The organism is Serpentinimonas sp. SSL01 (assembly GCF_056323735.1).
In genome coordinates this window covers 451,754-507,106 of record NZ_CM150487.1, presented here as the reverse complement: position 1 = coordinate 507,106, position 55,353 = coordinate 451,754, and the positions used below count along the sequence as shown (strand labels likewise).

Below are 55,353 nucleotides of genomic sequence, written 5' to 3'. Positions count from 1 at the left end.
TGACCAGCGGCGAATTTGCCATGCTCAAAGCCTTGGTGCGGCATCCGCGCCAGCCGCTGTCACGCGACAAGCTGGCGCAACTGGCACGTGGGCGCGAGTTCGAGCCCTTTGACCGCAGCCTCGATGTGCAGGTCTCGCGCCTGCGCAAACTCATCGAAACCGACCCCGGCGCACCGCGCTACCTGCAAACCGTCTGGGGGGTGGGCTACGTATTCGTCCCCGATGGCCAAAGCTGATCCGCTGCCCCCCGCGCCCAAGGCGGGCCGCAAACCCAGTGGCGTGGGCCTGAGCCTGTTTGGCCGCACTTTTTTGTTGCTCGGCGTTTTGTTGCTGGGTTCGGTGCTGGCCTGGTTTCAAACCCTGCGCACCCTCGAAGAAGAACCGCGTGCGGTGCAAAGCGCGCAGCAGCTGGCCTCGCTCGTCAACTTGACGCGCGCCGCGCTCGCGCACGCCGACCCAATTGCTCGCATTTCGCTCGTCACCACCTTGCTGCAGCAGGAAAACCTGCGCATTGCGGTGCGCGAAAGCGCCGACACCCACTTGCCCTACGACCAAGACCGCTTGAGCCGGCGCATCAGCGCCGAATTGGCCCACATGCTGGGGCCGCAAACGCTGGTGGCGCGCCAGGTGAATGGTTTTGATGGTCTGTGGATCGGCTTTGAAATCGGGGGCGACAACTTTTGGCTGCTGGCCGATCCGGCGCGGGTGGGGCAAGTCGGCGGCGCCACGTGGCTGGTCTGGCTCGGCATTGCGGCGGCCTTGTCCTTGCTCGGAGCGGCGGTGTTTGCCCGCCTGATCAACCGACCGCTGCTGCAGCTCAGCGCCGCCACGGCACGCGTGCGCGCGGGCGACTTCACGGGGCCGCGGCTCGATGAAACCGAGGCCACGCACGAGATCCGCGCCGTCAACATCGGCTTCAACCGCATGGCCGAGCAACTGGCCAAGGCCGAGGCCGACCGCACGCTGATGCTGGCGGGCATTTCGCACGATCTGCGCACCCCGCTGGCGCGGCTGCGGCTGGAAATCGAGCTGAGCGTGCCCGACGAGGCCACCCGGCAGCTGATGGCGGCCGACATCGAGCAAGCCAATGCCATCATCGACAAGTTCCTCGACTACGCCCGCGTCGAGCACACACCGCAGCTGCAGCCGGTGGCCTTGGCCGAGCTCATCGCCGCCGCCTTGCTGCCCTATCAAGGTGCGCCAGACTGCGCGGTGGCGCTCGATTTGCCCCCCGGCTTGCGGGTGCTCGCCGAGCCGGTGGAGCTGCGCCGCGTGTTCGACAACCTGCTGCAAAACGCCTCGCGCTACGGCCGCAGCCCCGACGGCCTGCTGCGGCTGAAGATCAGCGCGTCCGCCGGGCCAGACCAGACGGTGACGCTGCAACTGGCCGACCAGGGCCCGGGCGTGCCGCCGCAGCTGCTGGGGCGCCTGACCGAGCCCTTTTTTCGCGCCGACAGCGCCCGCACCGCCGCCAACGGCAGCGGCCTGGGGCTGGCGATCGCCGACAAAACGCTGCAAATCATGGGCGGTGCGCTGGAGTTACGCAACGGCGTCGCCGGTGGCCTGCTGGCGCGGCTGCGTTTGCCAGCGGCTGATTAGGCGGCACGGGTTTGAAGGGGGCGCAGGCGCACCCAGCGCCTCAGCCCACGCGCTGCAACAGGGCCACGGCCCGGCATTCGATCGCCAAGCCCTGCCCGACCGGCCCCATTTTTTCGGCGGTCTTGGCTTTGACATTGACTTGGCTGGGTTGCAGCCCCAGCACGGCCGCAATGCGCGCCTGCATGGCCGCCTTGTAGGGGGCCAGCTTGGGGGCTTGGGCGATCACGGTGGTGTCGAGGTTGAGCACCAGATAGCCCTGAGCGGCCACGCGCTGCATGGCGTGCGCCAGCAACTGAGCCGAATCGGCACCGGCAAAGCGCGCGTCGGTGTCGGGGAACAGGGTGCCGATGTCGCCCAGCGCCGCCGCACCCAGCAGCGCGTCGGTGATGGCGTGCAGCAGCGCGTCGGCGTCGGAATGGCCGAGCAGGCCGCTGGGGTGCGGAATGTGGATGCCGCCCAAAATCAGCGGCCGCCCCGGCACCAGCGCGTGGATGTCCCAGCCTTCGCCGATGCGCAGGCCTAGGCCTAATGATTGGCTGGGAGCAGAGGGGGCTGGCGCAGGGTTGACTGGGTTCATGGCGGCAGGGGCCTCGGGTGTGGATGGAGCGGCTGGGACAAGCGGATTGGCTGGTGCACAGGGGGCGGGAGCTGCCTGCCGCTGCGCCAGCAGCGCCTCGGCCAAGGCGAAATCAGCCGGGTAGGTGATTTTGAAGTTGCTCGCGCTGCCCGGCACCAGCAGCGGCTGGGCGCCGCTGCGCTCGATGGCGCTGGCCTCGTCGGTGATGCCGGCAAAGCCGCTGCCTTGGTGCGCCTCCAGCGCCGCGCGCAAAGCGCCGAGCCTGAACATCTGCGGCGTTTGCGCCAGCCACTTGTCGGCGCGCTCAAGCGTGGCCGCCACCCGGGGCATGGGCGCGGGCTCGGCAGCTTGGGCTTGGGCTTGGGCTTGGACTGGGGTCGAGGCTGGGGCTTCGGGGGCTCCGAGCGCCGCTGCTTGGGCTGGGGTTGGAACCGCCGCCTTGAGCGTATCGGGCAGCGGCAGCGCCAGCAGGCCGCCCACCGGGTCGAGCCAACAGGCCGCGATCAGGCGCTCGATCTGCGCCGGCTCGATCAGACAGCGCGCAGCGTCATGCACCAGCACCCAGTCGGCGTCGCGCGCCCCAGCGGCTGCCAGTTGCTGCAAGCCGTTGAGCACCGTCTGGGCGCGCACCGCGCCGCCCACAGGCCACACGCGCACCCGCGCATCCGGCGCCTGGTAGGCGGCGTCACCGGGCGCCACCACCACCGCCACCCCGGCCCAGTGCGGCAGCGCCAAAAAAGCCGCCAGCGTGTGGTCGATCACGCGCTGGCCGGCGAGCAGCTGGTATTGCTTGGGGGTGGGTTGATCCGATCGCACCGCCCGACTGCCGTTGCCGGCGCTGGTGATCAGGGCGTAGCAGCGCGGCGGGGCATCGGTGCTGGCGACCTGCCAAGCGGTTGCCCCCTCCCACACGGCCCCGTCCTCAGAGGCAGCCCCCCTCGCCGGCCCAGGGGCGCTTGGGGGCATGGGCGGCGGGCCGTCAGATGCCCCGGTTTCGGGGGGTGGCGGGAAAGCGGGTATGGCGGGCGCGGTAGGATCTGTCACGGTGCGTGATTTTAGAATCAGCTGCTGCGCTGTTGCGCCCTAGGCACCCTTTATCGCCCCCTATTTCGCCCTCGCCCTCGCCCTCGCCCTCGCCCTCGCTCGCAACCGCAACCCGCAACCCGCAACCTCACCCCCGCGCCTCTGCCTTAGCCACTGCACCCCGCCAGACCCCCCGATGAATCTGCCCCCACTCAGCCCCGGCAAGCGCCTGCACGTGCCCCGCCCCCCCAGCAGCGCCGACGCCTTGTGGCTGGCGCAACTGGCCGAACGCGAACGCGGCACCGGCCGGCTCACCGCCGTGGTCTGCGCCGACGCCGCCGACGCCCAGCGCCTGCTGGAAGAAATCCCGTTTTTTGCGCCCACGCTGCGCTGCGCTCTGTTCCCGGATTGGGAAACCCTGCCCTACGACAGCTTTTCGCCGCACCAAGACCTGATCTCGGAGCGCTTGGCCACGCTCTGGCGCATCGTGCAGCGCGACCGCGCCCAAGGTGCCGATCTGGTGCTGGTGCCCGCCACCACCGCGCTCTACCGGCTGGCGCCGCCGGCCTTTCTGGCCGCCTACAGCTTCGAGTTCAAGCAACAGCAACGGCTCGATGCGTCCCGCCTCAAGGCCCAGCTCACGCTCGCCGGCTACCAGCACGTGAGCCAGGTGGTGGGCCCGGGCGAATACGCGGTGCGCGGCAGCCTGATCGACCTCTACCCCATGGGCTCTGCGGTGCCCTACCGCATCGACCTGTTCGACGACGAGATCGACTCGATCCGCACCTTCGACCCCGACACCCAGCGCAGCCTGTACCCGGTGCCCGAGGTGCGGCTGCTGCCCGGGCGCGAGTTTCCGCTCGACGAAACCGGCCGCGCCAAGTTCCGCGCCCGCTGGCGCGAACTGCTCGAAGGCGACCCGAGCCGCAGCCGCCTGTACAAAGACATGGGCGCGGGCGTGGCCAGCGCCGGCATCGAGTACTACCTGCCGCTGTTCTTTGACCAGACCGCGACCGTGTTCGACTACCTCGGCAGCGCCACCACGCTGGTGCTGCACGGCGAGCTCGAACCGGCCTTCCAGCGCTTTGCGCTGGACACCGCCGAGCGCCACCGCCTGGCCCAAGGCGACCCCGAGCGCCCGCCGCTGCCGCCCGAGACCCTGTTTCTGGATGCCGAAGGCTTCTACCTCGCCGCCAAAGCGCTGCCCCAAGTGGCGCTGCGCCCGCCCAAGGAGCCGTCTAGCCCGCCCGGCACCAGCCCGGCGCCCGCCCCCGCCAGCCACGCCGCCGCCACCAGCCCCACCAACCCCACCGGCTCGAGCGCCTTCGAGCCGCTGCCCGACCTGGCCGCCCAGCGCGCCGCCGACGACCCGCTCGAGCGCCTCAAAGCGCACCTGGCGCGCAGCCCCCGGCGCGCGCTGCTGCTGGCCGAGAGCGAGGGCCGCCGCGCCACCTTGCTCGATTTTTTGCGCGCCAGCGGCCTCAACCCGCCGCTGTTCGAGTCCTTGGCCGACTTCCAAGCCAGCCCGGCCCCCATTGGCCTAGCCACGGCGGCCTTGGCCAGCGGCTTTGCGTGGGTGCAGCAAGGCAGCGCCCCCAGCGGCATCGACTTCGTCACCGAAACCGAGCTCTTTGCCAGCCAGCCCGGCACCCGGCGGCGCAAAAAGCAAGAGCAGGTCAGCGACGTCGAAGCGCTGATCAAAGACCTGAGCGAGCTGCAACTGGGCGACCCGGTGGTACACAGCCAGCACGGCATCGGCCGCTACCGGGGCTTGCTCAACCTCGATCTGGGCGAAAAAAACCCCGACGGCAGCCCCGTGCTGCAAGAGTTTTTGCACCTCGAGTACGCCCAAGCCGCCGTGCTCTACGTGCCGGTGAGCCAACTGCACCAGATCAGCCGCTACACCGGCGTGAGCGCCGACGAAGCGCCGCTGCACCGGCTGGGCTCGGGCCAGTGGGATAAAGCGCGGCGCAAAGCCGCCGAACAGGTGCGCGACGCCGCCGCCGAACTGCTCAACCTCTACGCCCGCCGCGCCGCTCGCGAGGGCCACGCCTTTCGCTTCCCGGCCAAAGACTACGAAGCCTTCGCCAACGACTTCGGCTTCGAAGAAACGCCCGACCAAAAAGCCGCCATCCACGCCGTGATCCAAGACCTGATCAGCCCACGCCCGATGGACCGGCTGGTCTGCGGCGACGTCGGCTTTGGCAAGACCGAAGTGGCGCTGCGCGCCGCCTTCGTGGCGGTGAGCGGCGGCAAGCAAGTGGCCTTTCTGGCCCCCACCACCTTGCTGGCCGAGCAGCACTACCAGACCCTGCAAGACCGCTTTGCCAACTGGCCGGTGAAGATCGCCGAACTGAGCCGCTTTCGCAGTGCGCGCGAAATCACCGCCGCCCTGCAAGGCACCGCCGCCGGCACCGTGGATATCGTCGTCGGCACCCACAAGCTGCTGAGCGAAAAAACGAAATTCAAAAACCTCGGGCTGCTCATCATCGACGAAGAGCACCGCTTCGGCGTGCGCCACAAAGAGGCCATGAAGGCGCTGCGCGCCGAAGTCGATGTGCTCACCCTCACCGCCACCCCGATCCCGCGCACCCTCGGGCTGGCGCTCGAAGGGCTGCGCGACCTGAGCGTGATCGCCACCGCGCCGCAGCGCCGCTTGTCCATCAAAACCTTCGTGCGCAACGAAGGCAATGGCGTGATCCGCGAGGCCGTGCTGCGCGAGCTCAAGCGCGGCGGGCAGGTGTATTTTCTGCACAACGAAGTCGAAACGATCGAAAACCGCAAGCAAAAGCTGGAACAGCTGCTGCCCGAGGCGCGCATCGCCGTCGCCCACGGCCAGTTGCCCGAGCGCGAGCTCGAGCGCGTGATGCGCGACTTCTTGGCCCAGCGCCACAACCTGCTGCTTTGCTCGACCATCATCGAAACCGGCATCGACGTGCCCAGCGCCAACACCATCCTCATCAGCCGCGCCGACAAGTTTGGGCTGGCGCAGCTGCACCAGTTGCGCGGCCGCGTCGGGCGCAGCCACCACCAAGCCTACGCCTACCTGATGGTGCCCGAGATCGACAGCCTGAGCAAAACGGCGCAGCAGCGGCTCGAAGCCATCGGCCAGATGGAGGCCTTGGGCAGCGGTTTTTACCTCGCTATGCACGACCTCGAAATCCGGGGCGCGGGCGAGGTGCTGGGCGAAAACCAGAGCGGCAACATGCTCGAAGTCGGTTTTCAGCTCTACCACGAGATGCTGGCCGAAGCAGTCGATGCCCTCAAGGCCGGGCGCGAACCCGATCTGCTCAGCCCCTTGGGCGTGACCACCGACATCAACCTGCACGCCCCGGCCCTGCTGCCCAGCGACTACTGCGGCGACGTGCACCTGCGCCTGAGCCTGTACAAAAAGCTCGCCAGCGCCAAGACCAGCGCGCAGATCGACGCCTTGCTCGAAGAAATCGTGGACCGCTTTGGCAAGCTGCCGCCGCAGGCGCAAACGCTGATCGACGTGCACCGCCTGCGCGTGCTCGCCGCCCCCTACGGCGTGCAAAAGGTCGATGCCACGCCGGGCCTGATCCTGATCGGCTTCAAGCCCAACCCGCCGCTAGATCCGCAGCGCATCATCGACCTGGTGCAAAAAAACCGCCACATCAAACTCGCCGGCAACGACAAACTGCGCATCGAGCGCGCCCTACCCGAAGCCAAAGACCGCGCGCTACTGGTGCGCGATGTGCTGCGCGCCCTCGGGCCCCCGCTGAAGGTGCCCGACGCCGTGATCAGCTAGCGTTGCTCAACCCGGCTCAGGCGCAACCAACTGCACCGTCGGAAAGTACGCCGCATAGCGCCGCACATCCCGCGTCAGCACCGGCAACCCCACCACGGCGGCGTGCGCGCCGATGAAGAAATCGGCCAGCACGTTGGTCTTGGTACCGCCTTGGCGGCGGTACTTCACAAAGGCTTTGCCAGCCAGAAAGAGCGCCGGTTTGGGGATCTCGATGACCGGGATCTGCAATGCCGCCAGCGCCTCGTCCAGCGCCTCCACGGTGCCAAAGGCCAGCGACACCTCGGCGTAAATGACGGGGTTGATGACCAGACGGTGGATTTGTGCCTGGGCACGCAGTCGGGCAACCGACCAGTCGGCCCAGTCGGGGTCGTTTTCCAGCACGTCTATCAGGACGTTCGTGTCCACCAGCATGGCGGAGCTGGCGCCGTATCAGCCGCGCAACAGGGCCATGAGGTCCTGCGTGCGCCACTTCACGTCGGCCTTGCCGCGCGCGGCTTCAAAGCGGTCGGGCTGGGGCTTGGCACCCCCTTTCCCCGGTGGGCAGTTGGCTTTGTGTAGCTCCACCTTGCCGTCGCGGTTGACGGCAAAATCCACGGCGCTGCCGGGAGTCAGGCCCAAGGCATCGCGTATCTGCTTGGGAATGGTGACTTGCCCTTTGACGGTGAGGGTGGTGGTCATGGCGGCTGCCTCGCTGGGATGTGTTACCTGATTGTATTGGGTAATACCACCATTTCACACCACTCCCCACTTCGGGCACGAAGGCCACGATATAAGGCCACGATATAAGTGGCGCGCACCTATAATTGCCTGCATCCCTGATCGATTGTGGAGCGTGCCATGGCGCAAGTGACCATTTACGTCGAAGACGAGGCCCTGCAAGCGGCGCGCGCAGCGGCGGCGCGCCAGCAGCTCTCGCTCAGCCAATGGTTTGCCCAGTTTGCGGCCGCCGAAAAGCGCCGCCACCAGAGCGACTGGGCCACCTTTTACGCCGAACTCGACGCCTTGGGCCACCCCGGTGACGACGACTTCCCCACCCTCGAGGCCCTGCGCGCGGGCCAGGTGCCCGACCTACCGCGCGAAAGCTGGTGAGCCCATGCCCTACCTGCTCGACACCAATATCCTGATTTACTTCTTCAAAAACCAAGGGGCCGTGCGCCAGCATATGGCGCAGCAGCGCGACACCGACATCCGCCTGTGCACCCCGGTGCTATGGGAACTGCTCAGCGGCGCCTACAAATCGGCCCAGCCGCAGACCCAACTGCTCAAGCTGGCGGCGCTGCAAGGGCGCTTGCGGATCCACGATTTCGACCCACCCGCCGCCGAAAAAGCCGCCCGCATCCGCGCCCAGCTCGAGGCCCAAGGCAGCCCCATCGACACCCTCATCGCCGGCATCGCGCTGGCCCATGGCCTGTGCCTGGTGACGCGCAACACGCGCGAATTCGGGCGCGTGCCGGGCTTGCAACTCGTCAACTGGTTCGACGACGGCGCCGCCTCCCAACCGGGCTAAGCCCACCCCACCCAACCGCCCTATGGGCCATCCACGCTCTCGCCATGCCCGCCGCCCAGTCTGCCCCTCTCCTCAACGCCCCCAGCCCGGCGGCGCACAAGCTCGAACTGCTGCGCGCGCTCTTTCCCCAAGCCATCGAGACCGCGCCCGACGGCAGCGTGCGCGTCAACGCCGCCGCCATCCAGCAGGCGCTGGACCCGGCCAACCCAGACGGCATACGGGTCGAAGAAGACGGCTACGAGCTGCGCTGGGTGGGCAAGCGCGAGGCCTACCACAGCGCCTTTGTGCCACCGAGAAAAATCCTGCAACCCTGCCCCGCCGACAGCGTGGACTGGGAGCACACCGGCAACCTGCTCCTCAAAGGCGACAACCTCGACGCGTTGCGCCTGCTGCGCCACAGCTACTTTGGCAAAGTCAAGCTGATCTACATCGACCCGCCCTACAACACCCAGAGCGACGCCTTCATCTACCGCGACGACTTCACGGCCCGGCAAAGCGAACTGCTGCGCGCCTTGGGCTACAGCGCAGACCACATCGATTACATCAAAAACATCTACGGCGCGCGCACCCACAGCGGCTGGCTGAGCTTCATGTACCCGCGCCTGCTGCTGGCGCGCGATCTGCTGCGCGACGACGGCGTGATCTTCATCTCGATCGACGACAACGAGCAGGCGCAGTTGAAGCTGTTGTGTGATGAGGTGTTTGGGCAGGAGAATTTTGTCAGCACCGTCACTTGGCAGCGCTCAAAGAAAGGCGACTCCAAACTGATTGCGGTCGTCCACGAATACCTGCTGTGTTACGTCAAAGACAAAAGTGCCGCCTTGAGCAACGGCGACTGGCGACGCTCCAAGAACGGGGCAGACGCTGTGCTCGCGCACTACCAGGCACTGCGGCTAGCAATGGACAACAACCATGAGGCCATTCGTTCTGCGATGCTGGCTTGGTACCGAACCTTGCCTATCAAAGACCCGCGCAAAGCCCACAAACACTACAACTGGTCGGACGACCGAGGTCTGTACTTTGCAGACAACTTTGCAGGCCCCGACGATGGCCGCGCTTCTCGTCCGCGTCACGACATCATGCACCCGGTCACCGGAAAGCCCTGCAAAAAACCCTCCACGGGTTGGCGCTGGGATCTGGAAAAAACCAACTGGGCGCTATCTGAAAATCCGCCACGCATCCACTTTGGTGAAGACGAAAGCACCATTCCAAATCGCAAAAGCTACCTGCACGAGATCGATAGCGAGCCCTTTTTTTCGGTCTTTTATCGCGATGGTCGTGCCGCCACGCTTGAGGTAGAGGCTTTAGTGGGCAAAGGCGTATTCCCTTTTCCCAAAAACTCGGACGTAATCGCAGAACTGGCCCAACTCACCACCTATGGCGATGACGTAGTTCTCGACTTCTTCGCCGGCTCCGGCACCACCGCCGAAGCCGTGCTGCGCCTCAACGCCGAAGACGGCGGCCAGCGCAAGTTCATCCTGGTGCAAATCCCCCAGCCCATCGACGCCAAAAAGCAAAAAGAAGCGCACCACTTCGTCAGCCAAACCCTAGGCAAGCCCGAAGCCACCATCTTCGAGATCACGGCCGAGCGCATTCGCCGCGCGGGCGCGCAGCTCAAGGCGCTGCACCCGGCGCTGGACGTGGGCTTTCGCGTGTTCGAACTGGCCGACGACCCGCACGCGCTCATCCTGCAAAAGCCGCTGGCCCAGGCCACGCAGGCCGATATCGCGCAACTGCAAGCCCTCATCGCCACGCCGCAGCCCGAGCACCTGCCGCGCGTCCTCTACAACCTGCTGCTGGCCGAAGGGCTGGCGCTGAGCACGCGCACCGAGCCGCTGCTGCCCCAGGCGCACCCGCAAGCGCTGTACCAAGCCGCCGACGTGTTGTTCATCCTGAGCGCGGTGGACACCGAAGCGCTGCGCACTCTGCTGAGCGCACAGCAAGCGGCGGGCACCCCGATCCAGCATCTAAGCGTCTATGCGCCTTGGGTGCACGACGACAACTTCCTGCTGGGCACCAAGACGCTGCTGGAGTCGCTGGGCTGGTCGGAAGACAAGCTGCGGCTGCGGGGCTGAAACCCCATGAGCGCCCAATTCCAGTACACCCGCTTGGCCTACCAGGCCCAAGCCGTGCAGAGCGTGGTCGAGGTGTTTGATCAGGTGCGTTTTGTCGCCCCCGCCGACGTGCACGCCAACCCCACCTACGTCCCGCACGAGGCGCAGGCGCACTTGCGCGCCAACATCGCGCGCATCCGCCAGAGCAACCAAGTCACGGCGGGCGCGGTAGCCGTGGCCGCCAGCCCCACGCCCGCGCTGTCGCTGGATGTGCTGATGGAAACCGGCACCGGCAAGACCTTCACCATGATCGAGACCATGCACCGCCTGCACCAGCGCCACAGGCTGTCCAAGTTCATCGTGCTGGTGCCCAGCAACGCCATACGCCAAGGCATGCTCAAGAGCCTGCAAACCACGGCGGCTTTTTTTGCCCGCGAGTACAACAACCAAAAAATCAGCGTCGTCAACTACTCGGACAAATCGGTCAAAGGCTTTATTTACGCCGCCAACCGCAGCCTGACGGTGATGGTGGCCACCTACCAGTCGTTCGCGGGCGACAGCAAGCTCATCAACCAGCGCGGCGTCGAGGCCAATCTGTTTGGCCGGGCGCGCAGCTACATGGAGGCGCTGGCCGCCATCCGCCCGGTGCTGATCATCGACGAACCGCACCGCTTTGAGGGCAAGGTGGTCAAGGAGTATTTGCCCCGCTTCAACCCCATCTTGACCCTGCGCTTTGGTGCCACCTTCAAGCGCGACGAGTTTTGCAACCTGATCTACTCCCTCGACAGCCTAGAGGCCTTTCGCCAGCGGCTGGTCAAGGGCATCACGGTGGACACGGTGGGCACGCTGGCCGACGCCGGGCAAACCTTGACGCTGCTCAACGTGAGCGGCAGCGCCAAAGAGCGCACAGCGCACGTGAGCTACCAGACGCCAGCGGGCACCAGCGCCACCATTACCCTGCAAGCCAAAGACAACTTGGGCGCCAAAACCGAGCTGCCGCACCTCGACGGGCACGTGGTGGAAACCGTGACCCTCAAAGAACTGCTGTTCACCAACGGTTTTGCGCTGCCACTGGGCGAACCCACCGGCTTTGGTATGTTGGCCGACCATGTGCAGTCGCTGTTGATACAGCGCAGCATCGCCAACCATTTTGAACGCGAACAGGCGCTGTACCAGCGCGGCATCAAGGCCATCAGCCTGTTTTTCATCGACGCGGTGGCCAAGTACCTGCCTGCCACTGGCAGCGGGCAGCGCCCGGCCGTGTTGCGCGACACCTTCGAGCGGCTCTACCGGCTGGAGCTGGCCCAGGTGTTGGCCAAGCCGGATTTAGACCCCGGCTACCGCGCCTATCTGCAGCGCTCGGCCCATGATGTGAGCCGGGTGCACAAGGGTTACTTTGCCCGTTCGCACAGCGAGAAGGGCGAGGAAGAGGCCATCAAGCTGATTTTGCAGGACAAAGAAAAGCTGCTGTCATTCGACACCGATTTGCGCTTCATCTTCTCGATGTGGGCGCTGCAAGAGGGCTGGGACAACCCAAACGTGTTCACGCTGTGCAAACTGGCACCGAGCCACTCCAAGATCAGCAAGCTGCAGCAGATCGGGCGCGGCCTGCGTTTGGCCGTCAACCAGCAGCTGGAGCGGGTGCAAGCCGATGACGCGGTCTTTGACGCCATCAACGACTTGGTGGTGGTGGTACCGGCCAGCGAGGGCGATTTTGTGCGCGCCATTCAGGCCGAGATTTCCGAGCACAGCCTCAAGCGCGTGTCGCAACATCTGTCCCATGAGGTGCTGCGGCTCAACGGCGTGATCGCTGGTGACAACGCATTCATGACGGTCTATTTACTGGACGCATTGGCCGCGCAGGGCTTTGCAACGGTGGACAGGGCCAGCGGCACCGCCACCTTGGCGCTAGACAAAGCCCCGTACCAAGCGCGCCGCGACGCACTGGAAAAGACCCTGCTGCATCAGGTGCCCGGGATGACGGCTGCGCAGGCAAAGAACTTGATCGGCTACCTAGACGCCTATTACGAGGGCACGGGACAGGTCAAGACCAAACAGCGCAAACAGACGACGACCCTGAGCATCCGCGCCGAGCAGTATGCGCACTTCCGGCACCTGTGGGAAAACCTCAACCGCCACGCGGTGTTGCGTTATGAAGTCGATACCCCCAAGCTGATCGACAAGGTGCTCGAAAGCATCGGCCGCAATTTTGATGTACGCCCACTGTCCCTCAACGTGACGCGCACCACCGATGTCGAAACCCTACACCAGGCGCGCAGCACGCAGGGCAGCTACACCATCGAGGCCCATTCGGTGTATTCCATGGCGCAGTTCGTGCGCGAGTTGGCCCACCTCACACGGCTGTCGCTGCACACGGTGAGCGCCATTTTGCAGCGCATGCCGCCGGACAAATTTGCGCAGATCCGCCACAACGAAAACCGCGCCTTGACCAGCCTGCGCGACCTGATCCAGCGCTGCATCCACGAGCTGGTGGTGAACCGGGTGTGCTACGACATCCGCGAAATCCGCATTGAGACGGCGCTGACCGACAAAAACGGCGCCTTGCTCAAGACCATTCCGGCGGCACTGTGTGGCGCCGAAACGCACGGCATCGCCAACCCCGCCGTGCGCCAACGCTCACTGTATGAGCAAGCGCTGATGCCCGTAGACAGCCAGATTGAGCGCCAAACAGTGGACGATTCGAACCTGCAAGGCATCACGGTATTTGCCAAGCTGCCCAAAATCAACATCCCAACGCCGCTGGGCAACTACAACCCTGACTTTGGCTACGTAATTGCCCACCAAGGCCAAGCCCAGGCTTTGTACTTGGTGGTTGAGACCAAGGGCTACGACAACCAGCAAGACATCCCCGAGCGCGAGCGCTGGAAAATGGACAGCGCCGTGCACTTTTTCAAGGCCCTGAAAGGCCAAGGCATCGACGTGCATTACAAAACCAAAATCAACCAAGAATCGCTGGCCCAGTTGCTGCAGCAAATCGATCCCGCTTTGACCTTGGCCGCGCCATGAACTCCCCCACCGAACACGCCACCGCATACGCCCCCGGCCTGACCGTGCAGGGCTTCAACCCACCGCTGCGCCTGCGCGACTTTGGGCTCATCGCCTTCGACATGGACTCGACGCTGATCAACATCGAGTGCGTGGACGAGATCGCCGACGCCGTAGGCCGCAAGGCCGAGGTGGCAGCCATCACCGAGGCCGCCATGCGCGGCGAGATCACCGACTTCAAAGACAGCCTGCGCCGGCGCGTGGCGCTGCTCGAGGGCGTGACCGTGGCCGATATGGAGCGCGTCTATGCCGAGCGGCTGCGCCTCAACCCCGGCGCCGCCGAGCTCGTGGCCGCCTGCCGCGCTGCCGGGCTCAAAACGCTGCTGGTCTCGGGCGGCTTCACTTTTTTTGCCGAGCGCGTGCGCGCCGAGCTGGGCATCGACTTCGTGCGCGCCAACGTGCTCGAACTGCGCAGCGGCCCCAATTGCGGCGCCCTCACCGGCCGCTTGCTGCCCCAGTGCTGGGGCGACATCTGCGACGGCGCCGAAAAGCGCCGCACCCTGCTCGAGGTCGCCAGCTTGCTGGGCCTGGAGCCGGCGCAGTGCATCGCCGTGGGCGACGGCGCCAACGACCTGCCCATGATGGCCGCCGCCGGGCTATCGGTGGCTTTTCAGGCCAAGCCGGTGGTGCGCGCGCAGGCGCACGTGGCGATCAACCAAGGCGGGCTCGAGCGCCTGCTCGAAGTCGTACGGCCTTAAACCCCACCCCCCGGCACGCTGGGCAGCCCGGCCAGCGCCATGGCGAGCTCTTGCTCGTCGTAGGCTTCGTCCCTGAGCTCGCCGGCAAAGTACTTCTGGTACGAGGCCATGTCGAAGTGGCCGTGGCCGCACAGGCCAAACAAAATCGTCTCGCTGCGGCCCTCGCGCTTGCAGCGCAGCGCCTCTTCGATCGCGCCCTTGACGGCGTGGTTGGCCTCGGGCGCGGGCACGATGCCTTCGGCACGCGCAAACGCCACCCCGGCGGCAAAGCACTCGCCTTGGGTGTAGGCCACGGCTTCGAGCAAACCCAGCTCTTTGCAGTGGCTCACCAGCGGCGCCATGCCGTGGTAGCGCAAGCCCCCGGCATGAAAACCGGGCGGCGTGAAGGTGCTGCCCAAGGTGTGCATCTTGGTCAGGGGCGTCAGGTGCCCGGTGTCGCCAAAGTCGTAGGCGTAGCGGCCGCGCGTGAGCGACGGGCAAGCCGCCGGCTCCACCGCCACGATGCGCGCCTTGCGGCCGCCGCGCAGCGCGTCGCCCATGAACGGAAAAGCGAGGCCAGCAAAGTTCGAGCCGCCCCCGGTGCAGCCCACCACCACGTCGGGCCAGGCGTCGGCCATCTGCAATTGCTGCATCGCTTCCAGCCCGATCACGGTCTGGTGCAACAGCACGTGGTTGAGCACCGAGCCGAGTGCGTACTTGGTGTCCTCGCGCTGCACCGCCAGCTCCACGGCTTCAGAGATCGCAATCCCGAGGCTACCCGGGTGCTCGGGGCGCTGCGCCAACACGCTGCGGCCATAGGCGGTCTCGGTGGAGGGCGAGGCCACGCAGCGCGCGCCGTAGGTTTCCATGACGGCGCGGCGGTAGGGTTTTTGGTCGTAGCTCACGCGCACCTGGAACACCAGCACTTCGAGGTCGAAGAGCGAGCCGGCAAAGGCGAGCGAGGTGCCCCACTGGCCGGCCCCGGTCTCGGTGGTCAGGCGCTTGACGCCGGCTTGCTGGTTGTAAAAAGCCTGCGGGATGGCGGTGTTGGGCTTGTGGCTGCCGGCTGGGCTCACGCCCTCGTATTTGTAAAAAATCTTGGCCGGGGTGCCCAGCAGCTTTTCCAGCCGGTGCGCGCGGTACAGCGGCGCCGGGCGCCAGAGGCGGTAGATTTCGCGCACCGGCTCGGGGATTTCGATCTCGCGCTCGGTGCTCACCTCTTGTTTGATCAGCTCGAGCGGAAACAGCGGCAGCAAATCGTCGGGGCCTATGGGCTGCAAGGTGCCCGGATGCAGCACCGGCGGCGCGGGCTGCGGCAAATCGGCGGCGATGTTGTACCAGCTGCGCGGCAGCTGGCTTTCGTCGAGCAGGTACTTGGTGGTTTGGGTCAAGATGCGATCTCCTTGGTGGCAATGGCAGTAGGGGCGAGCGCGCAGACACCAGTGGGCACAGCTCTGCTGCTGCACAGCGCCAATGTAGCACGCCGTTGGAGCCTACTGGCCAGCACGCCAGCACACCGGGGCCAGAGCGGCGACAATCGGGCACACATGAATACCCCCGCCACCCCACCCTCGCGCTGGCAACGCTGGCGCTCGCGTCTGCTCACCGTGGCGCTGGTGCTGGCGGTGTTTTTGGGCGTGCAAGCCTGGCAGACGCGCGCGGTGCCGGCCGTGCTCGACCTCAACCAGCCGGTGCAGTGGCTGGGCCGCGATGGCAGCAGCCACAGCGGCAGCTTGGCGCAGGCCTTGGCCGCTGCCCGCCTAGTGCACCCCGACGCCGGCACGCGGCCGGTGGCGCTCTACCTCTGGGCCGAGTGGTGCCCCATCTGCCGCGGCATGGAGGGCAGCGTGACGCGGCTGGGGCAGGACTGGCCGCTGCTCACGGTGGCCATGCAATCGGGCCCGGCGGCGCAGGTGCTGCGCTATCAGCAGCAGCGCGGGCTGCCGTGGTTGAGCGTGATCGACGCGCGCGGCACGCTGGCGCAGGCGCTGGGCTACCGCTCGGTGCCGGCCTTTGCGGTGATCGACACCGATGGCCGCTTGCGCTTTGCCACCGTGGGCTTCACCACCGGGGCCGGGATGCGGCTGCGGCTGTGGCTGGCGCACTGGTTCTAGGGGCGCCGCGGCCTCTCAGCCTACTTTCTCCCAGCCTCCCAGCCTCTCAGTTATCCATTCCGCGAACGCGGCACCCGCGACGCATGAAACCGGTGTGTAATTGAGGGGCGGCGTCCGGCACAGAGGTCGGTTCGTACTTGGTGCTTCGAGCTCGTTTCTCAGTTGGACCCGCGGCCTCACGAGCACCCCGCACTGTCGCCTGGGGACCAGCGCCCCTGAGCACGCACTTCAGACTTCGATGACGTGGGCCGCACGCTGATGTCGCCGCGACTTGGAGGCGATCATGGACGTAATCTACCGCCGTTGCGCGGGACTGGACGTGCACAAGCAGACCGTGGTGGCTTGTGCACGCGTGGCGGGCCAAGGCCCGCTGTTGCAAGAGGTGCGCACCTTTGCCACCACCACCTCGGGGTTGCTGGAGTTGGTGGACTGGCTGGAGTCCTTGCACATCGAGCACGTGGGCATGGAGGCCACGGGGGTGTACTGGAAGCCCGTCTGGCACATCTTGGAGGGGCACTTTGAGCTGGTGCTGGCCAACGCGGCGCACGTCAAGAACGTGCCTGGGCGCAAGACCGACGTCAACGACGCGGTGTGGCTGGCTGACCTGCTGGCGCATGGTTTGATTCGCGCCAGCTTCGTGCCGCCCACCCCAGTGCAGGAGTTGCGCACCCTCACGCGCACGCGCAAGCAGTTCGTGCGCGAGCGCGCTGCGCATGTGCAGCGCATTGAGAACGTGCTCGAAGACGCCAACCTCAAGATCACCAGCGTCATCAGCGACATCTTGGGCCATGGGGGACGTGCGGTGTTGCGGGCCATCATCGCCGGTCACAGCAGCCCCGACTTCTTGGCCGCGCAGATCACCACCCGTGTCAAGGCCAGTCAAGCTGAGTTGCGCGAAGCGCTGCGCGGGCGCATCAGCCCACACCACCGCTTCATGCTCAAGCTGCATTTGGGTCACATCGAGGCCTTGGATCAGGCCATCGCCGAGATCGAACAGGAGGTGAGCCAAGGGCTCGAGCCGTTTCGGCAAGCTGCCCGCTTGCTGAGCACCATACCCGGCGTGAGCGAGGTCAGCGCCAATGTGCTGATTGCCGAAATCGGCATCGACATGTCGCGCTTTGCTTCGCCGGCGCATTTGCTGTCTTGGGCTTGTCTGTGCCCGCGCAGTGACGAGAGCGCCGGCAAGCGGCGCAGCACCCGATTGCGACGAGGCGGCGTCTGGCTCAAGAGCACACTGGTGCAGTCGGCTTGGTCCGCGGTCAGGGTCAATGGCGGCTACTTGCAAGCGCAGTTCCATCGCATCCGCGCCCGCCGGGGCGTCAAGAAAGCGATCATCGCCGTGGCCGCCTCCATGCTCACGGCCGTTTGGCACATGCTGCGCGATGGCACCGAGTGGCACGATCTGGGCGCGGCGCACTTTGACCAAGCCAACACCCAGAAAGTAGCCAACCGCCTGCTCAAACGGCTGCAGAGCATAGGCTACAACGTGCAGATAACGCCGGCTTGAATGAGTCGTGGAGTCTGGTTTCACTTCAGCCCGCTTTGAGCGCCCGCGCCAGCCGCGCCACCCCTTCGCGGATGCGCTCTGCATCGACGGTGGCAAAGCTCAGGCGCAGCGTGGCCAAGTCGGGGTCGCAGGCATAAAAGGGCCGCCCCGGCACGAAGGCCACGCCTTGCTGCACGGCGCGCTGCGCCAGCGCTTGGCCGTCGGCGCAGGCCCCGCCGGCACCCGTCAGGCGCGCCCAGATGAACAAACCGCCCTGTGGCGGCACAAAGTCGATCGCCGCCCCGAGCTCGCTGCGCAGCGCGGCACCCAAGGCTTGGGCGCGTTCGGCATAGACCACGCGCACCCGCGCCAGCGCAGCCGCCAAGCGGCCGCCTTGCAGGTACTGCGCCGCCGTGGCTTGGGCAAAGGTGCTGGTGTGGGCGTCGCTGAACTGCTTGCACATCACCGCCTTGGCCAGCAGCTCGGGCGGCGCCACCAGCCAGCCGATGCGCAGCCCGGGGCTGAGCACCTTGCTCAGCGAACCGCAGTGCAGCAGCCAGTCGCGGCTGCCCGGGACTTCGGCGCTCAGGGCCAGCAGGCTTGGCGGCGGCGCGGCGCCAAAATACAGGTCGCCGTAGGGGTCGTCCTCGACGATCGGGGTTTGGGTGCGCAGCGCCAGTTCGAGCACGCGCCGGCGCCGCTCCAGGCTCAAAAGCGCGCCGCTGGGGTTGCCAAAGCTGGGCACCAGATAGACGAACTTGGGCCGGTGCTCGGCGATCAGCGCCTCGAGCCGCTGCACATCGACGCCGTCGGCGTCGATCGGGGCCGTGATCAACTGCGCGCCGTAGAGGCGAAAGCACTGGATCGTGGCCAAAAAGGTCGGCCCCTCGACGATCACCTTGTCGCCGGGCGAGATCAGCGTCTTGCCGATCAGATCCAGCGCCTGCTGGCTGCCGGTGGTGACGATGAGCTGCTCGGGCGCCAGCCCCTGCACCCCCTTGCCGGCCATGAGCGCCGCCAGCTGCTCGCGCAGCGGCTGGTAGCCTTCGGTGGCGCCGTACTGCAAGGCGGCGGCTGGGTCGGTGCTCAGGGCGCGCTCGCTGGCGGCGCGAATGCCCTCGACGTCAAACAGCGCCGCGTCGGGGAAGCCGCCCGCCAAGCTGATGATGCCGGGCTGGCCCAGCAGCTTGAACAGCTCGCGGATGGCCGATGTCTCGACTTGCGATAGGCGATCGGCAAAACGGATCGCATTGGGTGTCGCATTGGGTGTCGCATTGGGTGTCGCATGGGGTGCGCTCATGGGTGAAAATCCTCGCCATGGAACCAGTACACATCGAGCCGTTCTTTGCCGCCTTGGCGGCGGCCAACCCCGAGCCCGAAACCGAGCTGGAGTATAAGAGCGACTTTGAGCTGCTGTGCGCGGTGCTGCTCAGCGCCCAAGCCACCGACGTGAGCGTGAACCGCGCCACCCGCACCCTGTTTGCCGCCGCCTCCACACCGGCGCAGATGCTGGCCCTCGGGCTCCAGGGGGTGCAGGCGCACATCCAGTCCATCGGGCTGTACCGCAGCAAGGCGCGCCATTTGCTGCAAACCTGCCAGCTGCTGCTCGAGCGCCACGGCGGCCAGGTGCCACGCAGCCGCGCCGCGCTCGAGGCCCTGCCCGGCGTCGGGCGCAAGACCGCCAATGTGGTGCTCAACGTGGCTTTTGGCGAGCCCACGCTGGCGGTGGACACGCACGTGTTTAGGCTCGCCAACCGCAGCGGCTTGGCGCCGGGGCGCACGCCCCTCGAGGTGGAGCGGGGCTTGCTAGCGCGCATCCCGCCGGCGTATTTGCGCCACGCCCACAACTGGCTGATCCTGCACGGTCGCTACGTCTGCCGCGCGCGGGCGCCGCTGTGCGGCCAGTGCCACGTGGCAGCCTGGTGCGACACGGCACCACATAACGCGGCGGCCTCAGCCCCGCCACGCCCATGAGCCACCCGCCCGGCCCGCGCCACGCCCTGCCTTGGTTGGAGCCGGGGCAGGCTTTTCCGCCGGTCGAGCAAGCTTGGGCAGAAGGCGACCCGATTCCGGGTCTGCTGGCCGCCGGTGGCGCGCTCGACTGCGCCACCTTGGCGCGCGCCTATGCCAGCGGCATCTTTCCTTGGTTCAGCGGCGAGCAGCCCATCCTGTGGTGGAGCCCCGACCCGCGCATGGCGCTGCGCCCAGCCGACTTTAGGCTCCACCCCTCGTTGCGCAAAGAAATCCGGAGCGGCTTGCGCACGGGCGAGCTCGAAATCCGCATCGACAGCGCCTTCGAGCACGTGCTGCGCGCCTGCGCCCACAGCCCGCGCCACGGCCAGCGCGGCACCTGGATCGTGCCGCCGATGATCGACGCCTATCTGGCCTGGCACCAGGCCGGCAGCGTGCACAGCGTCGAGACCTGGTACCAAGGCGAACTCGTCGGCGGCCTGTACTGCGTCAACTTGGGGCGCATGGTGTTTGGCGAATCGATGTACAGCCGCCGCCCCAACGCCTCCAAAATCGCGCTGGCGGCGCTGGTGGCGTGCGCCCGCGCCTGGCAGGTGCCGTTGATCGACTGCCAGCAAGACACCGCGCACCTGGCCTCACTCGGTGCCCGCACCCTGTCGCGCAGCGAATTTTTGCGCAGCGCCCAACAGGCCATGGCTGCGCCCAGCCCGCTTTGGCGCTTCGAAACCGTACACTGGCAAACCCTGTTGGCTCCCAACCCCAGCACCCAACCCCCACCGCCGTGACGCACCCGCAGGAACTCCCGCTGCAAGCCGTGCAGTTTTACGCCACCGCCGCCTACCCGTGCAGCTACTTGAACGAGCGCACGGCGCGCTCCCTCGTGGCCTCGCCCAGTCACCTGATCCGGGGCGACACCTACGCGCAACTGGTGGCCCAAGGGTTTAGGCGCAGCGGACTCTACACCTACCGGCCGCACTGCGACGGCTGCCAAGCCTGCGTGCCGCTGCGCGTGGACGCGCAAGCCTTTGCGCCCAGCCGCAGCCAGCGCCGCGCTTGGAAGCGCCACGCCCACCTGCAAGCGCGCGTGCTCACGCTGGGCCTGCGGCCGGCGCACTACGATCTGTACTTGCGCTACCAACGCCAGCGCCACCCCGGTGGCGGCATGGACCACGACGACCTCGAACAGTACCGCCAGTTTCTGTTGCAAAGCCGCGCCGACACGCGGCTGGTCGAGTTCAACGAGCCGGCGCCCGATGGCGGCGCCGAGGCCTTGCGCATGGTCTCGATCCTCGATGTGCTCGAAGACGGCCTGTCCGCCGTGTACACCTTCTACGACCCCGCCGACCCCAGCGCCGCCTACGGCAGCTACAGCGTGCTGTGGCAACTCGAACAGGTGCGTCAGCTGGGGCTGCGTTACCTCTATCTGGGCTACTGGATCGAGGCCAGCCCCAAGATGAGCTATAAAAGCCGCTTTCAGCCGCACCAGTTGCTGCTCGGTGGGCGCTGGCAAACGCCGCCTGCCAGTTAGCTTGCGCTGGCGGTGTACCAGCCTGGTGCGTGGCTTGGGTGTACCGGCGCATGCACACCACCCATCGCGCGCCACCGCGTGCACACCGACACAAGCGCGCCATACCTAGCGTGGAATGGCTAGCGTGGAATGGCGTGGAATGGCTTTTCACCAAGTAAAATGCGCTGCCATGCTTTCTGCCAAGGGCTACGCACCATGAACCGCATTCCGCACAGCGCCCCCCTGCCCATCTCGCCGCCCAAGCCCAGCGTGCAGGTGATCGAACGCATCATGCAGCTGCTCGAGGTGCTGGCCGCGCACGAAGAGCCGGTGCCACTCAAGCTGATCAGCGAGCGCGCCGGCTTGCACCCTTCCACGGCGCACCGCATCCTCAACGACCTGGCTTTGGGGCGCTTGGTCGAGCGGCCCGAACCCGGGGCCTACCGGCTGGGCATGCGCCTGCTCGAGCTCGGCAACTTGGTCAAGGGCCGCCTGAGCGTGCGCGACGCGGCGCTGCTGCCCATGCGCGAGCTGCACAAACAAATCCAGCAACCGGTCAACCTGAGCGTGCGCCAAGGCGACGAAATCATTTACGTGGAACGCGCCTACAGCGAGCGCTCGGGCATGCAGGTGGTGCGCGCCATCGGGGGCCGGGCGCCGCTGCACCTGACTTCGGTCGGCAAGCTGTTCTTGGCCGCCGACGATCCGCAGCGCCTGCGCGCCTACGCCAGCCGCACCGGCCTGATGGGCCAAACGCGCAACAGCATCACCCAGCTGCCCTTGCTGGAGCGCGAACTGGCGCTGTGCCGCCGCCACGGCGTGGCGCGCGACAACGAGGAGCTGGAGCTGGGGGTGCGTTGCATGGCCGCCGGCATATACGACGACCAAGGCCGGCTGGTGGCGGGCTTGTCGATCTCGGCCCCGGCCGATCGGCTCGAAGAAAGCTGGCTGCCCAAGCTGCGCGCCACTGCGGGGCAGATCAGCGCCGCGCTGGGCTGGCAAGCCGAACCGAACCTGCCCTGATGCGCATGCTTGGTGCCATGGCCTGATTGGGTGCCCCACTGCAGGGCAGACCCCCGATCAAGCGTGCCGCGTCTGGCGTTTAGCTCGGTTGCCGCAGCCCCGAGCGCTCGCGCTCACTGGCCGACACCGCATCGGCCGGCCGCGGGCCGCTCGAAAACAGGCTTCGCAACACCCAGCGGCGCAGCCGCTCGGCGTCGGTGGCACGCGCTTGGCTGCCGCTGGCACCCAGCAGCACCAAGATGAGCGAACGCCCCGACACATCGGCTTGCATCACCAGCGTGCGCCCAGCCTCGCGGATGAAGCCGGTTTTTTGCAGGTTGATTTCCCAGTCGCCGTTGCGCACCAGCACGTTGCTGTTGCGGTAGGTGATCGTGCGCGGCCCAAGCGCCAACTGGTACTGCGGTGAGACCGACAGCTCGCGCACCAAGGGGCGGTGCGAGCTGGCCGCCGTGAGCATGGCCAAGTCGCGGGCACTGGAGCGGTTGGCGCCCGACAAACCGGTGGGGTCGGCAAAGTGGGTGTCGTGCATGCCCAACTCGGCCGCCTTGCGGTTCATTTGGCGCACGAACTGCTGCACCCCGCCGGGGAAATAGCGCGCCAGCGCGTGGGTGGCGCGGTTTTCGCTCGACATCAGCGCCAGATGCAGGGCTTGGCCGCGCGTGAGCTGCGCCCCCACTGGCAGGCGCGAACCGCTGCCACGCAGCCGATCGACGTCGGCCTGGGTGATGGTCAGGACTTCGTTCAAATCCTGCTGGGCATCGACCACGACGATCGCGGTCATGAGCTTGGTGATGGAGGCGATCGGCAACACCACGGTGTCGTTTTTGCCGAGCAAAATTTCGCCCGTGTTGGCATCCACCAGCAGCGCCACGCCTGAATCGAGCTCGAGCGGGTCGTCGGCCACACGCAAGCCCAAGCGCTCGGCCTGCATCGGGCTGGCGGATGCGTTGCCCACGGCGGGGGCAGCGGGCATGGCGGCACGCAGCGGCTGGGTCGGCGCCGCTGCCACCACCACCGACACCCGCTGCGACTGCGCCGCCGCATGGCGCGCACGCTCGATCTGCGCATCCGATGCGATTTGTTCTTTGGCGGCGAAGCGCTGCCCTGCAGACTCGGGCCTAGCCGCACTGGCTGGGGCGACACTGGGGCGGCTGGCCTGCGGCGCTGTGGCGCGATCGCGCTCGGCCCGGGGGCTGTTGACCTGAGCAGGCGCGGCCCGAGCCCCCTCGATGCGCACCTCGGGCGCCGCCACGCGCTGCTTGGCAGGAAAAGGCGTTTGGGCGTGCACGGGCAGCAGCAAACCCGTGCACCCGAGCAGCAGGGCCGCCGACCAGCCTGGGCGCAGCACAAATTGGTATCGGTTCATGTTTTTCTACCCTCTAGAAACAGGCGCTGGGGCTGCCAGTATAGAGAGAAAAATCAAAAACCAATCCAGATTCAGGCGCTTGTGAGGGGTTTTTAAGCCCTCATCACAAGATTTTTGCGGCCGTTTAAGGGTTTTCCCTAGGCCGCTCAAGGCCCACGCAGCGCAGCCCGGGCGGCTTGCGCTTCAGACCGGCCAGCCCTGCGCCTGCACCCGCTCGGCCTTGCTGTGCAACTTGGTGAGGGCACTCAGGTAGGCTTTGGCCGACGCGACCACGATGTCGGGGTCGGAGCCGACGCCGTTGACCACCCGGCCTGCGTGCTGCAGCCGCACCGTGACTTCGCCCTGGCTTTCAGTCGAGCCGCTGGTGATGGCGTTGACCGAATACAGCTGCAGCTCGGCGCCGCTGTGCACGTGGGTCTCGATGGCTTTGAGCGACGCATCCACCGGGCCGTTGCCCTCGGCTTGTCCGCAGTACTCTTTGCCGCCGATGGTGAACACCACCCGCGCTTGCGGGCGCTCGCCGGTCTCGCTGTGCTGGGCCAGCGCCACCAGCGCGTAGTGTTCGTGGTCGGGTGTCACGCTCTCGTCGCTGACCAGCGCCAGAATGTCTTCGTCAAAAATTTCCGACTTGCGGTCGGCCAGCTCTTTGAACTTGGCAAAGGCGGCGTTGAGCTCGACTTCGCTGTGCAGCGCGATCCCGAGCTCGTCGAGGCGCTGCTTGAAGGCGTTGCGGCCGCTGAGCTTGCCGAGCACGATTTTGTTGGCGCTCCAGCCCACGTCTTCAGCGCGCATGATCTCGTAGGTGGCGCGCGCCTTGAGCACGCCGTCTTGGTGGATGCCGCTGGCGTGGGCAAAGGCGTTGGCCCCGACCACGGCCTTGTTGGGCTGCACCACAAAGCCGGTGGTCTGGCTGACCATGCGGCTGGCAGGCACGATCTGCGTGGTGTCGATGCCGACTTCAAGGCCGTAGTAATCGCGCCGCGTTTTGACGGCCATGACGATTTCTTCGAGCGCGCAGTTGCCGGCGCGCTCACCCAAGCCGTTGATGGTGCACTCGACCTGGCGCGCGCCGCCGATCTTGACGCCGGCGAGCGAGTTGGCCACCGCCATGCCCAGATCGTTGTGGCAGTGCACGCTCCAGACCGCGAGGTCGGAGTTGGGCACGCGCTCGCGCAGGTCGCGGATGAAGTGGCCGTAGAGTTCGGGCACGCCGTAGCCCACGGTGTCGGGGATGTTGATGGTGCGCGCGCCGGCGCTGATCACCGCCTCGATGACGCGGCACAAAAAGTCGGGGTCGCTGCGGTAGCCGTCTTCGGGGCTGAACTCGACGTCGGGGCACAGCTGGCGCGCCAGCCGCACCGCCTGCTGCGCCTGCTCAAACACCTGGTCGGGCGTCATGCGCAGCTTTTTTTCCATGTGCAGCGCGCTGGTGGCGATGAAGGTGTGGATGCGGGCGCTGCGCGCGCCGGCCAGCGCCTCGGCCGAGCGGCTGATGTCGTGCTCGTTGGCGCGCGCCAGCGAGCACACGGTGCTGTCCTTGATGGCGTCGGCGATGGCCTTGACGGCTTCGAAGTCGCCGTTGGAGGCGGCGGCAAAGCCAGCCTCGATCACGTCCACCTTCAGGCGCTCGAGCTGGCGCGCGATGCGCAGCTTCTCGTCCTTGGTCATGGAAGCGCCGGGCGACTGCTCGCCGTCGCGCAAGGTGGTGTCAAAAATGATCAGTTTGTCGCTCATGTGAGTGCTCCAAGCGGTGTGACCGCAACCTGGTGTTGCCCGCAGCCCCTAAAACACCAACGGCCCGCTGCGGGTGCAAACGGGCCGTTGTGCAAAAAAGGCGTGCGCTAGCTCGCCGACCCGTGGTGAAACAAGGGTAGTAGCGATAGCGCGCGCAGGTTTTGCATGGCAGCAATATAACATGCCCAGTCGGGCGGGCGATTGCCCCTGCCTATCACCTTCAGCGGTGCAGGTCTTTTTCGTCTGGGTCGTGGGTGCTGGTGCTCACCACGCTGGTGGGCTCGCCGCGCAGCTTGCGCCAGCCATACACCACGTAGCCCGAGGCGGCATAGCCGGCGATCAGGCCAAACAGCACCAGCGGCGGATGGATGTTGATCACCGCGATCCCCAACGCCACCAGCACGATCACCACGAACGGCACGCTGCGCTTGAGGTTGAGGTCTTTGAAGCTGTAAAAGGGGATGTTGGAGACCATGGTCAGCCCAGCGTAAAGCATGAGGGCGAACATCGGCCAGACCAGATCGGGGGGGCTGACCTCGAACTCGGTCGCCAGCCAGATGAAGCCCGCCACCAGCGCCGCCGCCGCCGGCGAGGGCAGGCCCTGGAAGTAGCGCCGATCGACCACGGCGGTGTTCACATTAAAGCGCGCCAACCGCAGCGCCGCGCAGGCGCAATAGACAAAAGCCGCAATCCAGCCCCAGCGCCCCAGGTCGTACAGCGCCCACTCGTAAGCCACCAACGCCGGCGCGGCGCCAAACGAGACCATATCGGCCAGCGAGTCCATCTGCTCGCCAAAGGCGCTTTGCGTGCGCGTCAGGCGCGCCACCCGGCCGTCGAGGCTGTCGAGCACCATGGCCGCAAAAATACCCAGCGTGGCCAGATCAAAACGGCCGTTCATGGCCATGACCACGGCATAAAACCCACCGAACAGCCCTGCCAGTGTGATCAGGTTGGGCAGCACGTAGATGCCCTTGATGCGCCGTGGCGGGGGTAGGCTTGGGGGCGGGGGCGGTGCAGCAGCTCCACAGGCCCCCGAATCGGGCTCGGGCTTGGGGGCAGGTGGGGGGCTGGCATCGGCTTGCATGGCGGCAAGTGTAAGCCATTGCGCTCGGCATCTGGACATCGACATCTGGGCTGACACCCTTATCTGGACTGACTCGGGTAAATGTGCCGCCCACTCCAGCTAGACTCAATATCCTGAACCTCACCGCCCCCAACCCGCCTTTCTCCTAAAGCCCTTCCGCCGTGCCCATGCCCACCCCCCGCCGCTGCCCCAGCCCGCACCACGGCGCGCGCCCGCCGCAGGCGCGCATCACGCTGCTGGTGTTGCACTCCATCAGCCTGCCGCCGGGGCAGTACGGCGGCCCGCAGGTCGAGCAACTGTTTGCTGGCACGCTGGACTGGGGCGCGCACCCCTACTTTGAGTCGATCCGGGGCCTGCAGGTGTCGGCGCACTACTTCATTCGCCGCTGCGGCGAGCTGCTGCAGTTTGTGGACTGCGAGCGCCGCGCCTGGCATGCCGGGGCCTCGCAGTGGCAGGACCGGCCCAACTGCAACGATTTTTCCATCGGCATCGAGCTCGAAGGCCTGGAAGGCGAGCCCTTCGAGCCAGCCCAGTACCCAACGCTGGCCGCGCTGTGCCTCGAGCTCGCGGCGCGCTACCCGATTGAGCACGTGGCCGGGCACCAGCACATCGCCCCCGGGCGCAAGGCCGACCCCGGCCCGGGTTTCGACTGGGCGCTGCTGCAGCGCCTGACCGGCTGGCCGCGCGAACGCTTGGCCGGGCTGTGGCCGCAAGACCAAGCGTAGATTTTCGCCACCCCCCCTTGAAAAGCGGCGCTGCGCCCTTATCATTAGCACTCGTTGGTGGTTAGTGCTAACAACGGCCTCGGTCGGCGGCCTGCCCAAGGCAGCCGCGGCCGGCCCCCACGACTTTCGTAGCAACCGCACCTTTGTGTGTGCCTTTTTTGTGACAGGAGAACCCATGAAACTTCGCCCCCTCGCCGATCGCGTGATCGTCAAGCGCTTGGAACAGGAAACCAAAACCGCTTCGGGCATCGTGATCCCCGACAACGCCGCCGAAAAACCCGACCAAGGTGAAGTGCTGGCCGTCGGCCCGGGCAAGACCAACGACAAAGGCGAAACCAAAGCCCTGAGCGTGCAGGTCGGCGACCGCGTGTTGTTTGGCAAGTACAGCGGCCAGACCGTCAAGGTCGATGGCGACGAGCTGCTGGTCATGAAAGAAGACGACCTGTTCGCGGTCGTCGTGCGCTGAAGCGCGCCCCATTCACCCCCACTCATTTCAAGGATAGCAACAAATGGCAGCAAAAGACGTAGTTTTCGGCGGTGAAGCCCGCGCCCGCATGGTCGAGGGTGTGAACATCCTGGCCAACGCCGTGAAGGTGACCCTGGGCCCCAAAGGCCGCAACGTGGTGCTCGAGCGCAGCTTCGGCGCTCCCACCGTGACCAAAGACGGTGTTTCGGTGGCCAAAGAAATCGAGCTCAAAGACAAGCTGCAAAACATGGGCGCGCAGATGGTCAAGGAAGTCGCTTCCAAGACCAGCGACAACGCCGGTGACGGCACCACCACCGCCACGGTGCTGGCCCAAGCCATCGTGCGCGAAGGCATGAAGTACGTGGCCGCCGGCATGAACCCGATGGACCTCAAGCGCGGCATCGACAAGGCCGTCACCGCCCTGGTCGAAGAGCTGAAGAAAGCCTCCAAGCCCACCACCACCAGCAAAGAAATCGCTCAAGTGGGCGCGATCTCGGCCAACGCCGACGCCAGCATCGGCGACATCATCGCCAAGGCGATGGACAAGGTCGGCAAAGAAGGCGTGATCACGGTTGAAGACGGCAAGAGCCTGGACAACGAGCTCGACATCGTCGAAGGCATGCAGTTCGACCGTGGCTACCTCTCGCCCTACTTCATCAACAACCCCGAAAAACAAGCGGCGCTGCTGGACAACCCCTTCGTGCTGCTGTTCGACAAGAAAATCAGCAACATCCGCGACCTGCTGCCCACGCTCGAAGCCGTGGCCAAGGCCGGCCGCCCGCTGCTGATCATTGCCGAAGACGTCGAAGGCGAGGCGCTGGCCACGCTGGTGGTCAACACCATCCGCGGCATCCTGAAAGTGGTGGCGGTCAAGGCCCCGGGCTTTGGCGACCGTCGCAAAGCGATGCTGGAAGACATCGCCATCCTGACCGGCGGTAAAGTGATCGCCGAAGAAGTCGGCCTGACGCTCGAGAAGGTCACGCTGGCCGATCTGGGCCAAGCCAAGCGCATCGAAGTGGGCAAAGAAAACACCACCATCATCGACGGTGCCGGCGCTGAAGACGACATCCAAGCGCGCGTCAAGCAGATCCGCATCCAGATCGAAGAAGCCACCAGCGACTACGACCGTGAGAAGCTGCAAGAGCGCGTGGCCAAGCTGGCCGGCGGCGTGGCGGTGATCAAGGTCGGTGCCGCCACCGAAGTCGAGATGAAAGAGAAGAAAGCCCGCGTTGAAGACGCGCTGCACGCCACCCGCGCGGCCGTGGAAGAAGGCATTGTGGCCGGCGGCGGCGTGGCGCTGCTGCGTGCACGCCAAGCCATCGGCGCGGTCAAGGGCGACAACGCCGACCAAGAAGCCGGCATCAAGCTGGTGCTGCGCGCGGTCGAAGAGCCACTGCGCATCATCGTCGCCAACGCCGGTGGCGAGCCCAGCGTGGTCGTCAACTCGGTGCTGGCCGGCAAGGGCAACTACGGCTTCAACGCCGCCAACGACACCTATGGCGACATGATCGACATGGGCATTCTGGACCCGACCAAGGTCACGCGCACGGCGCTGCAAAACGCTGCGTCGGTGGCGGCGCTGATGCTGACCACCGAGGCCATGGTGGCCGAAGCCCCCAAAGACGACGCACCGGCCATGCCGGGCGGCGGCATGGGTGGTATGGGCGGCATGGGCGGCATGGACATGTGATGTCGCTGGCGTGAGCCACTGGTCGCCGGCACGGGCCTTCTGGGTTCGGGGCTGGCGAACCAAAAAAGCCGGGGAGCTGAAGAGCCTCCCGGCTTTTTTTGTGCGCGCCGCAAACTCAGGCGATGAACTGAAACAACGACAAACGCTGCACCTGAGCGTAAGACTGCAGCGCTGCTTGCAGCCCCAGTTGCCGCGTTTGGAAATCGGAGATCGCGCGCACCATGTCGAGGTCGGTGAGTTGCGACAGGGCCTGCTGCCCAGCCAGCGAGCGGTCTTGCAACATGCTGTCGATGCTGTCGGCACGTTGCAGCAATTCGCCCAAACGGCCGCGCACCAGCAGCAAACGGTCTTGGCCGGTTTGTAAATCGGCGTTGACATGCGCCAGCGCTGCCGTGCGCGCGGTTGCGCTCAAGCCCGTGTCTTCGAGCGTGTCAATGGCGCGCTGCATGATGGCAAACAGGTCGGTGTTGCCGACCACATCGGGGTCGACCGAGGCCAAGTTGTTCAAGGCAAAATCGCCATCGACGCGGTTGGGCAGCCCGACTTCGGTCGCCGCCGCTTGCCCGGCGAGCAGGCGCGTCGTGACGCCGGTCGGCGGCCCGACTTGCTCAAACGGCCGACCGCTGGCGTTGGTCACGCCCAAACCACCGAGCAAAGCGTTGCCCTCGGCGTCTTGCACATTGGCCAGGTTCAGCACCTGTTCGCGCAGGCCGCGCATCTCGAGGCTGATGGAATTGCGGTCGCTGCTGGTCAGCACCGAATTGCTGCCCTGCACCAGCAGCTCTTGAAAACGTGCCAAAAATTCGCCCATTTGAGCCACGGACCCTTCTGCCAATTGCAGACTGGAGCGCGAGCGCTCGAGCGCGCGCAAATCGGCATCGGTGCGCAAGATCCGGTTGTGCTCGCGCTCGGCCATGGTGGCGGCCACCGGGTCGTCGCTGGCGCGCAGCACGCGCTTGCCGGCCGAGAGCTTTTCTTGCAAATCGGAGAATTCGGCGCTGCGCTGGCTAATGCGGGCGATGCTGGCATCAAAGGCATTGGCAGTGGCGACGCGTGTGATGCTCATGGTTCCCCTCCTTTAACGACCAAAGCTGGCCAGCAAGGTATCAAAAATCGACTGCATGCTTTGCAGATAGCGCGCACTGGCTTGGTAAGCCTGCTGGAACTGCAGCAACCGCGCCGCCTCTTCGTCAAGGTTGACGCCAGCCTGATTGGCGCGCGCACTCTCGGCATTGAGCGCCAAGCGGGTGTGAAATTCGGAATCGGTTTGCGCCCGCTGCAAACCAGCCGCCACGGCGCTAAAGACCGGGATGTACCCATCCGACAGCATAAAACCGTCGATGGTCGCCAGGTCGCGCAGCGCCAGCAGCGCTTGGCCGTTGCCGGCATTCTGGCGCAAGTTTTCTGTGGGCAGCGGCTCACGCACGTTAAAGGTGTCGCCGACGGCTGGCGCGCCGCGCAGGGTGAGGCTGAAACCGCTGCCCACTATTGCTTGGCCCGAAACAAAAGCTTGCGTAGGTCCGCCGTTGATGGTGTAGCCGCCGGCAACAAAGGTGATCGTGGCCGGTACATCAGCAAACGGTGGCATTTGCCCGGTGGGCCGATACAGGGCCTCCACTTGTGCATTGCCAGAATTGCCCGCCGCCGCCGCAACCACCACCGGGCTGGACAGCGCCAGCTGCGAAGGCGCAGACAGATTCACCGCCATGGCAGCAGCCACGCCCCGAAACGGCCGCAGCAGCACCTCGGTTCCTGCAGCACCACTGGCCAGACCGCCAAAGCGCAGACCGTCCAAGGACAAATCGGTGGTCGGCGCGGCAAAGGCGACGCTGAAGCCATCGCTGATGCGGGTCAGGTTGCCAGCACCAGCACCCGTGAAAGTGACCCGGTAGTCCGATGCCCGAAACTGCGTCGGTGCGTCAGCGGCAGGGTCCATGCCCACGCTCACGTTCAATGCCGTAGGAGGCGTCACGGTGTTGACCACTGGCACCACGGCCTGGGTCCAGTAGCTGGCCGCAAGGGGCCGGAAAAAATCCTGCCCCTCCTGACCATTCAAATCCAGACCTTGACGGTGCTGGCGATTCGTCAGCTCGAGTGTGGCCAGGGCCAAGCGCCCGAGTTGGTTGCTCACGCCAGCCACATCGTCATTGAAAAAAGTCAGGGCCCCGCGCAGCGTGCCGCCACCGATCAAATCGTCGTTGAGCACGGTGGCAGCGTTGCCAAAGCCCACGGTGTAACGGCCATCGGGGCTGATGCTCTCGGAGCCCACCAGCGCCGTGGCGCGTGAACCCAGCACCAGCGGCATGCTTCCTCCGACAAACACCGTCATCGAACGGTCGTCGGCCTCCAAAGTATGCACTTGGATGATGCGATTCAGGTCTGCCAGCAACCGGTCGCGCTGGTCGAGCAAGTCGTTGGGCGGAACACCGGCAGCAAAACCATCGACGATGCGCTGATTCATCTGCGCAACCCCGACGCTGAGCTGGTTGATTTGGGCAAGGCTGGCATCTAGCTGGGCGCGGGTGGTGGTGCGCAACTGCTCGAGCTGTTCGGCGCTGCCATTGAGGCGCCGTGCAAGGTCGTCGGCGCCCGTGAGCACCACGGCGCGTGCCGTTTGGTTGGTGGGCGAGGCCAGGGCATCTGCCCACGAATTCAAAAAACCATTGAGCTGCTGCCCTAGGCCAGCGGCACCCATGGGGAACAGGGCTTCGAGCGCTTGCAAGCGCTGATAGCGCAGTTTGGATGCCTCGGAAGCCGCCGCCGTGATGTTGGCCTCGCGCGTGAGGAACTGGTTGAAGGCACGCTCCACCCCAGCCACCTGCACCCCTCGACCGAAATAGCCGATACCAAACTGCTGCCCTGGCACTTGCTGCAAGCTCACGGTTTGGCGGGAAAAGCCGGGCGTGTTGGCGTTGGCGATGTTGTGCCCAACCACCTGCAACGCGGCCTGGTTGCTCAATAAGCTGGTGACGCCGATGTTGAAACTCATGACAGCCTCCGCTTAGCCCAGGGCTCGCTTGACGTTGAGGGTGGCGTTGATCATGCGCTCGAGCTTGGCGGCGTAGCGCGGATCGGTGGCGTAGCCGGCCTCTTGCACCTCACGGGCAAAGGCGTGGGGCGAGTGCAGGTTTTGCATCACTTCGGCGTAGCGCGGGCTGCGCCCGATCAGGCGCGCGTAGTCGCGAAAGGCATCGATCGGGTTATCGTAAGCGCGAAAGCGCTGCACCATGCGCTGCGGCGCGCCGTTGACGTACTCGGTGGTGGTGATCTCGGCCACGCGCCCGCGCCAGCCCGGTGTGGCCTTGATGCCAAAGAGGTTGAAGCTGTCGGAGCCGTCGGCGTTGCGGATCGGGCTGCGGCCCCAGCCGGTCTCGTGCGCGGCCTTGCCGATCATGAAACTGGCCGGGATGCCGCTCTCGCGCTCGACCTGCTGCGCCGCCTGGCGGTGCTGGGCCACGAAGCTGGCTTGGGCTTGGCTCGGGGTGGCAAACGGCGGCCGCGCGGCAACGGCTGCAGCGGGCGCATGGGCCGCTGCCGGGCCGGCGCTGGCAGGCTCCTGCGCGCCCTGGGTTTGCTGCATCAGTTGGCGTTCGATCATTTCACCCAAGCCCCTGGGCAGGCCGGTGAGCTTGACCGCCCATTGCTCGTCGAGCAACTGGCTGCCCAAGCCACCGGCTTCGTCGCCCATCAGTCCGGTACTCATCGTCGCTTCGCGCATGCTCTTGAGCAGTTCGCGCATAAAAAGGGCCTCGAACTGGCGCGCGGTCTCGCGGATGGCGGCGCGGCTGTCGCGCCCGGCCAGCTGGTTGAGTTGGTTGAGCGAGTTGCTGTCGGCGGCCAGCCCGCGCTGCTGCGCCAGCACCAGCGCAGCGCCCGAGGCAGCGGCAGGCTGGGTGTTCATGCTCAGATCACCTCGAGTTCGGCGCGCAGCGAGCCGGCCGCGCGCAAGGCTTGCAGAATCGAGACCAGATCCATCGGCGTGGCCCCCATGGCGTTGAGGGCGCGCACCACCTCGCTGAGTTGGGTGCTGGCGGGCAGTTGGATCAGCGCCCCGCCCTCTTGGCCGATCTGCACCTCGGCCTGTTCGACCACCACCGGTGGCGTGCCGGGCGGGGCAAACGACGGTGGCATGGCCACTTGCGGCGTAACGCGGATGGTGACCGTGAGGTTGCCGTGCGCCACCGCCGCCGGGGCCAGGGTCACGCTCTGGTTCATGACCACCGAGCCGGTGCGCGAATTCACCACCACGCGCGCCGTGGGCGGCGCCAGCTGCAGGGGCAACTGCTCGATATCGGCCAAAAAGGCGACGCGCTCGTTGGGGTCGGTCGGGGCGCGCAGGCGCACCACGCGGCCGTCGAGCGCTTGCGCCGTGCCCGCGCCCTTGGCTTGGTTGATCGACAGCGCCACCCGGCGCGCGGTTTGAAAGTCGGCGGCGTTCAGGTTCAGGTCGATGGTGGTGCCGAGCAAAAAAGGCGTGGGCACGCTGCGCTCCACCTGGCCGCCGTTGGGGATGCGACCCACACTCAAGTGGTTGATCACCACCTGGGCGCCGGCGGCTGCGGCCCCGGCGCCGCCGACGATCAAATTGCCCTGTGCCAAGGCGTAGATCTGGCCATCGACCCCGCGCAAGGGCGTGGTGATGAGGGTGCCGCCGCGCAGCGAGCGCGCATTGCCGATCGACGACACCGTGATATCGATGGCCTGCCCCGGCTGGGCAAAGGCCGGCAGCTGCGCCGTGACCAGCACCGCCGCCACGTTGCGCGGCTGAAAGTTGGCGCCCGGCGGCAGGCTCAGGCCGTGTTGCTCGAGGTAGTTGCGCAGCGACTGCGCGCTAAAGGGCATTTGGGCCGCTTGGTCGCCGGTGCCATCGAGCCCCACCACCAGCCCATAGCCGGTCAGCGGGTTGCTGCGCACGCCCTGCACCGAGGCCACGTCTTGAATGCGCGTGCTGGCGTGCAGTGCGCCAACGGCGACGAACAGCAAACCGACCACCAATGCGGCCGAGCGCAAGAACCCAAACAACCCCAAGCTGCGACCCGCAGTCCCAAGCATCAGACCCGCCACCCGAGACACGGCGGCAACACTGGGCTGGTCGGCTTGTGTTGGGGTAAAACGGTTCATCGTGCGAGCTCCGGTGCGGGGTGTGCGGCTGCAAGCCGAACCCGATGAACCGATTGTGTAAAACTTTAGAACGGCATAAGCGTTAAAAAGAAGCGTGAAAGCCAGCCAAATGTGTGCGCGTCGGCCTGCGCGCCGCGGCCACGCGAGAGCACGCGCACGTTGGCCACCTGAGTGGACTGAACCGTGTTGCCGGGCCGGATGGTGCGCGGATCGACCGTGCCCGAAAACTGCAGCACATCCACGTTTTGGTTCACGCCGATCTGTTTTTCGCCCACCACCACCAGGTGCCCGTTGGGCAGCACCTGCGTCACCACCGCCGTGATGCTGCCGGCAAAGGTGTGGGTGGCTTCGGTCGAGCCGTCGGCGTTGAAGGTGTTTTCGGTCTCGGCCGCAGCATTCAGGCGTCCGAGTTCGCGTGCGCGCGCCAGCGGAAAGGCGGTCACCCCGGCGCTGAGTTCCGAATTGCGGTTGACCGTGGTCGCACTCTCTTGCGTGGCGCTGACGCGTTCGCTGATCTGGATCGTGAGCGCATCGCCCACCAAGCGCGCGCGGTGGTCCTCAAAGCCCGGACGAAAGGTGGCGGCGGCAAACAAGCTGCCGTTGAGCGGTGCCGCCGGTGCGGCCTGCGCCTGCGGGAAGTCGAGGGTGCGCGGCGCCGGCACCAGATCGACCTGGGGCACTTGCGACAGGGTTTCGCAGCCGCTCAAAACCAGCGCGCCCAACAGGGTCACCAGCAGCACCGACCCACGTGGGCCGCTGCGTACGGGTCGTGCAAAATGCACAGCCATGGGCCTGCGCGGCAGTAAGGGATTCATGATGCGTAATCCGGAAGGTCGGCTGGGTTTAAGGGCGCGGTTGCGGAATCGCTTCAACCCGCTTCAAATCTGCGCCAACCGCGCCAGCATCTGGTCCGAGGTCTGGACGGCGCGCGAGTTGAGTTCGTAGGCACGCTGGGTCTGGATCATGGCCACCAGCTCTTGCACCACATTCACGTTGGAACTCTCCAAAAAGCCCTGCAGCACCGGGCCGCGCCCTTCGCTGCCGGGTGCACCCACAGCCGCCTCGCCCGACGCAGCGGTTTCAGTAAACAGATTTTGGCCGCGCGGCTCCAGCCCCGCCGGGTTGATGAAGGTGGCGAGTGTGATCGTACCCGCCGGTTGCGGCGCCGGGTTGGTGCCCACCAGCACCGTCACCTGACCGTCTGCGCCGATGGTGACGCTGCGCGCATCGCGCGGAATGGTCACAGCGCCGATCACTGGCATGCCGCTGTTGTTCACCAAGCGGCCCTCGGCGGTGATCTTGAAGCTGCCGTCGCGCGTGTAGGCGGTGCTGCCGTCGGGCATTTCGATCTGGAAAAAACCGTCGCCGTTGATCGCCACGTCGAGCTGGTTTTCAGTCTTTTGCAAGCTGCCTTGGGTAAAGGTGCGCGCGGTGGCCACGGTGCGCACCCCCAGCCCGAGCTGCAAACCGGTGGGCAGCTCGGCCTGTTCGGCGTTGGGGGCCCCGACCTGACGCAGATTTTGGTAGATCAAGTCTTCGAACATGGCGCTGCTGCGCTTGAAGCCCGTGGTCGAGACGTTGGCCAAGTTGTGCGAAATCACGTCGAGCTGGGTTTGCTGCGCGCGCATGCCGGTGCTGGCGATCTGCAAGGCGTTGATCATGGTGTGCTCCTAGGGTGCAAAGGGCCGGGTTTAGCCCTGCAGGTTCAACAGTCGGGCGGCGGTTTGGTCGTTGCGTTCGGCGTTTTGCAGCATGCGCAGTTGCAGTTCGAACTGGCGCGCCACGCTGATCATGCCGACCATGGCCTCGACCGGGTTCACGTTCGAACCCTCGAGGGCGCCGTCGATCAGCGTGGCCGTGGCGTCTGCCGGCAGCGGGCCGCCGTCGGCGCCGCGGAACAGGCCGTCGTTGCCGCGCACCAGACGCTGCGCCGCGTCGTCGGGCGTGACCAGCTTGAGGCGTCCGAGCGCCTGCGGCGGCTCCTCGCCCACGCGCGCGCTCACCGTGCCGTCGCTGGCGATCATCACCTGGGCGTTGGCCGGCACCGCGATGGGGGCCGCGCCGTCGTCGAGCATCGGCAAGCCGTTGACGCCCACCAGCTGCCCTTGGGCCGACACCTGCAAGGCACCGGCGCGGGTGTAGGCCTCGGTGCCGTCGAGCGCCTGCACAGCAAAAAAGGCACGCCCGGCAGCGGCCACATCGAGGTTGCGCCCGGTCTGGTTGATCGGCCCAGGGGTGTCGAGGTGGCCGGCGGTCGCTTCGAGCGCAAAGGCGCGCGTGCTCGCCCCCTCGCCGCGCAGCGGCACCGAGCGGAAGGTGGACATCTCGGCGCGAAAGCCGTTGGTGCTCACGTTGGCCAGGTTGTGTGTCAGCGCCTGCTTGCGGTGCATGGCCGCGTTGGCCCCCGACAGGGCTAGATAGATCATGCGGTCCATGCTCGGGCTCCTCGGCGTTTAGTGCGCAGCTTGCGGCATCAGCGCATATTGACCAGGGTCTGCAACACCTGGTCCTGCGTGCGGATGGTCTGCGCGTTGGCCTGGTACGAGCGCTGCGCGACCATCATGTTGACCAGCTCTTGGGTCAGTTCGACGTTGGATTCCTCCAGCGCATTTTGGCGCACCAAACCCACTCCGCCTTCTTGCGGACCGCCCAATGTGGGAGGTCCCGATGCAAAGGTCTGCGCCCAGAAGCCGCCATTGATCGGCTGCAAGCCCTGCAAGTTGCGAAAGTTGGCCAAAGCGACCTGGCCTTCGGCGCGCGAAATGCCGTTGGAGTAGCGCGCCATGACCACGCCGTTTTCAGCGATATCGATCGAGGTCAGATCGCCGGCGGCATAACCATCTTGGGTCAGGGCAAAAACACCAAAACGGGAGCCGAACTGGGTCAGGGTGGGGGTGCCGGCAGAGTCTTCCAGAGTGAGGGGAATGGTGAGCGCTGAACTCGGCACGGTGGCGGGAGCGACCGCCGCCGGAATCGTGATGTTCGATATGGCTGAAGAAGCCAACTGACCATTGGCACCAAAAGTCAGGGCGCCGCCGCCTGCCAACAAGCTGTTGCCATTGTCCAAGCTGGCTGCAATTTGCCAGGTGTTGGCGGCCGTTTTAACAAAATAAAGCTGCACGGCAATCGGGCTGCCTTGCGCATCAAACGCATTGAGCGCGGTACCAAAGCGCTTTTGGGACTCCGTCAGGGGGGCTGTCGGAGGCGACTCAATCGCCGCACCCGCGTCGAGGTTGGCCGTGATCTCTATGCCTCGACTCAAGGGGTTGGACCCCGTGATGCCAGAGGCTCGTGGCGGAATCGGCTGCCCGGTGGGCAGCGTCAGGTCTCTGGTCACGGCGCTGGTGCGCTGACCCAACGCGTCGGTGTCAAAACCTTGCAGGCGCGCGCCGGTGTTGGTGACGATAAAACCGTCTTTATCGAGTTTGAACTCACCGTTTCGGGTAAACAGTGGGCTGCCATCGGGGGCATTGACTTGGAAAAACCCGGCCCCGTTGATGGCCAGATCGAGCTGATTGCCGGTTATTTTGAGGTTGCCCTGCGTAAACAGTTGCGCTATCGCGGCCACTTGCACCCCCATGCCGGCGCTGGCTCCGCCAGTCGCGCCCAAAGCGGCGGCATAAACCTCGGCGAACTCGGCCCGGCTGGCTTTCATGCCGGTGGTGTTGGCGTTGGCGATGTTGTGCCCGATCACCTGGAGGTTGCGTGCAGCCGCGTTCAGGCCTGACAAACCGGTTTGAAAACTCATGTCGTGCTCCAATCAATGCTGGGAATATTGTTCATAAAAAGGCCAGCACGTCTTGCTGCTTGAGGGTACTGCCGTCGGCGGCGCGCAGATGCACTTGGCCTTCGATGATGCCGACCGATTCGATGCGCTGGCGCGCCAGCGGCATGGCCGTGAGCGCCTGGCCATTGGCCATGGCGTGCACCTGCATCGAGGCCACGCGCGCCGCATCCACACCTTCGGGCACCCAGTCAAAGTGTTGCAAACCGGCGCCGCGCGGGCCCAGACTGGTGCTGCCCAGCAACTCGCCCGCATGGCCCAGCACATCGACGCGCACGCTGTCGCTGGCTTGGGGCAGGCTGAAACTGCCCTGCACCACGCCGTTGTGCACACTCAGCGCATTGCCCTGGGCCACCACCTGGCGCCCGACCAAGCTGGCGGCCTGCGCCGCTTGCGTCTGGCCAAACTGCTCGGCCAGCGACTTGACGGTTTGGTTGAGCTGCTGGATGCCGGTGACGGTGTTGATCTGCGCCATCTGGCTCGTCATCTGCGCGTTGTCCATGGGGTTGAGCGGGTCTTGGTTGCTCAACTGGGCCACAAATAGCTTGAGAAAACGGTCTTGCGCCGCTTGCGGATCGGTGGCCTGGCCTTGCGCGCCGCCTTTGGCGTTGTAGGCGTCGATCTCGGTGCGGCTCAGGGCAGACATAAACATGGCGAGGCTCCGGTGTGCGCTTATTGGCCCATCTGCAGCGTGCGCAGCAGCAGGTGTTTGGCGGTGTTCATGACTTCGACGTTGTTCTGGTACGAGCGCGAAGCCGAGATCATATTGACCATTTCTTCGACCGGGTTGACGTTCGAGTGCGTCACGTAGCCCTCGCCGTCGGCGTTGGGGTGCTGCGGGTTAAACACGCGCCGGTTGGGTACCTGGCTTTCGATCACGTCTTGCACCCGCACCCCTTGCGAAGCCGGGTTGTTGCCCATGGGCACGGTCTGAAAAACCACCTGGCGCGCGCGGTAGGCCTGCCCATCGGGCCCGGCCACGGCGTCGGCGTTGGCCAAGTTGCTGGCCACGGTGTTGAGGCGCTGTGACTGGGCGCTGATGGCGCTGCCCGAGACGCTGAAAATGGTGAACATCGACACGATGGTGCTCCTTTACTGGCCTTGGATGGCACTGAGCATGGTGCGCACGTGGCCGTTGATGAAGCGCAGCGTGGACTCGTACTGCACCGCGTTGTGGATGAAGTTGGCGCGCTGCTGGTCTAGGTCCACGGTGTTGCCGTCGAGGCTGGGTTGGGTCTGGACGCTGTACTGCACGCGGTTGCGATCCGGTACGTCGGCCAGGGTTGCAGACGTGCGCAGGTGGCGGGCGTCGCCGCCGGTGAGCACTGGCATGGCCCCGGCGCGCAACTCGGGGCCGCGCGAGCGCACGCTGTCCATCGCTTGGCGAAAATCGAAGTCGCGCGCCACAAAGCCGGGCGTGTCAGCATTGGCAATGTTGCTGGCCAACACCTGCTGGCGGTGGGCCCGCAACTGCAGCGCGTCCGAGAAGAACTCGAGACGCCGGGTCAGTGGCTCAAACATCTTGCGCTCCTGCGGCTTGCGGTTGGGGGGCGCTTGCAGCGAATTCGGCCCCGATGCCGCGATTGTGGAAAACTTGAGCCCTTGTTAAGCCTTGAATAAGCGGCCCATTGGCCGGCTATTTCCGCTCAACCCGCACCCACGACTGGGCTACAGTGCTGCGACACCGTCCATACCCACACCTGCCCCCATGCGCCCGAACCCACTCTGCCCCTGCCAAAGGCCGCAGCGCAGCCGCGTGCGGCATGCTGCCCTGCTGCTGGGGTGGGTATTGGCGCTCGCAATGGGCTTGAGCGGTGCCGCCGCCTCCACCCAGCCCAGCCCTGCACACCAGGCCTGGTCGCAACAGACTGAGCGCTGGATCAACGAACAGCTGATCGCCCAAGCCAGCTCCGACTTGCCCTTGCGCCCCGAGGTGGTGGTTGGGCGCTTCGACAGCCGTCTGCAATTGGCCCCATGCGCTCGCGTCGAACCCTTTATGCCCAACAACACGCGGCTCTGGGGCCGCACCCGCATCGGGCTGCGCTGCGTGCAAGGCCCGGTGGCTTGGACGGTGTTTTTGCCCATCGAGGTGCGCGCCTGGGGCCCGGCTTGGGTCATCCGCCAGCCAGTGCGAGCCGGTACCACCTTGACCCAGTCCGACTTAGAGCTCACCGAGATCGACTGGGCCGCGCACCCCTCGCCACCGCTGACCCGCTCCGAGCAATGGCTGGGCCTGGCGGCGGTCAGCGCGCTGCAACCTGGGCAAGTGCTGCGCAACGGCATGGTGCGCGCACCGCAAATGTTTGCCTCGGGCAGCCAAGTAAAATTGCAACTCGATGGCGCGGGCTTTACACTAAGCGCCAGTGGTACCGCGCTCAGCCACGGGGTGCTCGGCCAAGCGGTGCGGGTGCGGCTACCGAATCGGCAAATCGTGAACGGGGTGGTCATCAACGCCGACACAGTCGCTGTACGCCTGTGACACCAGCGCCATAGCCAGAACCGCAAAAAAAGGTTAAAGTCGGGCTTCATTCGGCCGATAAGGCTCTCAAGTGCCCCTCTTATCTGGGGGTTTGGAGCGCGTCATGAACGTCAATCACCTCACCGACAAGCCTGCTGCAGTTAGTCCGTCCACGCGAATGTTGGATCGGGCAGCCGTGCCCGCTCAGGCGGTTGGCAGCACCGGGTCCGCAACCGCGGCCAGTGTCGAGGTGCGGCTTTCGGCCGTGACCCAGACCATGACCAATAACGTGGCGCGCTCCGGCGCCGACGTTTTCAACGCCGAAAAGGTGCAGGCCATGCGCAGCGCAATCCAAAACGGTTCGTTTTCGGTCAACGCCGAAGCCATCGCCGATCAGGTGCTGGTTCAGGCGCGTGAAATGCTCGGCGTGGCGGCCTCTGCACCCCGCTCTGAAACCGGCTCTGCCCCCATGCGATGAGCAACCCGGGTTTGGTGCGCAAGCCCCCGCCCACCCCTGCTGGCGACCCCGGTTGGCGCGCGGCACTTGAGACCTTGACGGCCTTGCGCGGGGCTGTTGCTGCGGTGCAGCGCTTGGCGCTGGAATCTATAGATGGCGAAAACGCGGATGCCTTGGTTGCTGCCGTCGCAGAACTGAACCGGTCTATGGCCCACCACCTGCCGCTGCTGCAGAAAACCGCCACGCAGGGCGCGGCCGTACCTGCTGAGGTTGCATTGCAATTGCAGCGCCTAGGCGCCGATATCCAGCAAATCAGCCAGACCAACACCCGCCTGTCGGCACAAGCGCAGCGTGCGCTTGATGTGCTTTTCCCAGCCGACGCCGTCAAAGCCTATAGCCGCTTGGCTGGGCGCGCCAGCCCTTTCGCCTCGAGCAACGGGGCAGCATCGGGCTACTTCAAAACCTGAAACACCGAAGCTGTTTGGGCCCGCGTGCTTTAGTGGGCACGAAGCCGGGCCCGCAGCCGGGCGATCGACTGGCTGTGCAACTGGCTCACGCGCGACTCGGTCACACCCAATACGGCAGCGATCTCTTTGAGGTTCATGTCATGTTCGTAATACATGCTCATCACGTGCTGCTCGCGCTCGGGCAGTTTGTTGATGCCCTCGACCAAGGCCGCACGCATGCGCTGCACGCTCAACTGAGCCTGTGGGTTGGCACCTTCGTCCGCGGGCAGAAAGCGGTCGAGAAACGGCTCGTCTTCCGTCCCGCCGGTCAAGTCCTCGAGATAGACCAGCTGCGAGCCGCGCACCCGGCCCAGCATCTCCTGGTATTCGGGCAGCGACAGCCCGAGCTCGAGCGCGATCTCGGATTCACGCGGCGCCCGCTGCAGGCGCTGTTCCAGCCGTTGCACCGCCGCCTCGATGTCTTTTTGTTGCTTGCGCGAGCTGCGTGAGAGCCAGTCGCCGTCGCGCAACTCGTCGAGCATGGCGCCACGGATGCGCTGGCTGGCAAAGGTCTCGAATTGCACCCCTTGCGCCGGGTCGTAGCGCGTCAGGGCTTCGTTGAGACCGATCATCCCAACCTGGATCAGGTCATCGATATCGACGCTGGCGGGCAGTCGCGCCATCAAATGATGCGCCAAACGGAGCACCAAAGGGCTATGGCGTCTGAGTTGGGCATCGCGGTCAAGCGTGCCTTTGGCGGTGTACATCAGAAACTGAGCGGGTCTGGTCGGCTGAAAGCGCGAAAAACTGGTGTGAAAAGGAATGTACATGGGGTTGTCTCACGCTATCTTGCAGCACCAACGCCGTTTCCAGAACCCGTTGCATGCAGGATTCGCCAGCCGCTGGGTCCAAGACACCCCGCTGACGATCATACCCGAGTGGCCACACCGCTGGCCTCAGACCCAGGTGACGCAAAGCCTGCTGACGCAGTGTTCGAACCGGATCTGGCTCTATGCCTCGATCCCAATTCGCAGACTGGCTCGCGGCTAGGTCGGCATCGGGCAGCCACAGCACCAGCGCCTGCAGGGCCGCCACCTGCCACAACACCTTGATGGCGTTGTAGGCACTCACCAAGCTCGCCGGGGCCGCATTGAGCAGCACCAGCGGGCGCGCCTGGGTATCGGCCAACCGCACCGCCCACGCCTCCAGCGGGGCCTGCCAGAGCAACACCCCAGATTCGGGCAGCGCCTGCTCCGACTGCTCCAGCCAAACGCTCGACTTGGAAAGCGCGCCACCGGTCTCGGGCATGCCATCGAGCGGCAGCACGCTTAAGCCCAAATTCATCAAACCGTCTTCGAGCCGCAGCAGTGCCGCCTGCGCCAGCGCCGGGTCGGGGTTGTGCACCACCGGCAACAAGCGCTTGGGGGGCTGCAAGTGCAGGGCCGCGAGCCCTGTGGCTTGGTCGAAGCCGGATTCAAACATGGCGGCCATCCAAAGGCACCCGCACCTGGCCCGATTCGGTAAAGTAGAAGGGCAGCTCGGCCTCTTTGGGGTCAAAAGACGATTTGCTGCTGGTGGCCATTGATAAACGCACCAGCGTCGGGGCATCAGGGCGCTGCCAGTCCTCTGGCACGCGCTGACCCGTGCTCAGGCCGCGCAGCACCAGCTGGTGCCGGATCAAGGTGTCGAGCGCCGGCCCGAGCTTCGCGGCTTCATCGAGTTTGGACAAAATCACGCCGTGTAGGCCGCTGCCCACGTAGGCGTGCACCACCTCGTCGAGCGTGTCGCCGTGGGCGCCGGCGTTGAGCACCAGCAGTTTTTTGATGCTGGGTGAGTCCAGCAGCTCCATCATCTCGGCGATGCGTGGGTCTTTTTGCCCAAGCCCGGCGGTGTCGATGATCACCATGCGCTTGTTGGCCAGCAGCTCGAGCAAGTCTTGCAGCGCCGCGCGGTCGTGCGCCAGGTGCGCCACCACGCCCAGCATGCGGGCATAGGAGCGCAGCTGCTCGTAGCCGGCCACGCGGTAGCTGTCGAGCGTGATCAGGCCGACGCTGCTGGGCCCATAGGTCTGCACGCACTGCGCCGCCAACTTGGCGGCGGTGGTGGTTTTGCCCACTCCGGTGGCTCCCACCAGCGCAAACACCCCGCCCTCGTCGCACAGCTGGCCCGCTTCGCGGTGGGTGCGCAGGTTGCGCGCCAACACCTCTTGCGTCCAGCGAAAGGCCTCGGCAGGAGCGTAGCGCTCGGGCAGGCGCTCCATCACGGCGCGCGCCACCGTGGGCGAGTAACCGCAGCGGATGAGTTTGAGCAGCAGACCGGCCTCGATCGGGTTTTGCTTGGCCTGACCGAGCCAAGCCAAGGTGCTCAGGCGCTCTTCCATCAGCGTTTGCAGCTTGTCGATTTGCTCGGTCAGGCGCGCAGCGGCATTGGGCGTGGCTTCAGCCTTGGGAATTTTGGGCGCTTCGGGCGCCGGACTGGACTGCGCAGGCCGAGCTTTGGGCTTGGTTGCTTCAGGCGCGGACTGGGTGAAGCGCAAGCGGAAGTCGTGCTCGTCTGGCTGGACCCGAAAGCCATCGCGCTCGGGCGCTGCGAGGCGTGGAGGCGCCGCGCCCTGGGCGTGAGTGGGCTCGCTGGGCATGGGCTCCGAACGCTGGGGACTTTGCATGGCTTCGCGGCGCTTGCGCAGCATGCGCTCGCGCACATAGTCTTGGAACGACAAGGTGCTCATGGCCATGGCTTCGGTGTCTTGGGCCACGCTGCTGCCCGCCAACTTGCGCGGCAACTGGCTCTCGGCGCGCTGCTGCAGGTTGGCGCGCTGCATGCGCTCATCAGGATGCTGTGGCGGCTTGGATACGGCCGCGACCTGCGTGCGCAACTGCCCAAGGTCTTCTTCGCTGGTGGCCACCACTTCAAAGCCCTGATCAACGGAGCGGCTCGACAAAATCACGGCGCTGTCGCCAAAGGTGGCCTTGGCCAGCGCCATGGCTTCGCGCGAGTTGGGGGCTATAAAGCGTTGGGCGTTCATGCGGGCTCTCCAAGTATTGGGCCGATGCGGATCAAATGGGTGTCAGGAATTTCGCTGTGCGCCAGCACCTGCAGGCGGGGCGCCGCGCGTTTGAGCAGGCGCGCCATGGCGCTGCGAATGGCGTCGGGCACCAGCAGGCAGGCCGGGATGCCTTTCTCTTCCTGCCGGTTCGAGACCTGGGCCGCCGACTGGGTGAGCAGTTCGGCCACGCCGGGGTCGAGCGCACCCGAGCCCTGCCCGCTCAGGGCCTGGGTGAGCAAGCGCTCGAGCCCGGGCTCGATGGCGATCACTTCCAGTTCGCTCACCGGGCCGTAGATTTGCTGCACGATGGCGGGCGCCAGCGCCTGCCGAATGCGCCGCGCCAGTTCGGCCGGGTCTTGCGTCTGGCCGGCGTGTTCGGCCAAGGCCTCGACGATGGTGCGCACGTCGCGGATGTGCACCGACTCTTCGAGCAGCAGCTGCAGCACCTTGTGAAATACGCCGATGGGCACCATGGCCGGAACCACTTCCTCGATCAGTTTGGGGGCCAGTTTGGCCACGTGCGCCACCAGCTCCTGCACCTCGGTGCGGCTCAGCAATCTGGCGGCATGGACTTGCATCAAGTGTGACAAATGCGTGGCCAGCACGGTCTCGGAATCAACCACGGTGTAACCGGCCATTTGCGCGTTTTCTTTTTGCCGTTCCTCGATCCAGTGCGCCGGCAGGCCAAAGGCTGGGTCGGTGGTGGCGGTGCCGATGAGCGGGGTGCGGATGTGCCCCGGGTTGATGGCCATGAACTGGCCCGGGAACACCTCGCCCTCGCCCACCACCACGCCGCGCAGGGCGATGCGGTAGCTGCTCGGGCGCAGCTCGAGGTTGTCGCGCACGTGCACGGGCGGCGGCAAAAAGCCCACGTCTTGGGCGAATTTTTTGCGCACGCCCTTGATGCGCGTGAGCAGATCGCCTTGGCGCGCTTTGTCCACCAGCGGAATCAGGCGGTAGCCCAGCTCGAGGCCCAGCAGATCGACCGGCTGCATGTCGTTCCACGAGGCCTCGCCATCGCTCGGCGCGGGGGCATTGGCCTGAAGCTGCGCCTGCGCGCTGGCGGCCTGGGCCTGGCGCTGCTGCCAGCCGATCCAGAACGCCATCCCCCCGAGGGCAAAGGCAAAGCTCAGAAACACCACATTGGGCATGCCCGGAATGATGCCCAGCAAAAACAGCACCAGCGCGCTGATCCCCAGCACCTTGGGCGAATCGAACACTTGGCCGACGATCTGCTGCCCCAAGTCTTCTTCTTTGCCCACGCGCGAGACCACCATCGCCGCCGCCACCGAGATCAGCAGCGCCGGCACCTGCGCCGCCAGCGCGTCGCCGATGGCCAGCGTGATGTAGGTGGCCGAGGCATCGCTGGCGCTCATGCTGTGCTGCAACATGCCGATCGCAAAACCACCGATCATGGTGATGAGCAGGATCAGGATGCCGGCGATGGCGTCGCCGCGCACAAACTTGGCGGCACCGTCCATGTTGCCAAAAAAGTCGGCTTCTTCGGCCACTTCGGCGCGGCGCTGCTTGGCCTCTTTGTCGGTGATGATGCCGGCATTGAGGTCGGCGTCGATCGCCATCTGCTTGCCCGGCATGGCGTCGAGCGTGAAGCGCGCGCCCACTTCGGCGATGCGCTCGGCGCCTTTGGTGACCACCACAAAGTTGATCACCACCAGGATCAAGAACACGATCACGCCCACGGCAAAGTTGCCACCGACCAAAAAGGTGCCAAAGGCCTCGATCACGTTGCCGGCGGCCCCTGTGCCTTGGTGCCCTTCCATCAGCACCACGCGGGTCGAGGCGACGTTGAGCGCCAGCCGCATCAACGTGGTGAGCAGCAGCACGGTGGGGAAGACGATGAAGTCCATCGCCCGCCGCATGTAGGCGGCCACCATCATCACCATCAGGGCGATGGCGATGTTGAGGGTAAAGAGCAGGTCGAGCAGCCACGGCGGCAGCGGCAGCACCAGCATGGCCAGCACCAGCATCACCAGAATGGGCACCGCGATCACGGCGGCATAACCGCTGCCGGGGCCAAACCAGCGTTGTAGGGTTTGCAATAGGGCGTTCATGGGAGCATCGTGTTGGAGCGCGCGGGCTTAGGCCTGCGCCGGTGCCACGTCGTGGCCCTGATGCGGGTCGAGCTCGGGGGGCACGTGGGGCTTGGGCGGCTGGCCCGGCATGGGGCCTTGGCCGCGCAGCGCGGCGCGCAGGCGGTAGACATAGGCCAACACCTGGGCCACGGCGGTGAACAGCGCCGCCGGCACCTGCTGGTTGATTTCGGTGTGGGCAAACAGGGCGCGTGCCAGCATGGGGGACTGCAACACCGGCACCTGGTGCAGCTTGGCCATGTCGCGGATGCGCAGCGCGTTCAGGTCGGCCCCCTTGGCAATCACGTGCGGCGCGACCATGGTTTTCTCGTCGTACTTGAGCGCCACGGCGTAGTGGGTCGGGTTCATCAGCACCAGGTCGGCGGCCGGCACCTGGGCCACGCTGCTGCCTTGCGCCAGTTCACGCTGGCGTTGCATGCGTTTGGCGCGCAACCACGGGTTGCCCTCGGTTTCCTTGTGCTCCTCGACCACCTCTTGGTGCGACATCTTGAGGTTGCGCCGGTGCAGGTACTGCTGCAGTGGCACATCGATCAGGGCCACCAGCAGCAACACCAGCAGCAAACCACCGACACCCAGCATGAACCACTGCCCCAACTGCACGATCGAGCTCTCGAGCGGGCGCAGCAACAAGGAGCCAAAAGCCGGCAAATGGCTGCTCACAAACCACCAACCCACCAGCGCCAACAAGACCGAAACCGCAAGCAGCTTGAGCAGTTCAAACAGCTGCTGCATCGAAAACAGCCTTCCAAAGCCGCTGATGAGGCCGATTTTGCTCAAATCGAGCTCCAGCGGTTTGAAGCTCCAGGCAAAGGAGCCCGCCGCCACCATCGATAGAGCCGCCAACACCGCCACCGCCAGCGCCAATGGCAAGTAGTACAGCAGGGCGGTGTACATGGCCAGCGCCAGCACCTCGAGCATGACCTCCGGGTGGCGCAGCGACTCGGCGTTGAAGCGGTAGCTGATGCGCACGACTTCGCTCATGCGCTCGTAGGCCCAAGCGGTGCTGAGCCACAGCAGCACCATGCCACCGGCCACCACCACCAGATTGCTTAAATCTTTGGCGCGCGGCACCTGACCGTCCTCGCGCGCCTTTTGCAGGCGCCGCGGGGTGGCGGGTAGGTTTTTGTCTTGGGAGGATTCCATGGGCGGCCGACGCTGGGTTGACCGCATTGTCTGGTGCGCGCCAGATTTCTAAAGCCCGATTAGCCCCTCCTAAACCGGGCTGTTTGCACTTAACACGCGCCTCTGGCAGGCGTGATTTTTAGAACCCGAGGCTGGCGAGCAGATCGTCCACTTGGGACTGGTCGGTGACCACGTCGCTGCGGCCTTCGGGGTCGACCACCGGGCCCGCCAGCTGCTCGCGCCGCACGCCACCAGGGGCCGACGCAGCAAGCGCGGCGGGCTGCGGCGCCGCCTCGGACTGCGCGTGCGCGGCCGATTCGAGCAGCAGTTGCAGCAACTGCTCCTCGATCGCGGCGGCCAGCGTCACCACCTTTTTGATCACCTGCCCGGTGAGGTCGTGAAAGTCTTGCGCCAACATGATTTCGGTCAGGTGCGCGTCGGTGCGCTCGGTGCTGTGCTGGATTTTTTGCGTCCACTCGAGCAGTTCGGGCATGGCCCATTTGAGGCCCGGCACGGCGCCGATGGTGTCGAGCAGTTGCTGGCTGTGCTGGCGCACGGCGTCTTGCTCGGCCTTGGCCTCATCGACGCGGTTGAGCACCTTTTCGGCCGCATCGCCGGTCAGGCGCGCGATGTATTGCAGGCGGCTGCGGGCATCGGGCAGTTCATCGACGGCCCCCTTGAGCACCGGGGTGTAGCCCAGCTCGTTGAGCGCGTCGTGCAACTGGCGCGTGATGCGCCCGAGTCGCTGAAACATTTCGGTCTGATGTTCGTGCGTGTGCTGATCCATATCCCTGCCCTGTGCCTGCCCTTGCGCGCTCACCAGCCCATTTTTTTGAAGATATTGGCCAGCTTTTCTTCCAGCGTGGCTTTGGTGAAGGGCTTGACGATGTAGCCGGCCGCACCCCCTTGAGCAGCAGCGATGATGTCTTCTTTGCGCGCCTCGGCCGTGACCATGAGCACCGGCAGGTGTTTGAGCTTGTCGTCGGCCTTGATCTGCGTCAGCAGCTCAAAACCGTTCATATTGGGCATGTTGATGTCGGAGACGACAAAATCGAACTTGCCGTTGCGCAACTTGTGCAAGGCCACCACGCCGTCTTCAGCCTCGTCGGCATCGGCATGGCCGATTTCCTTGAGCAGGTTGCGCACGATGCGGCGCATGGTGGAGAAGTCGTCAACGATAAGAAAACGCAATTCGGGCATGGCTATATCCAGTACGGGGTACGTGGGTGTCGAGTGTAACTATACCTGCTGTAGGCTCGAGCTCAACGAGCACCCACCGGCGGCGCCAAGTTGGGCAAAGGCGGCAAGGTGACGGTGCCCGGAGTGGCACCCTGTCTGGCTGGGGCGGGTGGCTCCGGCGGTGACGCGGCGCCAGGAGCAGGAGCAGCCGTCGGTGTTGCAACACCTGCAGGGGCAGCAGGAGGGGTGCCTTCGATGGCGCGCGTCATGCGTTCTTCGGCGTCTTGCGTCAGCACCAGAATGCCGATGCGGCGGTTGCGCGGATCCAGCGGCGCCTCGGGCAGCAAGGGCTGGCTCGGGCCCATGCCCACCACGCGGGCGATTCTGGCTTCGGGCAAACCAGCCGCCATCAGCTCGCGCCGCGAGGCATTGGCGCGATCGGCTGACAGCTCCCAGTTGCTGTAGCCCAACACGCCGCGCCCAAAGGGGGTCGCGTCGGTGTGACCAGAGATCGATATGCGGTTACCTACTTCAGCCAAAGCCACTGAAATTTCTCGCAAAATGCTGCGCAAATGGGGTTGAACCACGGGGCTGCCAAGCTCGAACATCGGGCGGTCGCGCTCATCGACGATCTGGATGTAGAGCCCATCTTGGACCATTTCGAGCCGAATTTGCTCACCGTACTCGGCCAGTTGCGGGTTGGCTGCAATCGCCCGCTCGATCTGGCCGCGCAGATTTTCAATGCGCTGGCGATCAAGTGCCAGTTGAGCTTGGCGCAATTGCTGTTCGTAGAGTGCTTGCTGCAGCTGCTGTAAAGTTGGAACGTCAGGCGGAGTCAGTGGCGCTTCGGGGCGCAGCAAGTCTGCGCCGCCACCGGGCAACACCGTGGCAGCACCCGCACCAGGCTGACCCATCAGGGCCACCATGATCGGAATGTTGAAGTGGTCGGCAATGCCGCCACGCTGCTCCTCGGTGGTAGAGCCCAACAGCCAGAGCAGCAAAAAGAGCGCCATCATCGCCGTCACGAAGTCGGCGTAGGCGATTTTCCAAGCGCCGCCGTGCGCACCATGCGCCGCTTTCTTGATGCGCTTGATGATGATGGGCTGCAGCGGCTTGCCGGTGGCGCTCATGGTTGCGTCTCAATGGGGCGGGGGCTGGGGGCTGTAGGTTGGGGCTGAATTAGGGTGCAGGGACTTCATTTCTTTTGCTTGACGTGCCCTTCGAGCTCGAGAAAGCTGGGCCGTTCCGCCGAGTAAAGCACCTTGCGCCCAAACTCGATCGCCGTCATGGGGGGGTAGCCCTGCATGCTGGCCAGCAGCGCGGTCTTGATGCACTGCAGCTCTTTGGTATCCTCATCGAGCTTTTGCTCCAAGGTGCCAGACAGCGGCTCGAAAATCGCATAACCCAGAAAAATCCCCAAAAACGCACCCAGCAAGGCTGCGCCGATCTTGGCCCCCAACACCTCGGGCGGCTCGGTGACCGAACCCATGGTTTGGATCACGCCCATCACAGCGGCCACGATGCCAAAGGCCGGCAGCGCACCCGCCAAGCGCGCATACGCCGCCACCACCACATGGCCCTCGTTGTGGTGGGCCTCGATCTCGCTGTCCATGATGGACTCGATCTCGTGCGCGTTCAGGTTGCCCGAAACCATCATGCGCAAATAGTCGGTGATGAACTCGACTGTGTGGTGGTCGGTGGCGATCGCCGGGTATTTCTGGAACAAGGCAGAATCTTGCGGATTTTCGACGTCGGACTCGATCGCCATCAGGCCTTCTTTGCGCGCTTTTTGCAAGATGTCGTAGAGCAAGGCCAGCAGCTCCATGTAGCGCGCCTTGGTGTACTTGGAGGATTTCATGGCGCGGCCAATGCCGGCCAGCGCGCCCTTGAGCACCTTGGGCTCGTTGTTGATGACGAAGGCGCCCAAGGCCCCGCCCATGATGATCATCATCTTGACCGGGAGCGCGATCAAAATCGGGCCCATCTTGCCGCCGGCAATCACATAACCGCCGAAGATGCAGCCTATGCCAAATAACAAACCAAAGATCAGCTTCATGCGTCTTGCCGCCTTGTGCAGATGTTGCTGCCTGAGCTATAGACCCGCTCGAGCCGAGTCATTTCGAGCCTGCAGAGCCGCCCAGCCAATGCTGCGCCCAGCGCCAAGCGCGCCACGAGCGCCAACCCCAGCGCAGCGCCGTGCGCGGCTTGCGCGCCAGCACCAGCAGGCCCAAAGCCAGCACCCAAGGGCGCTGGCGCACCCAAGCCACGCCGCGCTGGGTGCCGTCGAGCACCTGCCAAGCCGGCGCCAGCGCCTGCACCTGCTGCTCGAGGCTGTGACGCAACTGGGCCGACTGCTGCTGCAGCAAGGCGCGGCGTTGCCAGTAGGCGGCGCGGCTGGCATTCATGGCCGCAGCTTTTGGGCATCAGCCGCGAGTTCGGCGCGTGTGGCCTCGAACCAGTTGCGCTCGCGCTGCCAGTTGCGCCACGCCCAAACCGCAGCCACCGCACCTAAGGTGAGGAAGATGAAGGTAAAAGCGGCCAAGGCCAGCACGCGCATGGGCGTGTCCCACCAGAGCACGGTCAGCAACACCGCCAGAAAGGCCAGCCCGAGCAGGAGCAAGCACAGCGCCGCCCAGCCCAGCAGCAGCAGCGCCACCACGGCTTGGGCGTGGCTGCGGCCTTCGAGCGCCACCAGCTCCAGCCGCACCCGCGCCAGCGCGACCGTGTCGCGCACCACGCCACGCAGGGCCGAAGTCCAAGTGGGGCGGGCGACTTGCGGCCCGCCCTCGGGGGTCAGCGAGGGCATGAAGGCTTCAGGCCAGCGCTGCGCTCAGCGGCGGCTGATCAGCAGGCCCAGCAGCAGCCCGACACCGGCGGCGACGCCGATCGAGGTCCATGGGTGCTCGTGCACATAGTGGTCGGTGGCGCGGCAGGCGTCGCGCGCTTTGAGGCGCAGGTCGTCTTCGAGGCTGCCGAGTTTGTGGCGCGCGTTGCGCAGGTTGTCTTGCATGCGCTCGCGCAGTTCGGCCACGCGCTCGCCGGTCTGGTGCGCGGTGGCGGCCAGCAGCTCTTCGGCGTCGGCGACCACGACTTTGAGGTCGGAGACCAGTTTGTCTTTGGAGGGTTGAATGGCGTCGGACATGGGTGTACTCCCGCAGGGTTGAGAAACGAAGAAAGCGATTAGACCACTATATCAGGCCCGCACGGCATCCGGGTTGCGCAGTCGGATATGCAGCTCGCGCAGTTGCTTTTCGTCCACGGCGCTCGGGGCTTGCGTGAGCAGACACTGGGCGCGCTGGGTCTTGGGGAAGGCGATCACGTCGCGGATCGACTCGGCCCCGGTCATGAGCGTGATCAGGCGATCGAGCCCAAACGCCAGCCCACCGTGCGGCGGTGCGCCGTACTGCAGCGCGTCGAGCAAAAAACCGAACTTGGCCTGCGCTTCATCCGGGCCGATACCCAGCGCCGCAAAGACCTGGCTTTGCACCTCGGCGCGGTGGATGCGCACGCTGCCGCCGCCCAGCTCCCAGCCGTTGAGCACCATGTCGTAGGCCTGCGCGACGCAGCGCCCGGGCTCGCTGGCCATGTAGGCCTCGTGGCCGGCTTTGGGCGCGGTGAAGGGGTGGTGCACGGCGTTCCAGCGCGCCGCGTCGTCGTCGTACTCGAACATCGGGAAATCGACCACCCACAGCGGCGCCCAGCGTGACTCAAAGAGGCCGTTGGCCTTGGCAAAGTCGCTGTGGCCGATATTGAGCCGCAAGGCGCCGATGGCATCGTTGACGACCTTGGCCTTGTCGGCACCAAAGAACAGCAAGTCGCCGCTCTGCGCGCCGCTGCGCGCCAGCACCGCCGCCAGCGCCGCGTCATCGAGGTTTTTCACGATCGGGCTTTGCAGACCGTCGCGGCCCGCAGCCAGGTCGTTGACCTTGATCCAGGCCAGCCCTTTGGCGCCGTAGATTTTCACGAATTCGGTGTAGGCGTCGATCTCGGAGCGGCTCAGGGCGGCGCCGCCGGGCACGCGCAGCGCCACCACGCGCCCGCCCTTCATCTGCGCCGCGCTGCTAAAGACCTTGAACTCGACGCCGGCCATGAGCTCGGTGAGCTCGGTGAACTCGAGCCGCACGCGCAAGTCGGGTTTGTCGGAGCCAAAGCGGTGCATGGCTTCGGCGTAGGCCATGACCGGGAACGCGCCCAACTCCACACCCAGCGTGCAGCGAAACACCTCGGTGATCATGCGCTGGAACAGGTTGCGAATCTCTTGCTCGCTCAGGAACGAGGTCTCGATGTCGATCTGGGTGAACTCGGGCTGGCGGTCGGCGCGCAGGTCTTCGTCGCGAAAGCACTTGGTGATCTGGTAATAGCGGTCGTAGCCGGCCACCATGAGCAGTTGCTTGAACAACTGCGGTGACTGCGGCAGCGCAAAAAAGTGGCCGTCGTGCACGCGGCTGGGCACGAGGTAGTCGCGCGCGCCCTCGGGCGTGCTCTTGGTGAGCATCGGGGTTTCGATGTCGATGAAGCCGTGCGCGTCGAGGAACTGGCGCACCGCCATCGCCACCCGGTAGCGCAGCATCAGGTTGCGCTGCATGGCGGGGCGGCGCAGATCGAGCACGCGGTGCGTCAGGCGCGTGGTCTCGCTCAGGTTGTCGTCGTCGAGCGTGAAGGGCGGCGTGACCGAGGGGTTGAGCACCGTGATGGCGTGGCAGAGCAGTTCCACCTGGCCGCTCTTGATGGCTTCGTTGGCGGTGCCGGCCGGGCGCGCGCGCACCACCCCCTGGATTTGGACGCAAAACTCGTTGCGCAAGCCCTCGGCGCTGGCAAACATCTCGGGCCGGTCGGGGTCGCAGACCACTTGCAGCGTGCCTTCACGGTCGCGCAGGTCGATGAAGATCACGCCGCCGTGGTCGCGCCGGCGGTTGACCCAGCCGCACAGGCTGACGGCTTGGCCCAGCAGGGCTTCGGTGACCAAACCGCAATAGTGGCTGCGCATCGACATGTAAAGGCTTTCAAAAACAGGTGATCAAACAGGTAAATCGAGCGCTCAAGGGCGCAGCGGTTGGTTGCCCGGCCCTGACTGAGGATGCTCTAGTAGCTCGAGCCTACGCAGGCCATGGCGTCAGCCTCTCCTCAGCCTCTCTAGGCTTGGCACGCGGCCGCACAGGCTGGCTGGCCACAGGGCGGTGGTGCCGCCACAGCCGCCTCGGGCTGGCCGGCAGATTCGGCCGCAGCGCCCGGCTTGGCCGCGGCACCGGAGCCGTTGCGAAAATCGGTGCAGTACCAGCCTGAGCCCTTGAGCTGGAAACCGGCGGCGGTGAGCTGCTTCTTGAAGCTCTCGGCCCCGCAAACCGGGCAGGTGGTAAGGGGGTCGGCCGAGATTTTTTGCAGCACGTCTTTGGCGTGGCCGCAGGACTCACACTGATAGGCGTAGATGGGCATGGGGTGTACCTGTGCAAATCGGGGAATGGGGGGTGTTTGAAACGGGTTCGAACCCAGCATTTTAGCTGGGGCCGGCGCACACCATTTCAAGCCCCTAGACGCAGCTTGGGCCTAGCTGCTCGGGGCTTTGGCGCTTGCCCTCACCACAAGCTGACGCGCACATAAAGCTGCATCGCCAGCAGCCCCAGCACGAAGCCCACGCCGCCATAAATGATGCCCTGCAGCAACCGGTTGGTGCGGCGCTGCTCTTGCACCAGCTCCTGCACCTCGCGCCGCAGGTCGGTCGGGCGCTGCTGTAGGTAGTCGTGCAGCAACCGCGGCAGGGCGGGCAGCAGCTTGGCGTACTGCGGCGCTTCGGCCTTGAGCTGCTGCCACAGGCGCTGCGGCCCCACCTGCTCGAGCATCCACTTTTCCAGAAAAGGCTTGGCCGTGCTCCAGAGATCGAGCTCGGGGTCAAGTTCGCGCCCCAAGCCCTCGATGTTGAGCAGGGTTTTTTGCAGCAGCACCAGTTGCGGTTGGATTTCGACCTGAAAGCGGCGCGAGGTCTGGAACAGCCGCATGAGCAACAAGCCGAGCGAGATTTCCCTCAAAGGGCGGTCGAAATAGGGCTCGCACACGGCGCGGATGGCGGCCTCGAGCTCGTCGATGCGGGTGTGCGGCGGGGCCCAGCCGCTTTCCACGTGCAGTTCGGCCACGCGCTTGTAGTCGCGTCTGAAAAAAGCGGTGAAGTTTTGCGCCAGATACTCTTTGTCGGTGGG

54 protein-coding genes (2 of these 54 only partly in view) are annotated in these 55,353 nt (G+C 65.6%); 20 read left to right on the top strand and 34 right to left on the bottom strand.

From position 1 onward, the window contains the following. Both ompR and ACVMK0_RS02355 read left to right on the top strand, forming a co-directional pair. Positions 1-236: the final stretch of an osmolarity response regulator transcription factor OmpR gene (ompR, locus tag ACVMK0_RS02360; protein ID WP_476464166.1), read on the top strand. Its footprint begins 511 nt before the window's first position; only the last 236 of its 747 coding nucleotides appear in the window; its start codon lies off the left edge, out of view; it ends in the stop codon at positions 234-236. Continuing rightward, positions 223-1,599 carry an ATP-binding protein gene (locus ACVMK0_RS02355; protein WP_476464165.1) on the top strand — a complete coding sequence of 459 codons (1,377 nt, stop codon included), beginning with the start codon at positions 223-225 and terminating at the stop codon, positions 1,597-1,599. Before ompR ends, ACVMK0_RS02355 begins: the two co-directional genes overlap by 14 nt. A gap of 40 nt (positions 1,600-1,639) precedes the next feature. Here ACVMK0_RS02355 and ispF read toward each other — a convergent pair whose 3' ends face one another. Then, positions 1,640-3,088, bottom strand: a complete 1,449-nt coding sequence (gene ispF / locus ACVMK0_RS02350; RefSeq protein WP_476464164.1) for a 2-C-methyl-D-erythritol 2,4-cyclodiphosphate synthase — start codon at positions 3,086-3,088, stop codon at positions 1,640-1,642. Between the two features lie 307 nt (positions 3,089-3,395). Here ispF and mfd point away from each other — a divergent pair, with 307 nt between their 5' ends. After that, positions 3,396-6,968, top strand: coding sequence for a transcription-repair coupling factor (gene mfd, locus ACVMK0_RS02345; protein WP_476464163.1), 3,573 nt, complete (start codon positions 3,396-3,398; stop codon positions 6,966-6,968). Between the two features lie 6 nt (positions 6,969-6,974). Here mfd and ACVMK0_RS02340 read toward each other — a convergent pair whose 3' ends face one another. Together ACVMK0_RS02340 and ACVMK0_RS02335 are read right to left on the bottom strand one after the other, a co-directional pair. Next, complete coding sequence (locus tag ACVMK0_RS02340) at positions 6,975-7,379, bottom strand: type II toxin-antitoxin system VapC family toxin (RefSeq protein ID WP_476464162.1); 405 nt, start codon at positions 7,377-7,379, stop codon at positions 6,975-6,977. Positions 7,380-7,397: 18 nt separating this feature from the next. Beyond that, a complete protein-coding gene (locus ACVMK0_RS02335) occupies positions 7,398-7,646 on the bottom strand; it encodes an AbrB/MazE/SpoVT family DNA-binding domain-containing protein (RefSeq protein WP_476464161.1) in 249 nt (82 codons plus the stop codon). A gap of 159 nt (positions 7,647-7,805) precedes the next feature. Between ACVMK0_RS02335 and ACVMK0_RS02330 the strand changes: the two genes are divergently transcribed. The 5 genes from ACVMK0_RS02330 to serB are packed head-to-tail and all read left to right on the top strand — an operon-like array spanning position 7,806 to position 14,293. Continuing rightward, a complete protein-coding gene (locus ACVMK0_RS02330; RefSeq protein ID WP_045534688.1) occupies positions 7,806-8,057 on the top strand; it encodes a hypothetical protein in 252 nt (83 codons plus the stop codon). A gap of 4 nt (positions 8,058-8,061) precedes the next feature. Further along, entirely contained in the window at positions 8,062-8,475 is a 414-nt protein-coding gene (locus tag ACVMK0_RS02325) for a PIN domain-containing protein (RefSeq protein ID WP_476464160.1), read from the top strand. Between the two features lie 44 nt (positions 8,476-8,519). After that, positions 8,520-10,550: a site-specific DNA-methyltransferase gene (locus tag ACVMK0_RS02320; protein WP_476464159.1), complete on the top strand. Its 2,031-nt coding sequence runs from the start codon at positions 8,520-8,522 to the stop codon at positions 10,548-10,550. 6 nt (positions 10,551-10,556) lie between these two features. Next, entirely contained in the window at positions 10,557-13,556 is a 3,000-nt protein-coding gene (locus ACVMK0_RS02315; protein ID WP_476464158.1) for a restriction endonuclease, read from the top strand. After that, entirely contained in the window at positions 13,553-14,293 is a 741-nt protein-coding gene (serB, locus tag ACVMK0_RS02310) for a phosphoserine phosphatase SerB (protein ID WP_476464157.1), read from the top strand. The genes ACVMK0_RS02315 and serB overlap by 4 nt, the downstream gene beginning before the upstream one ends. Here the strand turns inward: serB and ACVMK0_RS02305 are convergent. Further along, positions 14,290-15,663 carry a TrpB-like pyridoxal phosphate-dependent enzyme gene (locus ACVMK0_RS02305; protein ID WP_476464156.1) on the bottom strand — a complete coding sequence of 458 codons (1,374 nt, stop codon included), beginning with the start codon at positions 15,661-15,663 and terminating at the stop codon, positions 14,290-14,292. The genes serB and ACVMK0_RS02305 overlap by 4 nt on opposite strands. Positions 15,664-15,819: 156 nt before the next feature. Here ACVMK0_RS02305 and ACVMK0_RS02300 point away from each other — a divergent pair, with 156 nt between their 5' ends. Further along, complete coding sequence (locus ACVMK0_RS02300; protein WP_045534681.1) at positions 15,820-16,386, top strand: redoxin family protein; 567 nt, start codon at positions 15,820-15,822, stop codon at positions 16,384-16,386. A gap of 283 nt (positions 16,387-16,669) precedes the next feature. Continuing rightward, complete coding sequence (locus ACVMK0_RS02295; protein ID WP_476463501.1) at positions 16,670-17,893, top strand: IS110 family RNA-guided transposase; 1,224 nt, start codon at positions 16,670-16,672, stop codon at positions 17,891-17,893. Positions 17,894-17,918: 25 nt separating this feature from the next. Here ACVMK0_RS02295 and ACVMK0_RS02290 read toward each other — a convergent pair whose 3' ends face one another. Continuing rightward, positions 17,919-19,118, bottom strand: a complete 1,200-nt coding sequence (locus ACVMK0_RS02290) for an aminotransferase-like domain-containing protein (RefSeq protein WP_476464634.1) — start codon at positions 19,116-19,118, stop codon at positions 17,919-17,921. A 71-nt stretch (positions 19,119-19,189) separates the two neighbouring features. Here ACVMK0_RS02290 and nth point away from each other — a divergent pair, with 71 nt between their 5' ends. From nth to ACVMK0_RS02270, 4 genes are all read left to right on the top strand, one after another. Continuing rightward, positions 19,190-19,846: an endonuclease III gene (gene nth, locus ACVMK0_RS02285; RefSeq protein WP_250959770.1), complete on the top strand. Its 657-nt coding sequence runs from the start codon at positions 19,190-19,192 to the stop codon at positions 19,844-19,846. Continuing rightward, positions 19,843-20,628 (top strand): leucyl/phenylalanyl-tRNA--protein transferase, encoded by a 786-nt coding sequence (gene aat, locus ACVMK0_RS02280; RefSeq protein WP_476464155.1) that lies wholly within the window; start codon positions 19,843-19,845, stop codon positions 20,626-20,628. The genes nth and aat overlap by 4 nt, the downstream gene beginning before the upstream one ends. After that, the gene (locus ACVMK0_RS02275) at positions 20,625-21,371 is read left to right on the top strand and encodes an arginyltransferase (protein ID WP_045534678.1); all 747 of its coding nucleotides are present in this window, start codon (positions 20,625-20,627) and stop codon (positions 21,369-21,371) included. The genes aat and ACVMK0_RS02275 overlap by 4 nt, the downstream gene beginning before the upstream one ends. Before the next feature lie 195 nt (positions 21,372-21,566). Next, complete coding sequence (locus tag ACVMK0_RS02270) at positions 21,567-22,373, top strand: IclR family transcriptional regulator (RefSeq protein WP_250959772.1); 807 nt, start codon at positions 21,567-21,569, stop codon at positions 22,371-22,373. 79 nt (positions 22,374-22,452) lie between these two features. Here the strand turns inward: ACVMK0_RS02270 and ACVMK0_RS02265 are convergent, their stop codons facing one another. From ACVMK0_RS02265 to pssA, 3 genes are all read right to left on the bottom strand, one after another. Beyond that, a complete protein-coding gene (locus tag ACVMK0_RS02265; protein ID WP_476464154.1) occupies positions 22,453-23,739 on the bottom strand; it encodes a D-alanyl-D-alanine carboxypeptidase family protein in 1,287 nt (428 codons plus the stop codon). A gap of 183 nt (positions 23,740-23,922) precedes the next feature. Continuing rightward, positions 23,923-25,473, bottom strand: coding sequence for a 2-isopropylmalate synthase (locus ACVMK0_RS02260; protein WP_476464153.1), 1,551 nt, complete (start codon positions 25,471-25,473; stop codon positions 23,923-23,925). A 220-nt stretch (positions 25,474-25,693) separates the two neighbouring features. After that, positions 25,694-26,557 (bottom strand): CDP-diacylglycerol--serine O-phosphatidyltransferase, encoded by an 864-nt coding sequence (pssA, locus tag ACVMK0_RS02255; protein ID WP_082027172.1) that lies wholly within the window; start codon positions 26,555-26,557, stop codon positions 25,694-25,696. A gap of 167 nt (positions 26,558-26,724) precedes the next feature. Here pssA and ampD point away from each other — a divergent pair, with 167 nt between their 5' ends. The 3 genes from ampD (at position 26,725) to groL (ending at position 29,438) form a co-directional block, all read left to right on the top strand. Next, complete coding sequence (ampD, locus tag ACVMK0_RS02250; RefSeq protein WP_045534676.1) at positions 26,725-27,282, top strand: 1,6-anhydro-N-acetylmuramyl-L-alanine amidase AmpD; 558 nt, start codon at positions 26,725-26,727, stop codon at positions 27,280-27,282. A 175-nt stretch (positions 27,283-27,457) separates the two neighbouring features. Next, on the top strand, positions 27,458-27,748 hold the full coding sequence (groES, locus tag ACVMK0_RS02245) for a co-chaperone GroES (RefSeq protein WP_029463242.1): 291 nt from the start codon (positions 27,458-27,460) through the stop codon (positions 27,746-27,748). Positions 27,749-27,791: 43 nt separating this feature from the next. Next, positions 27,792-29,438 (top strand): chaperonin GroEL, encoded by a 1,647-nt coding sequence (gene groL / locus ACVMK0_RS02240; RefSeq protein ID WP_045534675.1) that lies wholly within the window; start codon positions 27,792-27,794, stop codon positions 29,436-29,438. 115 nt (positions 29,439-29,553) lie between these two features. Here the strand turns inward: groL and ACVMK0_RS02235 are convergent, their stop codons facing one another. The 11 genes from ACVMK0_RS02235 to flgB form a co-directional block, all read right to left on the bottom strand. Further along, positions 29,554-30,504 carry a flagellin N-terminal helical domain-containing protein gene (locus ACVMK0_RS02235; RefSeq protein WP_476464152.1) on the bottom strand — a complete coding sequence of 317 codons (951 nt, stop codon included), beginning with the start codon at positions 30,502-30,504 and terminating at the stop codon, positions 29,554-29,556. Positions 30,505-30,516: 12 nt separating this feature from the next. Further along, positions 30,517-32,427, bottom strand: a complete 1,911-nt coding sequence (gene flgK, locus ACVMK0_RS02230) for a flagellar hook-associated protein FlgK (RefSeq protein WP_476464151.1) — start codon at positions 32,425-32,427, stop codon at positions 30,517-30,519. A gap of 12 nt (positions 32,428-32,439) precedes the next feature. Continuing rightward, positions 32,440-33,339, bottom strand: a complete 900-nt coding sequence (flgJ, locus tag ACVMK0_RS02225; RefSeq protein ID WP_250959777.1) for a flagellar assembly peptidoglycan hydrolase FlgJ — start codon at positions 33,337-33,339, stop codon at positions 32,440-32,442. A gap of 2 nt (positions 33,340-33,341) precedes the next feature. After that, complete coding sequence (locus ACVMK0_RS02220) at positions 33,342-34,490, bottom strand: flagellar basal body P-ring protein FlgI (protein ID WP_476464633.1); 1,149 nt, start codon at positions 34,488-34,490, stop codon at positions 33,342-33,344. Between the two features lie 134 nt (positions 34,491-34,624). Then, positions 34,625-35,347 (bottom strand): flagellar basal body L-ring protein FlgH, encoded by a 723-nt coding sequence (locus ACVMK0_RS02215; RefSeq protein WP_250959778.1) that lies wholly within the window; start codon positions 35,345-35,347, stop codon positions 34,625-34,627. A gap of 90 nt (positions 35,348-35,437) precedes the next feature. Beyond that, entirely contained in the window at positions 35,438-36,220 is a 783-nt protein-coding gene (gene flgG / locus ACVMK0_RS02210) for a flagellar basal-body rod protein FlgG (RefSeq protein ID WP_250959779.1), read from the bottom strand. A gap of 30 nt (positions 36,221-36,250) precedes the next feature. Next, entirely contained in the window at positions 36,251-36,994 is a 744-nt protein-coding gene (locus ACVMK0_RS02205) for a flagellar basal body rod protein FlgF (RefSeq protein ID WP_250959780.1), read from the bottom strand. A 38-nt stretch (positions 36,995-37,032) separates the two neighbouring features. After that, positions 37,033-38,307, bottom strand: a complete 1,275-nt coding sequence (flgE, locus tag ACVMK0_RS02200; protein WP_476464150.1) for a flagellar hook protein FlgE — start codon at positions 38,305-38,307, stop codon at positions 37,033-37,035. Positions 38,308-38,338: 31 nt separating this feature from the next. Beyond that, positions 38,339-38,995, bottom strand: a complete 657-nt coding sequence (locus ACVMK0_RS02195; RefSeq protein ID WP_250959782.1) for a flagellar hook assembly protein FlgD — start codon at positions 38,993-38,995, stop codon at positions 38,339-38,341. A gap of 20 nt (positions 38,996-39,015) precedes the next feature. Continuing rightward, complete coding sequence (gene flgC, locus ACVMK0_RS02190; RefSeq protein WP_250959783.1) at positions 39,016-39,423, bottom strand: flagellar basal body rod protein FlgC; 408 nt, start codon at positions 39,421-39,423, stop codon at positions 39,016-39,018. Positions 39,424-39,435: 12 nt separating this feature from the next. Further along, positions 39,436-39,864, bottom strand: a complete 429-nt coding sequence (gene flgB, locus ACVMK0_RS02185) for a flagellar basal body rod protein FlgB (protein WP_476464149.1) — start codon at positions 39,862-39,864, stop codon at positions 39,436-39,438. A gap of 187 nt (positions 39,865-40,051) precedes the next feature. Between flgB and flgA the strand changes: the two genes are divergently transcribed. From flgA to ACVMK0_RS02170, 3 genes are all read left to right on the top strand, one after another. Next, positions 40,052-40,822: a flagellar basal body P-ring formation chaperone FlgA gene (gene flgA / locus ACVMK0_RS02180; protein WP_476464148.1), complete on the top strand. Its 771-nt coding sequence runs from the start codon at positions 40,052-40,054 to the stop codon at positions 40,820-40,822. 103 nt (positions 40,823-40,925) lie between these two features. Next, a complete protein-coding gene (flgM, locus tag ACVMK0_RS02175) occupies positions 40,926-41,279 on the top strand; it encodes a flagellar biosynthesis anti-sigma factor FlgM (protein ID WP_082027169.1) in 354 nt (117 codons plus the stop codon). Next, positions 41,276-41,725, top strand: a complete 450-nt coding sequence (locus ACVMK0_RS02170) for a hypothetical protein (RefSeq protein WP_045534653.1) — start codon at positions 41,276-41,278, stop codon at positions 41,723-41,725. The genes flgM and ACVMK0_RS02170 overlap by 4 nt, the downstream gene beginning before the upstream one ends. A gap of 29 nt (positions 41,726-41,754) precedes the next feature. Here ACVMK0_RS02170 and ACVMK0_RS02165 read toward each other — a convergent pair whose 3' ends face one another. From ACVMK0_RS02165 to ubiB, 15 genes are all read right to left on the bottom strand, one after another. Beyond that, entirely contained in the window at positions 41,755-42,471 is a 717-nt protein-coding gene (locus tag ACVMK0_RS02165; RefSeq protein WP_045534651.1) for an RNA polymerase sigma factor FliA, read from the bottom strand. Continuing rightward, entirely contained in the window at positions 42,446-43,186 is a 741-nt protein-coding gene (locus tag ACVMK0_RS02160; RefSeq protein ID WP_476464147.1) for a hypothetical protein, read from the bottom strand. The genes ACVMK0_RS02165 and ACVMK0_RS02160 overlap by 26 nt, the downstream gene beginning before the upstream one ends. After that, the gene (gene flhF / locus ACVMK0_RS02155; protein WP_476464146.1) at positions 43,179-44,729 is read right to left on the bottom strand and encodes a flagellar biosynthesis protein FlhF; all 1,551 of its coding nucleotides are present in this window, start codon (positions 44,727-44,729) and stop codon (positions 43,179-43,181) included. Before flhF ends, ACVMK0_RS02160 begins: the two co-directional genes overlap by 8 nt. Then, positions 44,726-46,822 (bottom strand): flagellar biosynthesis protein FlhA, encoded by a 2,097-nt coding sequence (gene flhA / locus ACVMK0_RS02150; RefSeq protein WP_250959787.1) that lies wholly within the window; start codon positions 46,820-46,822, stop codon positions 44,726-44,728. Before flhA ends, flhF begins: the two co-directional genes overlap by 4 nt. A 27-nt stretch (positions 46,823-46,849) precedes the next feature. Beyond that, on the bottom strand, positions 46,850-48,004 hold the full coding sequence (locus ACVMK0_RS02145) for an EscU/YscU/HrcU family type III secretion system export apparatus switch protein (RefSeq protein WP_476464145.1): 1,155 nt from the start codon (positions 48,002-48,004) through the stop codon (positions 46,850-46,852). A gap of 118 nt (positions 48,005-48,122) precedes the next feature. Beyond that, on the bottom strand, positions 48,123-48,770 hold the full coding sequence (locus tag ACVMK0_RS02140) for a protein phosphatase CheZ (RefSeq protein ID WP_476464144.1): 648 nt from the start codon (positions 48,768-48,770) through the stop codon (positions 48,123-48,125). Positions 48,771-48,799: 29 nt separating this feature from the next. Continuing rightward, positions 48,800-49,183, bottom strand: a complete 384-nt coding sequence (gene cheY, locus ACVMK0_RS02135) for a chemotaxis response regulator CheY (protein WP_045534639.1) — start codon at positions 49,181-49,183, stop codon at positions 48,800-48,802. A gap of 62 nt (positions 49,184-49,245) precedes the next feature. Then, complete coding sequence (motB, locus tag ACVMK0_RS02130) at positions 49,246-50,292, bottom strand: flagellar motor protein MotB (RefSeq protein WP_476464143.1); 1,047 nt, start codon at positions 50,290-50,292, stop codon at positions 49,246-49,248. A 65-nt stretch (positions 50,293-50,357) separates the two neighbouring features. Further along, a complete protein-coding gene (motA, locus tag ACVMK0_RS02125) occupies positions 50,358-51,218 on the bottom strand; it encodes a flagellar motor stator protein MotA (protein WP_476464142.1) in 861 nt (286 codons plus the stop codon). Between the two features lie 58 nt (positions 51,219-51,276). Next, positions 51,277-51,567, bottom strand: coding sequence for a YqjK family protein (locus ACVMK0_RS02120; protein WP_476464141.1), 291 nt, complete (start codon positions 51,565-51,567; stop codon positions 51,277-51,279). Then, a complete protein-coding gene (locus ACVMK0_RS02115) occupies positions 51,564-51,968 on the bottom strand; it encodes a phage holin family protein (protein ID WP_045534630.1) in 405 nt (134 codons plus the stop codon). Before ACVMK0_RS02115 ends, ACVMK0_RS02120 begins: the two co-directional genes overlap by 4 nt. Positions 51,969-51,992: 24 nt before the next feature. Next, positions 51,993-52,304, bottom strand: a complete 312-nt coding sequence (locus ACVMK0_RS02110) for an ElaB/YgaM/YqjD family protein (RefSeq protein WP_476464140.1) — start codon at positions 52,302-52,304, stop codon at positions 51,993-51,995. 51 nt (positions 52,305-52,355) lie between these two features. Then, positions 52,356-54,155: an aspartate--tRNA ligase gene (gene aspS / locus ACVMK0_RS02105; protein WP_476464139.1), complete on the bottom strand. Its 1,800-nt coding sequence runs from the start codon at positions 54,153-54,155 to the stop codon at positions 52,356-52,358. Positions 54,156-54,295: 140 nt separating this feature from the next. Next, positions 54,296-54,595 (bottom strand): FmdB family zinc ribbon protein, encoded by a 300-nt coding sequence (locus ACVMK0_RS02100; protein WP_476464138.1) that lies wholly within the window; start codon positions 54,593-54,595, stop codon positions 54,296-54,298. Positions 54,596-54,735: 140 nt separating this feature from the next. Further along, positions 54,736-55,353: the 3' end of a ubiquinone biosynthesis regulatory protein kinase UbiB gene (gene ubiB / locus ACVMK0_RS02095; protein WP_476464632.1), read on the bottom strand. 936 nt of this gene lie beyond the right edge of the window; the window shows 618 of its 1,554 coding nt (coding positions 937-1,554); the start codon falls outside the window, past its right edge — the gene reads right to left on this strand; the stop codon is at positions 54,736-54,738.

What these genes read in the sequence shown, in the direction of transcription:
- ACVMK0_RS02355 (WP_476464165.1), top strand. Translation starts at nt 223, where the DNA reads ATGGCCAAAGCTGATCCGCTGCCCCCCGCGCCCAAGGCGGGCCGCAAA.
- mfd (WP_476464163.1), top strand. Translation starts at nt 3,396, where the DNA reads ATGAATCTGCCCCCACTCAGCCCCGGCAAGCGCCTGCACGTGCCCCGC.
- ACVMK0_RS02340 (WP_476464162.1), bottom strand. Translation starts at nt 7,379, where the DNA reads ATGCTGGTGGACACGAACGTCCTGATAGACGTGCTGGAAAACGACCCC.
- ACVMK0_RS02335 (WP_476464161.1), bottom strand. Translation starts at nt 7,646, where the DNA reads ATGACCACCACCCTCACCGTCAAAGGGCAAGTCACCATTCCCAAGCAG.
- ACVMK0_RS02330 (WP_045534688.1), top strand. Translation starts at nt 7,806, where the DNA reads ATGGCGCAAGTGACCATTTACGTCGAAGACGAGGCCCTGCAAGCGGCG.
- ACVMK0_RS02325 (WP_476464160.1), top strand. Translation starts at nt 8,062, where the DNA reads ATGCCCTACCTGCTCGACACCAATATCCTGATTTACTTCTTCAAAAAC.
- ACVMK0_RS02320 (WP_476464159.1), top strand. Translation starts at nt 8,520, where the DNA reads ATGCCCGCCGCCCAGTCTGCCCCTCTCCTCAACGCCCCCAGCCCGGCG.
- ACVMK0_RS02315 (WP_476464158.1), top strand. Translation starts at nt 10,557, where the DNA reads ATGAGCGCCCAATTCCAGTACACCCGCTTGGCCTACCAGGCCCAAGCC.
- serB (WP_476464157.1), top strand. Translation starts at nt 13,553, where the DNA reads ATGAACTCCCCCACCGAACACGCCACCGCATACGCCCCCGGCCTGACC.
- ACVMK0_RS02300 (WP_045534681.1), top strand. Translation starts at nt 15,820, where the DNA reads ATGAATACCCCCGCCACCCCACCCTCGCGCTGGCAACGCTGGCGCTCG.
- ACVMK0_RS02295 (WP_476463501.1), top strand. Translation starts at nt 16,670, where the DNA reads ATGGACGTAATCTACCGCCGTTGCGCGGGACTGGACGTGCACAAGCAG.
- nth (WP_250959770.1), top strand. Translation starts at nt 19,190, where the DNA reads ATGGAACCAGTACACATCGAGCCGTTCTTTGCCGCCTTGGCGGCGGCC.
- aat (WP_476464155.1), top strand. Translation starts at nt 19,843, where the DNA reads ATGAGCCACCCGCCCGGCCCGCGCCACGCCCTGCCTTGGTTGGAGCCG.
- ACVMK0_RS02270 (WP_250959772.1), top strand. Translation starts at nt 21,567, where the DNA reads ATGAACCGCATTCCGCACAGCGCCCCCCTGCCCATCTCGCCGCCCAAG.
- ACVMK0_RS02265 (WP_476464154.1), bottom strand. Translation starts at nt 23,739, where the DNA reads ATGAACCGATACCAATTTGTGCTGCGCCCAGGCTGGTCGGCGGCCCTG.
- ACVMK0_RS02260 (WP_476464153.1), bottom strand. Translation starts at nt 25,473, where the DNA reads ATGAGCGACAAACTGATCATTTTTGACACCACCTTGCGCGACGGCGAG.
- pssA (WP_082027172.1), bottom strand. Translation starts at nt 26,557, where the DNA reads ATGCAAGCCGATGCCAGCCCCCCACCTGCCCCCAAGCCCGAGCCCGAT.
- ampD (WP_045534676.1), top strand. Translation starts at nt 26,725, where the DNA reads ATGCCCACCCCCCGCCGCTGCCCCAGCCCGCACCACGGCGCGCGCCCG.
- groES (WP_029463242.1), top strand. Translation starts at nt 27,458, where the DNA reads ATGAAACTTCGCCCCCTCGCCGATCGCGTGATCGTCAAGCGCTTGGAA.
- groL (WP_045534675.1), top strand. Translation starts at nt 27,792, where the DNA reads ATGGCAGCAAAAGACGTAGTTTTCGGCGGTGAAGCCCGCGCCCGCATG.
- ACVMK0_RS02235 (WP_476464152.1), bottom strand. Translation starts at nt 30,504, where the DNA reads ATGAGCATCACACGCGTCGCCACTGCCAATGCCTTTGATGCCAGCATC.
- flgK (WP_476464151.1), bottom strand. Translation starts at nt 32,427, where the DNA reads ATGAGTTTCAACATCGGCGTCACCAGCTTATTGAGCAACCAGGCCGCG.
- flgJ (WP_250959777.1), bottom strand. Translation starts at nt 33,339, where the DNA reads ATGAACACCCAGCCTGCCGCTGCCTCGGGCGCTGCGCTGGTGCTGGCG.
- ACVMK0_RS02220 (WP_476464633.1), bottom strand. Translation starts at nt 34,490, where the DNA reads ATGCTTGGGACTGCGGGTCGCAGCTTGGGGTTGTTTGGGTTCTTGCGC.
- ACVMK0_RS02215 (WP_250959778.1), bottom strand. Translation starts at nt 35,347, where the DNA reads ATGGCTGTGCATTTTGCACGACCCGTACGCAGCGGCCCACGTGGGTCG.
- flgG (WP_250959779.1), bottom strand. Translation starts at nt 36,220, where the DNA reads ATGATCAACGCCTTGCAGATCGCCAGCACCGGCATGCGCGCGCAGCAA.
- ACVMK0_RS02205 (WP_250959780.1), bottom strand. Translation starts at nt 36,994, where the DNA reads ATGGACCGCATGATCTATCTAGCCCTGTCGGGGGCCAACGCGGCCATG.
- flgE (WP_476464150.1), bottom strand. Translation starts at nt 38,307, where the DNA reads ATGAGTTTTCAAACCGGTTTGTCAGGCCTGAACGCGGCTGCACGCAAC.
- ACVMK0_RS02195 (WP_250959782.1), bottom strand. Translation starts at nt 38,995, where the DNA reads ATGTTTATGTCTGCCCTGAGCCGCACCGAGATCGACGCCTACAACGCC.
- flgB (WP_476464149.1), bottom strand. Translation starts at nt 39,864, where the DNA reads ATGTTTGAGCCACTGACCCGGCGTCTCGAGTTCTTCTCGGACGCGCTG.
- flgA (WP_476464148.1), top strand. Translation starts at nt 40,052, where the DNA reads ATGCGCCCGAACCCACTCTGCCCCTGCCAAAGGCCGCAGCGCAGCCGC.
- flgM (WP_082027169.1), top strand. Translation starts at nt 40,926, where the DNA reads ATGAACGTCAATCACCTCACCGACAAGCCTGCTGCAGTTAGTCCGTCC.
- ACVMK0_RS02170 (WP_045534653.1), top strand. Translation starts at nt 41,276, where the DNA reads ATGAGCAACCCGGGTTTGGTGCGCAAGCCCCCGCCCACCCCTGCTGGC.
- ACVMK0_RS02165 (WP_045534651.1), bottom strand. Translation starts at nt 42,471, where the DNA reads ATGTACACCGCCAAAGGCACGCTTGACCGCGATGCCCAACTCAGACGC.
- ACVMK0_RS02160 (WP_476464147.1), bottom strand. Translation starts at nt 43,186, where the DNA reads ATGTTTGAATCCGGCTTCGACCAAGCCACAGGGCTCGCGGCCCTGCAC.
- flhF (WP_476464146.1), bottom strand. Translation starts at nt 44,729, where the DNA reads ATGAACGCCCAACGCTTTATAGCCCCCAACTCGCGCGAAGCCATGGCG.
- flhA (WP_250959787.1), bottom strand. Translation starts at nt 46,822, where the DNA reads ATGAACGCCCTATTGCAAACCCTACAACGCTGGTTTGGCCCCGGCAGC.
- ACVMK0_RS02145 (WP_476464145.1), bottom strand. Translation starts at nt 48,004, where the DNA reads ATGGAATCCTCCCAAGACAAAAACCTACCCGCCACCCCGCGGCGCCTG.
- ACVMK0_RS02140 (WP_476464144.1), bottom strand. Translation starts at nt 48,770, where the DNA reads ATGGATCAGCACACGCACGAACATCAGACCGAAATGTTTCAGCGACTC.
- cheY (WP_045534639.1), bottom strand. Translation starts at nt 49,183, where the DNA reads ATGCCCGAATTGCGTTTTCTTATCGTTGACGACTTCTCCACCATGCGC.
- motB (WP_476464143.1), bottom strand. Translation starts at nt 50,292, where the DNA reads ATGAGCGCCACCGGCAAGCCGCTGCAGCCCATCATCATCAAGCGCATC.
- motA (WP_476464142.1), bottom strand. Translation starts at nt 51,218, where the DNA reads ATGAAGCTGATCTTTGGTTTGTTATTTGGCATAGGCTGCATCTTCGGC.
- ACVMK0_RS02120 (WP_476464141.1), bottom strand. Translation starts at nt 51,567, where the DNA reads ATGAATGCCAGCCGCGCCGCCTACTGGCAACGCCGCGCCTTGCTGCAG.
- ACVMK0_RS02115 (WP_045534630.1), bottom strand. Translation starts at nt 51,968, where the DNA reads ATGCCCTCGCTGACCCCCGAGGGCGGGCCGCAAGTCGCCCGCCCCACT.
- ACVMK0_RS02110 (WP_476464140.1), bottom strand. Translation starts at nt 52,304, where the DNA reads ATGTCCGACGCCATTCAACCCTCCAAAGACAAACTGGTCTCCGACCTC.
- aspS (WP_476464139.1), bottom strand. Translation starts at nt 54,155, where the DNA reads ATGTCGATGCGCAGCCACTATTGCGGTTTGGTCACCGAAGCCCTGCTG.
- ACVMK0_RS02100 (WP_476464138.1), bottom strand. Translation starts at nt 54,595, where the DNA reads ATGCCCATCTACGCCTATCAGTGTGAGTCCTGCGGCCACGCCAAAGAC.